General features: G+C 71.7%; 50 protein-coding genes (1 of these 50 cut by a window edge). 25 read left to right on the top strand and 25 right to left on the bottom strand.

Annotated features, from left to right (window positions below; all coding sequences use genetic code 11):
* Positions 1-53 precede the first annotated feature (53 nt).
* A complete protein-coding gene (locus NYZ98_RS32075; RefSeq protein ID WP_262847344.1) occupies positions 54-1,673 on the top strand; it encodes a Na+/H+ antiporter in 1,620 nt (539 codons plus the stop codon).
* Positions 1,674-1,716: 43 nt separating this feature from the next.
* Here the strand turns inward: NYZ98_RS32075 and NYZ98_RS32080 are convergent, their stop codons facing one another.
* The gene (locus tag NYZ98_RS32080) at positions 1,717-1,974 is read right to left on the bottom strand and encodes a UBP-type zinc finger domain-containing protein (RefSeq protein WP_262847345.1); all 258 of its coding nucleotides are present in this window, start codon (positions 1,972-1,974) and stop codon (positions 1,717-1,719) included.
* 164 nt (positions 1,975-2,138) lie between these two features.
* On the opposite strand from NYZ98_RS32080, the gene NYZ98_RS32085 reads away from it, so the two are divergent.
* The 4 genes from NYZ98_RS32085 to NYZ98_RS32100 are packed head-to-tail and all read left to right on the top strand — an operon-like array spanning position 2,139 to position 4,441.
* Positions 2,139-3,320 (top strand): Gfo/Idh/MocA family protein, encoded by a 1,182-nt coding sequence (locus NYZ98_RS32085; protein WP_262847346.1) that lies wholly within the window; start codon positions 2,139-2,141, stop codon positions 3,318-3,320.
* A gap of 24 nt (positions 3,321-3,344) precedes the next feature.
* Complete coding sequence (locus tag NYZ98_RS32090) at positions 3,345-3,713, top strand: hypothetical protein (RefSeq protein ID WP_262847347.1); 369 nt, start codon at positions 3,345-3,347, stop codon at positions 3,711-3,713.
* Between the two features lie 57 nt (positions 3,714-3,770).
* Positions 3,771-4,112, top strand: a complete 342-nt coding sequence (locus NYZ98_RS32095) for a YidH family protein (protein ID WP_262847348.1) — start codon at positions 3,771-3,773, stop codon at positions 4,110-4,112.
* Positions 4,109-4,441 carry a DUF202 domain-containing protein gene (locus tag NYZ98_RS32100; RefSeq protein WP_262847349.1) on the top strand — a complete coding sequence of 111 codons (333 nt, stop codon included), beginning with the start codon at positions 4,109-4,111 and terminating at the stop codon, positions 4,439-4,441. The genes NYZ98_RS32095 and NYZ98_RS32100 overlap by 4 nt, the downstream gene beginning before the upstream one ends.
* Here the strand turns inward: NYZ98_RS32100 and NYZ98_RS32105 are convergent.
* The gene (locus tag NYZ98_RS32105; protein WP_262847350.1) at positions 4,428-5,600 is read right to left on the bottom strand and encodes a ferritin-like domain-containing protein; all 1,173 of its coding nucleotides are present in this window, start codon (positions 5,598-5,600) and stop codon (positions 4,428-4,430) included. The two genes, NYZ98_RS32100 and NYZ98_RS32105, sit on opposite strands and share 14 nt — an antisense overlap.
* 96 nt (positions 5,601-5,696) lie before the next feature.
* Here NYZ98_RS32105 and NYZ98_RS32110 point away from each other — a divergent pair, with 96 nt between their 5' ends.
* Positions 5,697-6,359: a TetR/AcrR family transcriptional regulator C-terminal domain-containing protein gene (locus NYZ98_RS32110; RefSeq protein WP_262847351.1), complete on the top strand. Its 663-nt coding sequence runs from the start codon at positions 5,697-5,699 to the stop codon at positions 6,357-6,359.
* A 50-nt stretch (positions 6,360-6,409) separates the two neighbouring features.
* On the opposite strand, the gene NYZ98_RS32115 is transcribed toward NYZ98_RS32110, so the two are convergent.
* Positions 6,410-7,144 carry a lytic transglycosylase domain-containing protein gene (locus tag NYZ98_RS32115; RefSeq protein WP_262847352.1) on the bottom strand — a complete coding sequence of 245 codons (735 nt, stop codon included), beginning with the start codon at positions 7,142-7,144 and terminating at the stop codon, positions 6,410-6,412.
* Between the two features lie 413 nt (positions 7,145-7,557).
* On the opposite strand from NYZ98_RS32115, the gene NYZ98_RS32120 reads away from it, so the two are divergent.
* Positions 7,558-8,046, top strand: a complete 489-nt coding sequence (locus NYZ98_RS32120; protein WP_262847353.1) for a glutathione peroxidase — start codon at positions 7,558-7,560, stop codon at positions 8,044-8,046.
* A 9-nt stretch (positions 8,047-8,055) separates the two neighbouring features.
* Here NYZ98_RS32120 and NYZ98_RS32125 read toward each other — a convergent pair whose 3' ends face one another.
* Positions 8,056-9,054 (bottom strand): LacI family DNA-binding transcriptional regulator, encoded by a 999-nt coding sequence (locus NYZ98_RS32125; protein WP_262847354.1) that lies wholly within the window; start codon positions 9,052-9,054, stop codon positions 8,056-8,058.
* 166 nt (positions 9,055-9,220) lie between these two features.
* Here NYZ98_RS32125 and NYZ98_RS32130 point away from each other — a divergent pair, with 166 nt between their 5' ends.
* The 5 genes from NYZ98_RS32130 (at position 9,221) to NYZ98_RS32150 (ending at position 15,179) form a co-directional block, all read left to right on the top strand.
* Positions 9,221-10,444 carry an ABC transporter ATP-binding protein gene (locus NYZ98_RS32130; protein ID WP_262847355.1) on the top strand — a complete coding sequence of 408 codons (1,224 nt, stop codon included), beginning with the start codon at positions 9,221-9,223 and terminating at the stop codon, positions 10,442-10,444.
* A gap of 194 nt (positions 10,445-10,638) precedes the next feature.
* Positions 10,639-11,487 (top strand): hypothetical protein, encoded by an 849-nt coding sequence (locus NYZ98_RS32135; RefSeq protein ID WP_262847356.1) that lies wholly within the window; start codon positions 10,639-10,641, stop codon positions 11,485-11,487.
* 174 nt (positions 11,488-11,661) lie between these two features.
* A complete protein-coding gene (locus NYZ98_RS32140) occupies positions 11,662-12,591 on the top strand; it encodes a hypothetical protein (RefSeq protein ID WP_262847357.1) in 930 nt (309 codons plus the stop codon).
* On the top strand, positions 12,581-14,344 hold the full coding sequence (locus NYZ98_RS32145; protein ID WP_262847358.1) for a DUF4012 domain-containing protein: 1,764 nt from the start codon (positions 12,581-12,583) through the stop codon (positions 14,342-14,344). Before NYZ98_RS32140 ends, NYZ98_RS32145 begins: the two co-directional genes overlap by 11 nt.
* Before the next feature lie 127 nt (positions 14,345-14,471).
* Positions 14,472-15,179, top strand: a complete 708-nt coding sequence (locus tag NYZ98_RS32150) for an arsenate reductase/protein-tyrosine-phosphatase family protein (RefSeq protein ID WP_262847359.1) — start codon at positions 14,472-14,474, stop codon at positions 15,177-15,179.
* Here NYZ98_RS32150 and NYZ98_RS32155 read toward each other — a convergent pair.
* From NYZ98_RS32155 to NYZ98_RS32175, 5 genes are all read right to left on the bottom strand, one after another.
* Positions 15,145-16,527: a polysaccharide biosynthesis tyrosine autokinase gene (locus tag NYZ98_RS32155; protein ID WP_262847360.1), complete on the bottom strand. Its 1,383-nt coding sequence runs from the start codon at positions 16,525-16,527 to the stop codon at positions 15,145-15,147. The two genes, NYZ98_RS32150 and NYZ98_RS32155, sit on opposite strands and share 35 nt — an antisense overlap.
* A 3-nt stretch (positions 16,528-16,530) precedes the next feature.
* Positions 16,531-17,568: an MraY family glycosyltransferase gene (locus tag NYZ98_RS32160; protein WP_262847361.1), complete on the bottom strand. Its 1,038-nt coding sequence runs from the start codon at positions 17,566-17,568 to the stop codon at positions 16,531-16,533.
* Positions 17,565-18,563, bottom strand: a complete 999-nt coding sequence (locus NYZ98_RS32165) for a GDP-mannose 4,6-dehydratase (protein ID WP_262847362.1) — start codon at positions 18,561-18,563, stop codon at positions 17,565-17,567. Before NYZ98_RS32165 ends, NYZ98_RS32160 begins: the two co-directional genes overlap by 4 nt.
* A 62-nt stretch (positions 18,564-18,625) precedes the next feature.
* A complete protein-coding gene (locus NYZ98_RS32170) occupies positions 18,626-19,597 on the bottom strand; it encodes an NAD-dependent epimerase/dehydratase family protein (protein WP_262847363.1) in 972 nt (323 codons plus the stop codon).
* Positions 19,594-20,766, bottom strand: a complete 1,173-nt coding sequence (locus NYZ98_RS32175; RefSeq protein ID WP_262847364.1) for a glycosyltransferase — start codon at positions 20,764-20,766, stop codon at positions 19,594-19,596. Before NYZ98_RS32175 ends, NYZ98_RS32170 begins: the two co-directional genes overlap by 4 nt.
* Before the next feature lie 518 nt (positions 20,767-21,284).
* On the opposite strand from NYZ98_RS32175, the gene NYZ98_RS32180 reads away from it, so the two are divergent.
* Both NYZ98_RS32180 and NYZ98_RS32185 read left to right on the top strand, forming a co-directional pair.
* Positions 21,285-22,547, top strand: a complete 1,263-nt coding sequence (locus NYZ98_RS32180) for a hypothetical protein (protein WP_262847365.1) — start codon at positions 21,285-21,287, stop codon at positions 22,545-22,547.
* Positions 22,544-23,851, top strand: a complete 1,308-nt coding sequence (locus NYZ98_RS32185; RefSeq protein ID WP_262847366.1) for a lipopolysaccharide biosynthesis protein — start codon at positions 22,544-22,546, stop codon at positions 23,849-23,851. Before NYZ98_RS32180 ends, NYZ98_RS32185 begins: the two co-directional genes overlap by 4 nt.
* Before the next feature lie 30 nt (positions 23,852-23,881).
* On the opposite strand, the gene NYZ98_RS32190 is transcribed toward NYZ98_RS32185, so the two are convergent.
* From NYZ98_RS32190 to NYZ98_RS32210, 5 genes are all read right to left on the bottom strand, one after another.
* Complete coding sequence (locus tag NYZ98_RS32190) at positions 23,882-24,985, bottom strand: glycosyltransferase (protein ID WP_262847367.1); 1,104 nt, start codon at positions 24,983-24,985, stop codon at positions 23,882-23,884.
* 10 nt (positions 24,986-24,995) lie between these two features.
* Positions 24,996-26,036: a polysaccharide deacetylase family protein gene (locus tag NYZ98_RS32195; RefSeq protein ID WP_262847368.1), complete on the bottom strand. Its 1,041-nt coding sequence runs from the start codon at positions 26,034-26,036 to the stop codon at positions 24,996-24,998.
* Between the two features lie 19 nt (positions 26,037-26,055).
* A complete protein-coding gene (locus NYZ98_RS32200; protein WP_262847369.1) occupies positions 26,056-26,685 on the bottom strand; it encodes a class I SAM-dependent methyltransferase in 630 nt (209 codons plus the stop codon).
* Between the two features lie 33 nt (positions 26,686-26,718).
* Positions 26,719-27,645, bottom strand: a complete 927-nt coding sequence (locus NYZ98_RS32205; RefSeq protein ID WP_262847370.1) for a sulfotransferase family protein — start codon at positions 27,643-27,645, stop codon at positions 26,719-26,721.
* Between the two features lie 67 nt (positions 27,646-27,712).
* Entirely contained in the window at positions 27,713-28,408 is a 696-nt protein-coding gene (locus tag NYZ98_RS32210) for a class I SAM-dependent methyltransferase (protein WP_262847371.1), read from the bottom strand.
* A gap of 245 nt (positions 28,409-28,653) precedes the next feature.
* Here NYZ98_RS32210 and rffA point away from each other — a divergent pair, with 245 nt between their 5' ends.
* Complete coding sequence (gene rffA / locus NYZ98_RS32215; RefSeq protein WP_262847372.1) at positions 28,654-29,808, top strand: dTDP-4-amino-4,6-dideoxygalactose transaminase; 1,155 nt, start codon at positions 28,654-28,656, stop codon at positions 29,806-29,808.
* Positions 29,808-30,677, top strand: a complete 870-nt coding sequence (locus tag NYZ98_RS32220; protein WP_262847373.1) for a GNAT family N-acetyltransferase — start codon at positions 29,808-29,810, stop codon at positions 30,675-30,677. Before rffA ends, NYZ98_RS32220 begins: the two co-directional genes overlap by 1 nt.
* On the opposite strand, the gene NYZ98_RS32225 is transcribed toward NYZ98_RS32220, so the two are convergent.
* Positions 30,590-31,570 (bottom strand): glycosyltransferase family 2 protein, encoded by a 981-nt coding sequence (locus NYZ98_RS32225; protein WP_262847374.1) that lies wholly within the window; start codon positions 31,568-31,570, stop codon positions 30,590-30,592. The two genes, NYZ98_RS32220 and NYZ98_RS32225, sit on opposite strands and share 88 nt — an antisense overlap.
* Before the next feature lie 90 nt (positions 31,571-31,660).
* Here NYZ98_RS32225 and NYZ98_RS32230 point away from each other — a divergent pair, with 90 nt between their 5' ends.
* The 3 genes from NYZ98_RS32230 (at position 31,661) to rfbB (ending at position 34,327) form a co-directional block, all read left to right on the top strand.
* Positions 31,661-32,197, top strand: coding sequence for a GtrA family protein (locus NYZ98_RS32230; protein WP_262847375.1), 537 nt, complete (start codon positions 31,661-31,663; stop codon positions 32,195-32,197).
* Between the two features lie 73 nt (positions 32,198-32,270).
* Positions 32,271-33,338 (top strand): glucose-1-phosphate thymidylyltransferase, encoded by a 1,068-nt coding sequence (locus NYZ98_RS32235; RefSeq protein ID WP_262847376.1) that lies wholly within the window; start codon positions 32,271-32,273, stop codon positions 33,336-33,338.
* Complete coding sequence (gene rfbB, locus NYZ98_RS32240) at positions 33,335-34,327, top strand: dTDP-glucose 4,6-dehydratase (protein WP_262847377.1); 993 nt, start codon at positions 33,335-33,337, stop codon at positions 34,325-34,327. The genes NYZ98_RS32235 and rfbB overlap by 4 nt, the downstream gene beginning before the upstream one ends.
* Here rfbB and NYZ98_RS32245 read toward each other — a convergent pair.
* The 5 genes from NYZ98_RS32245 to NYZ98_RS32265 form a co-directional block, all read right to left on the bottom strand.
* Positions 34,304-36,664, bottom strand: coding sequence for a hypothetical protein (locus NYZ98_RS32245; RefSeq protein WP_262847378.1), 2,361 nt, complete (start codon positions 36,662-36,664; stop codon positions 34,304-34,306). The genes rfbB and NYZ98_RS32245 overlap by 24 nt on opposite strands.
* 60 nt (positions 36,665-36,724) lie before the next feature.
* Positions 36,725-39,007 carry a hypothetical protein gene (locus tag NYZ98_RS32250; protein ID WP_262847379.1) on the bottom strand — a complete coding sequence of 761 codons (2,283 nt, stop codon included), beginning with the start codon at positions 39,005-39,007 and terminating at the stop codon, positions 36,725-36,727.
* Between the two features lie 283 nt (positions 39,008-39,290).
* Positions 39,291-40,550: a nucleotide sugar dehydrogenase gene (locus NYZ98_RS32255; protein ID WP_262847380.1), complete on the bottom strand. Its 1,260-nt coding sequence runs from the start codon at positions 40,548-40,550 to the stop codon at positions 39,291-39,293.
* Positions 40,551-40,718: 168 nt separating this feature from the next.
* Positions 40,719-41,468 carry an SDR family NAD(P)-dependent oxidoreductase gene (locus NYZ98_RS32260; protein WP_262847381.1) on the bottom strand — a complete coding sequence of 250 codons (750 nt, stop codon included), beginning with the start codon at positions 41,466-41,468 and terminating at the stop codon, positions 40,719-40,721.
* Positions 41,469-41,565: 97 nt separating this feature from the next.
* On the bottom strand, positions 41,566-42,558 hold the full coding sequence (locus NYZ98_RS32265) for a pirin family protein (RefSeq protein ID WP_262847382.1): 993 nt from the start codon (positions 42,556-42,558) through the stop codon (positions 41,566-41,568).
* Positions 42,559-42,835: 277 nt separating this feature from the next.
* Between NYZ98_RS32265 and NYZ98_RS32270 the strand changes: the two genes are divergently transcribed.
* Positions 42,836-43,522: a hypothetical protein gene (locus NYZ98_RS32270; protein WP_262847383.1), complete on the top strand. Its 687-nt coding sequence runs from the start codon at positions 42,836-42,838 to the stop codon at positions 43,520-43,522.
* A 17-nt stretch (positions 43,523-43,539) separates the two neighbouring features.
* Positions 43,540-46,938, top strand: a complete 3,399-nt coding sequence (locus tag NYZ98_RS32275; protein ID WP_262847384.1) for an AAA family ATPase — start codon at positions 43,540-43,542, stop codon at positions 46,936-46,938.
* A 45-nt stretch (positions 46,939-46,983) separates the two neighbouring features.
* Here the strand turns inward: NYZ98_RS32275 and NYZ98_RS32280 are convergent, their stop codons facing one another.
* Positions 46,984-48,525, bottom strand: coding sequence for an aldehyde dehydrogenase family protein (locus NYZ98_RS32280; RefSeq protein WP_262847385.1), 1,542 nt, complete (start codon positions 48,523-48,525; stop codon positions 46,984-46,986).
* A gap of 554 nt (positions 48,526-49,079) precedes the next feature.
* Here NYZ98_RS32280 and NYZ98_RS32285 point away from each other — a divergent pair.
* On the top strand, positions 49,080-49,865 hold the full coding sequence (locus NYZ98_RS32285) for a TNT domain-containing protein (RefSeq protein WP_262847386.1): 786 nt from the start codon (positions 49,080-49,082) through the stop codon (positions 49,863-49,865).
* Positions 49,866-49,960: 95 nt separating this feature from the next.
* Here the strand turns inward: NYZ98_RS32285 and NYZ98_RS32290 are convergent, their stop codons facing one another.
* From NYZ98_RS32290 to NYZ98_RS32305, 4 genes are all read right to left on the bottom strand, one after another.
* Positions 49,961-50,089 carry a hypothetical protein gene (locus NYZ98_RS32290; protein WP_262847387.1) on the bottom strand — a complete coding sequence of 43 codons (129 nt, stop codon included), beginning with the start codon at positions 50,087-50,089 and terminating at the stop codon, positions 49,961-49,963.
* A 59-nt stretch (positions 50,090-50,148) separates the two neighbouring features.
* On the bottom strand, positions 50,149-51,117 hold the full coding sequence (locus tag NYZ98_RS32295) for a HesA/MoeB/ThiF family protein (RefSeq protein WP_262847388.1): 969 nt from the start codon (positions 51,115-51,117) through the stop codon (positions 50,149-50,151).
* Between the two features lie 278 nt (positions 51,118-51,395).
* The gene (locus NYZ98_RS32300) at positions 51,396-52,046 is read right to left on the bottom strand and encodes a cupin domain-containing protein (RefSeq protein WP_262847389.1); all 651 of its coding nucleotides are present in this window, start codon (positions 52,044-52,046) and stop codon (positions 51,396-51,398) included.
* A 46-nt stretch (positions 52,047-52,092) separates the two neighbouring features.
* Positions 52,093-53,421, bottom strand: coding sequence for an MFS transporter (locus NYZ98_RS32305; protein ID WP_262847390.1), 1,329 nt, complete (start codon positions 53,419-53,421; stop codon positions 52,093-52,095).
* Positions 53,422-53,656: 235 nt separating this feature from the next.
* Here NYZ98_RS32305 and NYZ98_RS32310 point away from each other — a divergent pair, with 235 nt between their 5' ends.
* The 3 genes from NYZ98_RS32310 to NYZ98_RS32320 all read left to right on the top strand — a co-directional run.
* Positions 53,657-54,499: a site-specific recombinase gene (locus NYZ98_RS32310; protein WP_262847391.1), complete on the top strand. Its 843-nt coding sequence runs from the start codon at positions 53,657-53,659 to the stop codon at positions 54,497-54,499.
* A 306-nt stretch (positions 54,500-54,805) separates the two neighbouring features.
* Positions 54,806-56,212: an SWIM zinc finger family protein gene (locus tag NYZ98_RS32315; RefSeq protein ID WP_262847392.1), complete on the top strand. Its 1,407-nt coding sequence runs from the start codon at positions 54,806-54,808 to the stop codon at positions 56,210-56,212.
* A protein-coding gene (locus NYZ98_RS32320; protein WP_262847393.1) for a DUF5691 domain-containing protein crosses the window boundary here: on the top strand, positions 56,209-56,704 show its 5' end (the start). It continues 1,127 nt past the right edge of the window; only the first 496 of its 1,623 coding nucleotides appear in the window; it begins with the start codon at positions 56,209-56,211; its stop codon lies beyond the right edge, outside the window. Before NYZ98_RS32315 ends, NYZ98_RS32320 begins: the two co-directional genes overlap by 4 nt.

Genomic DNA, 56,704 nt, shown 5'->3' on the forward strand with positions numbered 1-56,704 from the left:
GTGGGGTTGGGGGGCGGTGTTGAGGGGGTGGGGGCGGCATATTCTTTTGGGCGATGAACATTACGATGGCGCTCCAGTTTTTGCTTCTGCCCGCTGGTGCGGTCACGGTCGCGTGGCTGGCTCGGTGGCGGGGCTGGTCGGTTCCCCTGATGCTGGTGCTCGCCGGTCTGGTGGTCGGGCTGATCGGGTCCCGCGTTCCCGGCATGCCCGCCTACGAGCTCGACCCCGAAGTGGTGCTGCTCGTCTTCCTGCCGCCCCTGCTGTACTCGGCGGCCCTGGAAAGCTCCTACCTGCGCCTGCGTGACTTCCGCAGGCCCGTCGTGATGCTGTCGGTCGGGCTGGTGCTGTTCACCGCCGCGGTGGTCGGCCTGCTGGCGCACGCCATGATCCCCGGCCTCCCGCTGGCCGCCGCGTTCGCGCTCGGTGCCATCGTCGCCCCGCCCGACGCGGTGGCCGCCGTCGCGGTGGCACGGCGCCTCGGCCTCCCGCGCAAGATCATCACCATCCTGGTGGGCGAGAGCCTGTTCAACGACGCCACCGCGCTCACCGTCTACCGCGTGGCCGCGGCGGCGGCCGTCGGCCAGGGGGTCAGCGGGATGGGCGGCTTCGAGCAGCTCGCCTCGGGCGTCGGGCAGTTCGTGTACGCCGCAGGCGGCGGCCTGGTCATCGGCCTGGTGCTGGCGTACCTGTTCGGCCGGCTGTTCGGCCTGATCGAGGACCCGCTGATCACGAACACGATCTCCCTGCTGATCCCGTTCGTGTCGTACCTGGCGGCCGAGGCGGTCCACGCCTCGGGGGTGCTGTCGGTCGTGGTGGTCGGGGTGTTCCTCGGGCACCGCATGAACCGCGCCAACTACGGCACCCGCGTGCTGTCGTACTCGATGTGGAAGGTGCTCGACTTCTTCCTGGAGATCATCGTCTTCGTGCTCATCGGGCTCCAGCTCCCGCTCATCCTCCAGGGGCTCAGCGGCAAGGACCCGCTGCGGGTCGCGGCCTACGCGGCGGCGGTGTTCGCGGCGGTCGTGGTCGCAAGGATCATCTGGGTGATCCCGGGCGTCTGGGGGCCGCGCCTGCTGTTCCGTAAGATCCGCGAGGGCGAGCCGAGGCCGCTGATGTCGCACGTCGCGGTGATCGGGTGGGCGGGCATGCGCGGCGTGGTCTCGCTGGCGGCGGCCTTCGCCCTGCCGGCCGGGTTCCCCGAGCGCGACCTGGTGCTGTTCCTGACGTTCACCGTGGTCATCGGCACGCTGCTGGTGCAGGGCATGTCGTTCCCCTGGCTGATCAGGAAGCTGGGCGTCACCAGCGACCAGGAGATCTACCGGGACAACCTCTCCGAGGCGGCGGCGCAGCAGGCCGCGGCCGGCGCGGCGCTCGCCCGGCTGGACGAGCTCACCGAGGACGGTGTCATCGAGACGCACGCCGAGGTCGTCGACCGGTTGCGCAACCAGGCCGAGCGCCGGGCGATGGGCGCCTGGGAGCGCCTCGGCGGCGGCGTCGGCCCCGAGGGCGAGGAGACGCCGAGCGCGCTGTATCGGAGGCTGCGGCGCGCGATGCTGGAGGCGGAGCGCACGGTGCTGGTGCGGATGCGGGACGAGCGCCGCATCGACGACGAGGTGCTGCGCCGGGTCACCCGCGAACTCGACTACGAGGAGGCCACACTCGCCCGAGAGTAGGCGACGCGCGTGAGCCGGTGAGGGTCCTCGGTCGTGGTGGTCGTCAGCCGACGGGGGTGGAGTGGCCGACGGTTTCGTGGATGAAGCACCAGAGCCAGCCCTCGCCGCTCTGGAACGACCGCATCACGGGGTGGCCCGTCTGGTGGTAGTGCTCGGTGGCGTGCCGGCCGGGCGAGGAGTCGCAGCAGCCGACGTGACCGCATTCGACGCACTTGCGTAGGTGGACGTACCGCCGGCCCTCGGCCAGGCACTCCTCGCAGCCGTCCGGCGTGCGCGGCTCGGCCTCCGTGTCGATGACCATGTCTTCGCAACCCACAGTGATCCCCCCTTCAGCGAGCATCGTAGTCGAGACGGCCGGGCGCCCGCCCCGAGCCGGGCCGGGGGGCGGGTGCGACGCCCTGCTCGCCGGCAGAGCATCATGCTCTAAAGTGCTTGATTAGCCTGATAAATCGGCACAAATAGGCAATGAAGGGCGACGACATGGAGCTGCGCATCGGGGTCGCGGGGTTCGGGCTGCGCCGGTCGGTCGCCGTGGAGGCGCACCGTCCAGGCCGGGGCAGCCGGGTCGTCGCGGTCTGCGACCCCAGCGAGCAGGCCCGCGCCGACGCGCGCCGCGACCTCGGTCCCGGGATCAGGACGACGGCTGACTTCGCCGATCTCCTCGCGGACGACGTCGACGCGGTGTTCGTGCTGACGCCCGACCACACCCACGCCGCGCTCGCCGTGCGCTCGCTGGAGTCGGGCAGGCCGACCTTCGTCGAGAAGCCCCTGGCGGTCACGCTCGCGGACTGCGACCTGATCCTGCGCACGGCCCGCGAGCGGCGCGCCCGGCTGTACGTGGGCCACAACATGCGGCACATGCCGGTGGTGCGCACGATGCGGCGGCTGATCGCCGAGGGGGCGATCGGGGAGGTCAAGGCGATCTGGTGCCGCCACTTCGTCGGGGACGGCGGCGACTACTACTTCAAGGACTGGCACGCCGACCGGCGCAACACCGGCGGGCTGCTGCTCCAGAAGGGCGCCCACGACATCGACGTGATCCACTGGCTGGCCGGCTCGCGGACCGCCCGCGTGACCGGCATGGGCGCGCTGACCGTGTACGGGGGGATCGCCGACCGCGCGCCGGGCCTGCCGGACGGCTGGTACGACCCGGCGCGCAACTGGCCGCCGCTCGCGCAGACGGGCCTGAACCCGGTGGTGGACGTCGAGGACCTGTCGATGATGCACATGCGGCTGGAGAACGGGGTCCTCGCCAGCTACCAGCAGTGCCACTTCACCCCGGACTACTGGCGCAACTACACCGTGATCGGCACCGAGGGCCGCCTGGAGAACTTCGGCGACACCGAGCCGGGCACCGTGGTCCGTGTGTGGAACGCCGGCCGGCGCGGCTTCGACCCCGAGGGCGACCTGAGCGTGCCGGTCCACGCGGGGGAGGGCGATCACGGCGGCGCGGACGAGGAGCTGGTCGGCGAGTTCCTGCGCTTCGCCCGCGAGGGCGGCGCCACCGACACCTCGCCGGTGGCGGCCAGGGACAGCGTCGCGGCGGGCCTGCTGGCCACCGAGTCGCTCCGCAACGGGTCGGTGCCGCTGGACGTGCCGCCGCTCGACCCCGATCTCGCGCTTTACTTCGCGGCGGGTCAGTGCTGAGGGAAGTTGGCTAGTGTGCTGGACATGCGATTCCTCCCCCTGGCCGCAGCGTCCGCCATCGGTCTTTCCGTGCTCCTATCGGGGTGCAGCACCGTCGACAAGGCCCAGGCCTGCATCGAGGCCAACAAGGTCATCGCCGAGACCGGCGCCAAGATCTCAGGTCTGGTCAACGACCCCAAGGCGATGGAGAAGGCCCTGAACGACGGGGCCGCGAAGCTGGAGGACGCGGCCGACACGGCGGGCAACACCACGCTGAACGAGGCACTGCAGAATCTGGCCGCCAGCCTCAAGAAGCTCGAAGTGAGCGATCCGAACGAGGCGGTGGACGCGGCGCAGAAGGTCGCGACCGACACCGCGAAGGCGATCAAGACGACCGCCGAGGAGTGCACCTGATCAACTAGGAAAAACCCGACATCTCTAGGGGGAAAGGGCATAAATTACCCTTTTCTTATGGATGTCGAGGGGAACGAGCCGGACCCCAGATTCACGCTCGCCAACGAGCGCACATTTCTGACGTGGCTCAGCACCTCGCTCGCGCTGAGCGCCGGCGGCGTGGCCATGGCCGCCGTCCCGAGGGACGTCTTCGTCCCCTGGGTGCGCACCGCACTCGCGGTCGTCCTGGTCCTGCTGTCGGCGCTGGCCGCGGCCATGGCCTACCCCCGCTGGCGCCTCGTGCAGCGGGCCCTGCGGCGCCAGGCGCCGATCCCGCCGCTCGCGCTGGCCCCGCTGTTCGGGTACGGCATCGCGGCGGTGGCCGTGCTCGCGCTCGTCCTCATCGTCCTGGCCCGGTGAACGCCGGCCCGCCGAGGCCGGCCGGGCTGCACGTGGAGCGCACCCTGCTGGCCTGGATCCGCACCGCCACCGCGCTGGCGGCGGGCGGGCTCGGCGCGGCGGGCATCGCCGGGCGGCACACGGGCAACGGCCTGATCGCGATCCCGTTCGTCCTCGCGGCCCTCTGCGGCGCCGTCCTGCTGGCCAGGAGCGGCGTGCGGCACCGGCGCGTCCAGAGCGCGCTGCGCGGGGAGGTTCCGCTGGACGACCAGGCCGACGCCACGCTCGCGTGGCTGGGCGTGGCCGCCCTCGCCACGGGCGCGCTCGTGTTCGTGCTCAGCTCGCCCTGACCCCGGCGTTACGGGCCTCGGCGTCCCCGGCCTCGGCGTCAGCGGCGTCGCCGGTGCCGAGGCCGATGGTCTGGGCGATCTCCTCGGCCCGCTCGGTGTGCTCGGCCGCGAAGCGCTCGGCGTCCAGCTTCTCGGCGATGTCCTCGTCCTGCTTCATCAGCTTGTCGAGGCTCTGCCCGGCCATCTCCAGCACGCCCATGTCCGCGTACGCCTTCTGCAGGCGCTCGCTCCACAACCCGATGTCCTTCACGCACGGCACGATGCGGCTGAACAGCAGCGAGCGGAAGAGCTTGAGGTACTCCGACTCGTCGACGGCCTTCATGGCCTGCTTGACCTCGTCGGGCGTCAGGCCCATGTTCTCCCACTGCTCGATGCCGCGCAGCCGGTCGCGCATGAGGTAGCAGCCCTCGATGACGAAGTCCTCGCGCTCGCGCAGCTCGGACTCCGACAGCTGCTTGTAGTAGTCGCGCAGGGCCATCCGGCCGAAGGCGACGTGCCTGGCCTCGTCCTGCATGACGTAGGAGAGGATCTGCCTCGGCAGGGGCTTGGTGGTGATGTCGCGCATCACGCCGAACGCGGCCAGGGCCAGTCCTTCGATGAGCACCTGCATGCCGAGGTAGGGCATGTCCCAGCGCGAGTCGCTGAGGGTGTCGTCGAGCAGGGACTTGAGGTACTTGTTGATCGGGTAGGCGATGCCCACCTTCTCCTGCAGGAAGCGCGCGTAGGTCTCGGCGTGCCGGGCCTCGTCCATCGTCTGCGTGGCGGCGTAGAACTTCGAGTCCAGGTCGGGCACCGACTCGACGATGCGGGCCGAGCAGATCATCGCGCCCTGTTCGCCGTGCAGGAACTGCGAGAACTGCCAGGAGGCGCCGTGCCGCCTGACCTCCTTGCGCGCCTTGTCGTCCATCTTGTGCCACAACGGGGTGTCGTAGATGGCGATGGACTGGTCGGGGATGCCGAGCACGTCGTAGGGGTCGACCTCAAGGCCCCAGTCGATACGTTTGACCGAGTCCCACTGCTTGTCCTTGCCCTTCTGGTACAGGGCGAGCATGCGGTCACGGCCCTCGTCGTACTCCCAGGTGAAGCGGGAGGAGCCGGCCATCCCCACGTCCCAGGTGGAGAGCTCGGCGGGGATCGTGTAGAGCTCGTGCGTCGACACAGAGGCCTCCAGGCGGGGAGAACGTACACCGTACGTACCATTGGAGGGTGGCACGTACGCTGTACGTGCGTCAATGCACCAGGAGATAATGACACTATGGCACCCCTATCCCGAGCACGGATCGTCGCCGCCGCCATCGACCTGATCGAGCGCGAGGGCGCGGACGCGATCTCGATGCGGCGGATCGCCGCCGACCTCGGCGTGGGCGTCATGTCGCTGTACAACCACGTGCCGAACAAGGCGGCCCTGCTGGACGCGGTCGCCGAGGCCGTGCTGTCGCAGATCTCCTTCGACGACGACCCCTCGGCCGAGTGGACCGAGCGGGTGCGCATCCAGGCGCGGGCGTTCCGGCAGATCGCCCACGGCTACCCGCGTTCCACCATGGTCGTGGTGAGCCGCCAGCTCAAGTCGCCGGCCGGGCTGTTCCCGGTGGAACGGGCGCTCGCGACGCTGCGCGACGCGGGCTTCGACGGCGAGGACGCGGTGCAGATCCTGCGCGCCTTCATCGCCTACATTATCGGGTCGCTGCTGCGCGAGGTCGGCGTGACGCCCACGTTCGCGCCCGGCAACCTGGGAGGCGCGGACCTGCCGCCCGACGTCGACACCACACTGTTCCCCGAGGTGAGCGCCGTGGCGACGCATCTGTGCGCGGGCGACCACGAGAAGTCGTTCGAGTACGGGCTGGACATGCTGATCCGGGCGATAGCGGTGCAGCTGCGCGAGTCCAAGGCCGCCGGACGGGGTGGCGCCCGGGGGTGAGCCCCCCGGGCGCCGGAGTGCGCCCTTCCCCTGGGCACTCCTGCCCGGCGTCAGTACCAGTTGTGCGACCGGAAGTGTCCCCATGCGCCGCACGGCGAGCCGTAGCGCCCCCGGATGTACTTCAGTCCCCAGCGGATCTGGGTCGCGGGATTCACCCGCCAGTCGTGGCCGACGCCGACCATCTTGGTCCCCGGAAGGGCCTGCGGGATGCCGTAGGCCCCTGACGAGGGGTTCTGCGCCCGGTGGTTCCAGTTGCTCTCCCTGGTCCACAGGCTGTCGAGGCAGCGGAACTGGGTCACCGGCCAGGATCTCTGGGTGACCAGGCGATACGCGATCGCCTTGTTCCTGCCCTTGGGCGTCGTGGGCGCCCATTTGCGGACGTTCGGACGTGCGGAGGTCCGCCATACGCGGCGGTGCACCCGGTAGGGCATCCTCCTGGCCGTCCTCGCCTCGCGGGTCGTTCTCCCTTTCCTGGCGGCCGCCCTCGTCCCGGTGAGGCCGCCGGCGAGCACCGTCAGGCCCGTACGGGTCCAGATCGGTGTCCCGGGCCGGGCCCGGGTCCAGGTGGCGCTCGCGGGCCGTGCGCGGAGCGGGAAGAGGGTCACCGGTGCGAGTGGCGTCTCCGCCGGACCGGTGCGGGCTTCGGCGGGTTCCGCCGTGCCGGTGATGGTGTCGGCCGTGCCCTCGGCCCCCGTGAGGGCCTGTGCCTCTCCCGCCGTCCCGTTGAGGGCGGCGGCGGCGATGACGGCCGCGACTGCGCCACAAAATGCGCGCTTACTGTCCAACTCTGTCCTATTCATCGGGCCGCGTGCGGGACGGCGGCCACCCGTAGGCGGCCGCCTCGTGCCGCGCCCGTGGCTCGGGCGCGGCACGTCCGCGTGGCCGTTCCGGAATCGGTTGAGGGCACTGGTGCCCCCCGGAAGGCGCCGCGACGGGTTCTAGGGCGGTTTCTAGTTGCCGATCCGCCCGGGATCCGTCATTCGCGACACGCCTGGGGGAGGTGTTTACCGGTCATGTGCGACATCTCTGCCGTCTCGCGGCGACGCGTTGGCGCGCGTCGTGCTGGGGGAGGTCACCGCGTGGAACGGAAATGGCGATGACTTGAGGTTTGGCGCGGGACCGCCCGTGGACACGGGACCGGGGCCCCGTCGTCACCGGCGAGCCGCACGGGACGCGAGCGCCTGATTAAGGTGGTTTCATGAGTCTTCGGGATATTCCGGTACGCACGCTGGCAGACGCACCCACCACGTTGGGACAGCTCGCCGGTGACAAGGCCACCCTGGTGGTCAACGTGGCCTCGAGATGCGGCCTCACCCCTCAGTACGCCGGGCTGGTCCGGCTCCAGGAACGGTTCGGCGAGCGCGGTTTCACCGTGGTCGGCGTGCCCTGCAACCAGTTCGCCGGACAGGAGCCGGGGTCGGCCGAGCAGATCCAGGACTTCTGCGTCACGACCTACGGCGTGGACTTCCCGTTGCTGGAGAAGGCCGACGTCAACGGGGAGGGACGCCACCCGCTGTACGCGTCGCTGGTGGAGGTCCCCGACGCCTCGGGTGACGCCGGCGACGTGCAGTGGAACTTCGAGAAGTTCCTGGTGGACCGCGAGGGGAACGTCGTAGCCCGGTTCCGGCCCCGCACCGACCCCGAGGACGCGGCCGTCGTCGAGGCCATCGAGAAGGCGGTCGGCTAGGACCGGCGCTCAGCGGCGCGGGCCGCAGCTCCCCCGGACGATCAGCTCGGTGGGCAGCATGACCGTGCGCGACCTGCGGCCCTCGCGCAGCACCAGTTCGGCGGCGCGGTAGCCCATGTCCTGGGCGGGCTGGGAGATCACCGTGAGCGGTGGGGAGCACAGCTCGGCCCAGGGCACGTCGTCGAACATGATCAGGGAGACGTCGCGCGGCACCCGGAAGTCCAGCTCCTTGGCGGCCAGGACCGCGGCCTCGCCGAGGATGTTCCCCCCGGCCAGCACCGCGGTGAGGTCGGGCCGGTGCTGGAAGAGCCCGGCGGCGGCGGCGTACGCCGAGTCGCGCGAGGCGTGGGCGTACACGATCAGCTCGTCGTCGACGGGCACCCGGAGCGCGGCCAGCGACTCGCGGAAGGCGCGCACGCGCTGCGCCTGCCCGTGCCTGGCCAGGAAGGCGATGCGCCGGTGCCCGAGCCCGGCGAGGTACTCGACCGCGGTGCGGACCCCCGTGCGGTCGTCGGTCACCACTGAGGGGACGTTCTCGCGCCCCTGGACCGGGCGCTCGGCGAAGACCACGCTGAGCCCGGCGCGGAAGGCCGGCCCCCACATCTCGCCGTCGCCGCACGGCACCGCGATCACCCGCTCGACGCTCTCCTCCAGCAGCGAGCCGATCAGCTCGGCCTCCCGCTCGGGGTCGTCGCCGGTGGTGCCGATCATCACCGGCTCGCCCGCCGACTGGGCGCAGGTGAGGACGCCGTCGGCGAGCCGCCCATAAAAGGTGTCTGTTATGTCGGGGATGAGAAGGCCGATGCCGCCCGTACGCTGCCGGCGCAGGTTGCGGCCCAGGGCGCTCGGGCGGTAGTCGAGCCGCGCCGCGGCCGCCATGACCTTCTCCCGCGTGGCCGGGCTGGAGGAGCCCGTTCCCGACAACACGCGCGACACGGTCGCGACCCCCACCTCCGCGGCCTCGGCCACGTCCTTGATCGTCGTACGGCGCTGCCCGTTCACCCTCATGGAAACGATTCCATCATGGATTCCACCGGGACGCCAAGCTCGGAGGGGTATCCGAAGTGCGTGATGAGCCTATATTTCGCAGGGGCTTGACAGACATGTCCGATTCAGATGAGATTCATGAAAACGTATCCACATCCGGCGGCACCCGGACGCACGAAGGACTGTCATGGCATCAATCATTCTGCGCAAAGTTGACAAGATCTATGCCGGCGGTGTGAAGGCGGTGAACGGCCTCGACCTGGAGATCCAGGACGGTGAGTTCATGGTCCTCGTCGGGCCGTCCGGTTGTGGTAAATCCACCGCGCTGCGGATGATCGCCGGCCTGGAGGACATCAGCGGCGGCGAGATCGCGATCGGCGACCGGGTGGTCAACCACCTGCCGCCGAAGGACCGCGACATCGCGATGGTGTTCCAGAACTACGCGCTCTACCCGCACATGACGGTCGAGGAGAACCTCGCCTTCGGCCTGAAGCTTCGCAAGATGCCCAAGGCCGAGATCTCCAAGCGGGTTCAGGAGGCCGCCAAGATGCTCGGCCTCGACCAGTACCTCAAGCGCAAGCCGGCCGCCCTGTCCGGTGGCCAGCGCCAGCGTGTCGCCATGGGCCGTGCCATCGTCCGCGAGCCGCAGGCGTTCCTCATGGACGAGCCGCTGTCCAACCTGGACGCCAAGCTCCGCGTCTCCATGCGCGCCTCGCTCAACCAGATGCACGAGCGCCTCGGTGTCACCACCGTCTACGTCACCCACGACCAGGTCGAGGCCATGACGCTGGGCGACCGGGTCTGCGTGCTCCGCGACGGCATCCTCCAGCAGGTGGACACCCCGACGAACCTCTACGACAGCCCGGTCAACCTGTTCGTCGCCGGGTTCATGGGCTCCCCGTCCATGAACTTCGTCAACGCCGAGCTGGTGCGCAACGACGGCGGCGCCGCCGTGGCGTTCGCGGGCCTGAAGCTGCCCGTGCCCGAATCGACGTTCGCCGAGAAGCCCGGCCTCGACCAGTACCTCGGCAAGAAGCTGATCCTCGGCATCCGGCCCTCCGACTTCGAGGACTCCTCCGCCGCCAACAGCAGCTCGGTCAACTGGGCCCGCATCCCGACCCGCGCCGAGGTCACCGAGGAGCTGGGCAGCGAGATCAACGTCCTGTTCCTCATCGACGCCCCGCCGGTCGAGCACAAGGACACCGTCGCCGCGCAGGACACCGGTGACGACGAGGAAGCGGCCGTGCTGCCCCTCATCGGCGACAAGTCGCTGTGGACCGCCCGCGTCAACGCCCGCAGCGCCGTCCGCCCCGGGCAGAACGTCGACCTGGTGGTCGACACCCAGAACCTCCACTTCTTCGACACCGACAGCGGCCTGGCCGTCGGCCACCCGGCCAACGTCGGCCGCTGAACCGGCACTTTCCTTTCCCCGAGAAGGCCCCCGCCGCGAACCCCTCCCGCGGCGGGGGCCTTTTCTTCGTTCAATTTAATGAAGATCAGTATGTGATCTTTCAGTAAAGGCGTGTGCCACACGGACGTTCTTGGCTCCATGTGCCGATACAACGGGGTTCGTCGTCATGTCGCCTGGCAAGTGGGCGAGCTTGCGTGAACCGAATCATCGCTCATTGGGAGTCCGGAATGGCTGGAAATAACATCGTACCTGTAGTCGTGGCGGTGATGGTCGCAGGTGGTCTGACGGTCGGAGCAGCCGGAGCGGCCACCGCACGATCCTTCTCGCCGGTGATCCACCTCTCACCGATGGCACAGCCCTATCCGCCCGCCCCCGACGTCGATCCCCCGACCCGGCCCCGCCACCTCATGATCGTCTCGGACGACGGCGACGACGTGGACTGGGAGGACGGCGACGACGACGGCGATGATTTCGAGGACGAAGGCGATATCGTCCTGGAATGGGATGCGGCCACCGATAATGTCGGAGTCGCCGCTTATGACATTTACGCCTCGCGTTCCCCGTTCCACCTCATCGCGAGCGTGTCAGGGGACGTCCTGACTTATACCGATGTTCAGCCTCTTCATGTTCGTGTGTCCTATTTCGTGAAGGCACGCGATGCAGCGGGCAATGTATCCCGCAGGAGTAATATCGTCACGCGATACGCCAGAAGGCCGCATCGCCCCAGTGGATACCATTCCGGGCATCACCGCGGAAATGGAAACGAAGAAATCATCCAAGCCGGGAAGAAAGTCCACGTCGAGGGATCGGCCGACCGCAGGCACGGCGGCGGGTACCACGACGGCTCCTCCTACTTCGGCGGGGCGCCCGGCGCGTCGTACGGCGAGCACGCGGCACCTCCTCGCGAGCATGCCGCGCCTCGCAACCTGCCGTTCACGGGCGCGCCGGTGGCCGCTCTGGCCGGTCTCGGCAGCGGCCTGCTGGTGCTGGGCGCGAGCACGGTGATCGTCGTGCGCCGCCGCAGGTCCTCGCGCGCCGGCTGAACAGGGGCGGCGAGACTTCTCCTGATACGTCCCGATAATTAGGTGATCTTTCGGCAAGGGCCGTGATCTGGGCAATTCGTTCACCCCGTGGTGGGGGATACAGGGATTCTGCGGACATGTCTGCTGTCGGGCGGCTGTCCGCGATGCCGAATCTTCGCCATCGGGGAGTCTGGAATGGTTGGAAAGTATGTGATGCCGGTGCTTCTCGCGATGACCGTCGCGGGCGGCGCGCTGCCCGGGTCCGCGGGGACCGCGACCGCCGCCACCGTCATGCCGGTGATCCCCCAGGCGCCGGAGGAGGCGCCGTACCCCCCCAGTCCCCAGCCGCCGCTCCCCCCGACCGACGCCGCGGGCACCCCGTCCGTCGACGGGACGTTCACTCTGACCTGGCAGGCGTCCACGAGCGTCGGGCTCGTGGTCGCCTACGACATCTACGCCAGCGGTTCGCCCTACCGGCTGATCGCGACCGTGCCCGCCAACGTCCTCACCTATGTCGACACCCGGACCGTCTGCGGGTTGATCTCCTACTACATCGTGGCGCGGAACGCCGCTGGCCTCAGCTCGCCGCCCAGCAATGTCGTCCCCCGCACGTCCGCGCCATGCCCCCCGTCCCCCTCCGCGACCTCGACGAACGGTTCCGCGGGTCAAGGCCGTCCCGGGGACCGGGGCCGGCCCGAGGGTCGCGGCGGGACCGGGCGGCCGGAGCTCGCGGACGGGTCTGTCGAACCGGCAGGCATCGGCCCGTCCGGGGAGCTGATCGAAGCCGGGACCGTCACCGTCGGCGAGGAGTCGACCGGCGGCGGGGGCCGAGGGGAACACGGGTCCCGGCACGGCGACCTCCACGCGCGGGCGCACGACGCCGGGGCGCCCCACGCCGGGGACGGCGCGCGGCCCCACCACGCTCCGGCCGCCGCCGCCCAGCCGGACACCCGCCCTCCGGGGGCGACGGCCGGCGCGGCCGAGGCGCGGAAGCCCTCGGCGCGCCTCCCGTTCACCGGCGCGCCCGTTGCCGCACTGCTCACGCTGGCCGCCGGCCTGCTCGCCGGGGGCACCGCCGTCCTGTTCGCCGCCCGATGGCGCCGCCGGTCGTGCCGTGGCCGGTAGCGGACGCCGCAAGATCCTTCTCACGCTCCCGCCGGCCGCCGGCGCGGGCCTGGTGCTGGCCGGCTGCTGGTCGGCCCACCTCGCGCTGAGCACCCGTGACCATCTCGAAGCGGTCAGGGACGGCCTGTTCCGGCTGCGCGCCACGATGACCTCGGGGGACGCCGGCCGGATGTCCGCCGCGATCGCCGATGCCCGGGCGCACGCGGCCGAGGCGCGCCGGCTCACCTCGGGCCCGGCCTGGTGGACGGTCGCGCGCCTTCCCGTCGTCGGCGACGCGGCGACGACCATGCGCGGGCTGGCCGTGAGCGCGGCGGAGCTGACCGGGGTGCTGGCCGACGTGCAGCGGGCCGGCGCGCCGTTCCTCACCATGAGGAAGCGCTCGCTCGGCGACATGCGCCGGCTGCTCGCCGACCTGGACGCGGCGGCCCCGGTCCTCACCGACGCGGCCTCCCGGCTCGGCCACGCGAGCGCCGTACTGGCCGCGACCCCGGCGGACACCGGAGCCGGTTCGCTGAACCAGGCGCGGAACACGGCGCTACGGGAGATCGACGGGCTGCGCGCCCGGCTCGGCGACGCGGCGACGGGCGCGGCCCTGCTGCCCCCGATGCTGGGCCACACCGGGGAACGGCGCTACTTCCTCGCCTTCCAGACCAACGCGGAGGCGCGGGGCACCGGCGGGCTGGTGGGCGCGTTCGGTCTGCTCACCGCCCGGCACGGGAAGATCAGGGTCACCGGGCTGTCGGCCAACACCGGGCTCGCGGTCAGTTCCGCTGCCGTGGCCGACCACGGGCCCGCCTACCTCGGCCGGTACGGCCCGAGCGCGACCAAGATGCTGTCCATCTCGAACCTCTCCCCGCACTTCCCCTACGCGGCCGTCACCTGGACGGGGTTGTGGGAGCGGGAGGCCCACCAGCGGCTGGACGGCGCCCTCGCGATCGACCCGGTCGGCATGGCCGGCCTTCTCGAAGTGATCGGGCCCGTCAGCCTTCCCGGCGGCGAGGCGGTGACCTCGGCGAACGTCGTCGACCTGACCGAGCGTGCCGCCTACGCGCGCTACAGCGACCCGATGGAGCGCAAACGCTTCCTCATCACGATCGCCGAGGCGGTCGCCAAGGCGATCCCCCGCACGTCCGCGACGCCTTCCCGCATCCTCCCGGTCCTCACGCGGATGGCGGGGGAGCGCAGGATCCAGATCTGGAGCCGCAGGGACGTGGAGGAGTCGCGTCTCGCGGGCACGCCTCTCGGCGGCGTGCTGCCGGAGCGGCAGGGGCCGTACGCGGGGCTGGTGGTCAACAACTCGGCCGGGGGAAAGCTCGACTACTACCTGGAGCGGGAGGTGGACTACCGGCTCGGCCCGTGCCGGGACGGGACGCGCGCCACGCGCGTGCGGATCCGGCTCACCAACGCCGTCCCGGGCGGGCCGCTCCCCGGCTACGTCACCGGCAGGCTCGACACGCCGTCGCATCCCCCCGCCGTCGGGTCCAACCGGTCGTGGGTGTCGCTGTACGCGTCGGTCGGGTCCCGGCTGAGCGAGGCGCGGATCGACGGAGAACGGACAAGGATGATCGAAGAGGTCGAGCGATCCCATCCGGTGTACTCCGCCGTGCTGGAGCTCGGGCCGAGGCGGTCGAGGACGATCGAGCTGGATCTCGTGGAACCCGACGCCGGTGGCGCGCCCTCGGTCCCCGTGCAGCCTCTGGTGCGTCCCCAGCGGGTCGGGGTCGTCGTGGACCCGCACGGCTGCGCCTCGTGACCTGGGGGAGTGCCGCGCCGGACCGTGCGGAAACGGTAAAAACCGCGCGTCGGACAGCGGACCGGCTGGGGGGAACACCTACCGTGGCGCCATGAAAGGTGCCTCCAAAACACCAATGATCAGCCTGATGAGTGACATATTCCTGCTCCGGCACCGGAGCGGTGCCGGGCCACCTTCGAACCACCTGTCCACGTCCGGGGCACCCGTGGACGCCGTGCCCGAGGAGCCGCCCCCGCCGGTCGCGCCGAGCTTCCGGCTCCTTTTCGTGTGCACGGGCAACATGTGCCGGTCGCCGATCGCCGAGCGGCTCATGGTGGCGGCGCTCGGCGGTGGTTCGCGGATCGTGGTGGAAAGCGCGGGGACCGCGGCGATGCCGGGGTCGAGGATGACGCCCGAGGCGGTTCGCGTGCTGGCGGAGAAGGGCGCCGGCCCGGGCGGGTTCACGGCTCGCCGGCTCACGTCGCAACTGGTCGGCGAGGCCGATCTGGTGCTGGCCGCGACCCGCGAGCACCGGGCCAGGGTCGTCTCGCTGTACCCTCCGGCGGCGGTGCGGGTCTTCACGATCGTGGAGTTCGGCACGCTGGCCGAGGCCGTGCGCCCCGGCAGGGTGACCCGGTACACCGATCCGGTGGAGCGGGCGCGCGGGCTGCTCGCGGAGGTGCACATGCTCCGCGGGCTGGTCCGGGTGGACCAGCCCGATGTCGCAGATCCGTACGGCTGCTCGATGCGCGCCTACCGGATCTCGGCCCGCCGGATCTCGGGCGCGCTGGCCGCGCCGCTGGACCTGCTGACCGCCGGGATCACACACCCACAAGAGTTGTGTTCTCCGGGTTGACGTTCGCCTCGTAGCCGGGGCGATGGGCGTATCCGTAGGTCTGTCCCGCCTTGGTCGACACGAAGTTCAGCACGGTGCCGACCAGATGGGCGTTGATCGAGGAGAGCAGTTCTCCGGCCCGCAGGACCTGCTCCTGCCGTGTCCTGCCGTACCTGGCGACCAGGAGCACGTCATCGCAGATGGCGGCGAGTGTGGCCGCGTCGGTGACGGGGAGCAGCGGCGGAGCGTCGATGATCACGATGTCGTAGTCGGCGGTGAAGCGGCCGATCAGTTCGCGCATCGACTGGGAGCCGAGCAGCTCGCTGGGGTTGGTGGGGATCTGCCCGCCCGGCAGGACGAAGAGGTCGTGCTTGCCCCAGCTCTGGATGACGTCGGGCGCCTTCGCCTGCCCGGTCAGCACGTCGGCGAGGCCGACGGACCCCTCGATGCCGAGGTACTTCGGGATGCGGGGGCGGCGCAGGTCGCCTTCCACGAGCATGACCCGCCAGCCGGCCTGCGCGAACGTGATCGACAGGTTGACGGCGACCGAGGTCTTGCCCTCCTCGGGCAGGCAGCTGGTGATGACCAGTGACCGGGCCCGCTTGTCGGTCCCCTGGAACTGCAGGTTGGTCCGCAGCGAGCGGAACGACTCCGCCCGTGATGACCTGCCGCCCTGCCGGACGATCAGCGGGTCGCGCCGGGCGCCGCTCTCGTATTCGATGATGCCGAGCGTGGGGCTCTTGGACAGCCGGTGCAGGGACTCGCTCGTCCTGATGCGGGTGTCGAGGCGGTCACGGACGGCGAGCCCGATGAGCCCGACGAGCAGTCCGATCAGCAGCGCGACCGCCATGTTGACCAGCGGCCGGGGGCTGACCGGCCGCTGGGGCACCTCTGCGCGGTCCACCACCGTCACCCTGACGGTGGACTGGCTCGCGTGACCTGGGCGTTCGATCTCGTCGATCACCCGGGCGAACGCCGTGCCCAGGCTGTTGGCCAGTTGCGCCGCGCGACGCGGGTCGACGTCGGTGACCGTGGCACGGAGCAGCATGGTCAGCGGGATGGCCTCGGACTTGATGCTGGACTGTACGGCGGCGATCTCCCTGCGCGGGACGATCTGGCCGACCACCCGGCGGCTGGCCATGAGGTTGGCGTAGGACTGCACCCTTTGCTGGGAGAGCGCCCCCGCCTGGAGCGCGGTCGCGAGGCTGCCCTGCTTGTCGTATCCGGACACGAGCATGGTCGTCATCGCCTGGTACTTCGGCGAGGTGTTCGCGGTCACCACCAGCGACGTCCCCATGGCCAGGATCAGTGACAGCACGATGGCGAACCAGTTCCGGCGCGCCAGCCGAACGTAATAGATGAGTTCCACAGGTCATTGCCTTTCGCTGATGTTCATCGAAGGAGTGTGGGACAGGCGTGGAGAGGAGACCGACACCCTCTGGGGCAGGCCGATCAGGAGGATCGCCGCGCCCAGCGCCCCGATCGTCGCGATCAGCGGGGACGCCAGCCCCAGGGCCATCGCGAGGTGCAGGCCTCCCGCCGCGGCCGTGACCGCGGCGAGCACCAGCGCCGTCCGCCTGGTGCCCATCCCGAGCCGGTGGAGGCGGTGGGACAGGTGGTCGGTGCCGCCCCGCATCAGCGGGCGGCCGGTCCACAGCCGGGACAGCAGCACGACACCGGTGTCGACGGTCGCGACGAAGGTGGGCAGGAGCAGGTTCGCCACCACCGCCTCGGTGGCCTGGTGGGTGGCCAGCGAGGCGGCGGACCCGGCGATGACGAAACCGATGAACAGCGACCCCGAGTCCCCCATGAACACCTTCGCGGGCGCCCAGTTGTGCGGCAGGAAACCGAGAGCGGCGAAGGCGAGCGTCACCAGCAGCAGACCGGTCGACGGGCTGCCGTGGACGAACGCGCCCGCCGCCAGGAGCCCGGCGCCGACCACCACCGTCGCGCCGAGGGCGCCGTCCATGTTGTCGAGAAGGTTGAACGAGTTGGTGATGACGACCATCCACAGCACGGTGACCAGGCCGTCCGGCCAGCCGCCGGTCAGCGGGATCTGCACGCCGCTCAGCACCACGCCGCTCGCCACCAGCGCCTCGACGCACAGCCGCGTGGCGGGGGTGAGGGCCACGATGTCGTCGACGAGGCCGAGCATCGCCACGACCGCGGCGCCGATGAGCAGGATGCCGACCTGGTCGTCGGCGAGCCCGAGGAAGACGGTGGCGGGGACCGCGGTCCCCGCGAGGATCGCGACGCCTCCGATGTAGGGCACGGGGCGGCCGTGGGCCTTGTACCCGCCCGGCCGGTCGGTCAGGTCGAAGCGGAGCGCCAGGCGGGTGAGCGGGTGGATGCCGGCCGTGGTGAGCAGCAGTGCCGCGACCCCGGCCATGGCGACGGCCGACGATCTCATCGGGCGGACGCCGTCATCTCGGTGCGCGCCTCGGCGATGGTCTCCTGGAGGATGTCGTCGAGAGAGCGGGTCGGCGCCCAGCCGGTGAGCCGGCGGAGCTTGGTGGTGTCGGGGACTCTGCGGGCCATGTCCTCGAACCCCTCCTCGTACGCCTCGGCGTACGGGATGTGCTCGATGCCGGCGACGGCACCGGTCTTGTCGATGATCGCCTTGGCCAGTTCCAGGATGCTCACCTCGGCGTTGGACCCGACGTTGAAGGTCTGGCCGACGGCCTCGTCGCTGTCGAGGAGCATGAGCAGGGCCTCGACCGCGTCGGCGACATGGGCGAAGCACCGCGTCTGGGTGCCGTCGCCGAAGACGCTGAGCGGCAGGCCGCCGACGGCCTGCCTGACCAGGCGGGGGACCACCATGCCGTACGAGGGGCTCTGCCGGGGTCCCACGGTGTTGAACAGCCGGACGATGATCGTCGGCAGGCCGCGTTCCTTGTGGTAGGCGTTGGCGAGGATCTCGTCCACGGCTTTGGCGGTGCTGTAGGCCCACCTGACGACGGCCGGGCTGCCGAGGATGCGGTCGGCGAGCTCCGACAGCGGGCCGTTGGAGTTCTTCCCGTAGATCTCGCTCGTGCTGGTGATGAGGATCTTCCGCCGGTAGCGGTGCGCGGCCTCGATGACGTTCTCCGAACCCCGGATGTTGGTCGTGAGCGACCGCAGAGGATGCTCGACGATCAGCTTGACCCCGACGGCGGCGGCCAGGTGGACGACGATGTCGCACCGGTGGACCAGTTCGTCGACCGTGAGCTCGTCCAGCACCGACCCCTGGACGAACTGCAGGCGCGGGTGGTCGAGGACGTGGGCGATGTTGGCCAGGCGCCCGGTCGAGAGGTTGTCCAGGACGACGACGAAGTCCCCGCGGGCGAGCAGGGAGTCGGTCAGATGGGAGCCGATGAACCCGCTCCCTCCGGTTATGAGGTACGTCTTCCTTGCCGAGTCGTTCACGGCTTCTCCTATTGGCGTGCGAGGACATGCTGGCTGGGCGGTGGCGGGTGACGGGTGCGCCGTCAGGCGCCCGCGTCGGGCTCCGCGCGGCGGCGCGCCCCTGAGCCCATCGTCATCTCGAACCAGGCCACCGTCCGGCGCAGCCCCTCGTCCAGCGGGACGGCGGCGGCGTCGGGGAACAGGTCGAGCAGCAGCCGCGGTGAGGACCGCGACTCGCGGATGTCGCCCCTGCGCGCGGGCAGGAACGAGGTCCGCACCGGGCGGTCCAGGACGGCGGCGAGCGCGTCGACGAGGTCGAGCAGCGACACCTTGGCCCCGAAGGCGAGGTTCACCGGCTTCGGGCTCGTCACCCGGCGCAGCACCGCGTCGGTCACCACGTCGGTCACCGACTGGACGTAGGTGAAGTCCCGGCACTGCTTGCCGTCACCGTGGATCGGCACCGGCTGCCCGAGCAGGGCCGCCGAGGTGAACGCCGGGACGACCGCCGCGTAGGCGTGGTCGGCCTGCTGCAGGGGCCCGAAGACGTTGAAGAACCGGAACGCGAGGACCGGGAGCCCGAAGCCGGCGGCGTACGCCAGGGCGTAGGACTCGGCGGCGAGCTTGCTGGCGCCGTACGGGCTGAGCGGCCGGGTGGGCAGCTCCTCGTGCTTGCACGGTTCGATGACGTCGCCGTACACCGACGAGGAGGAGGCGATGATCACGTGCGGGGCGGTGGCCCGGCAGGCTTCGAGCACGTTCAGGGTGCCGGTGGCGTTGACGGTGTGCGAGGTCACCGGGTCGGCGAGGGAGCGGGGCACCGACGGCCGGGCGGCCAGGTGGATCACCGTCGTGGCGTCCGCGACCAGCTCCGCGAGCAGCGGGCGGTCCAGGATGCTGCCCAGCACGAAGTCGGCCCGTACGCCGCCGAGGTTCACCAGGTCCCCGCCGCTGAGGTCGTCCAGCACCGTCAGCCGCTCGATCTCTGGCCGGTCGGCGAGCGCCTTGCACAGGTTGGCGCCGATGAACCCCGCGCCTCCGGTCACCAGGACCCTCATCGGGCACCCCTGGCCGTTCTGGTGCGGAGACGGCGCCCGGCGCGCCGCCGCCGGTGCAGCGATCGGTAGAGGGACTCGGTGTCGGCCACCAGGCGCTCCACCGAGAACGAGGCCGTCGTCCAGGCGCGGGCCGCCTCGCCCAGCAGCCTCGCAAGGCACGGGTCGGTGAGCAGGCGGGCGACCTGGGCCGCCAGCTCGTCCGGGCCGGTGCCGGCGAGCAGGCCCGTCTCGCCGTCCTTGACGATCTCGGCGACGCTGCCGACCCGCGTGGACACCACCGGGGTCCCGGTCATGCCCGCCTCGACCAGGGTCAGCGGCATGCCCTCGTTGTCGGAGGTCAGCAGCACCACGTCCGCCGCGGAGTACACCGTCTCGGTGTCGCTGCGCCAGCCGAGCAGGTCGAAGGAGGCGCGGAAGGGGGCGATGTCGCGCTCGAGCTCGCCCAGCAGCGAGCCGCCTCCGCAGACGACGAAGCGGCAGCCGGGCACGCGGTCCAGCACGGCGCGCGCCGTGGCGGCGAGCCGGTCGGGCCGCTTGACCCGGGTCAGCCTGCCGACGTAGGCGACCACGGGGGCGTCGAGGGGGAGGCCCAGCGCCAGGCGCGCCTCCCTGCGGCCGGGGACCGGTCCGATGCGGACACCGGGCGGGACCACGGAGTACTGCTCGCGCCGGCCGATCCCGGCGTCCAGGAGGTCGTCGCGCACCTGTTCCCCCACGGCCACCAGCCGGTGCGACAGCGAGGCGAGGACCCGCTCGGAGCGTACGTAGGCCGAACGCCGCGCGCCGGTGAAGTACCCGTGCAGGAGGTGCCCGTGGAAGGTGTGCATCCGGGCCGGGCCGACACCGGAGGCGCAGGCGGCGACGCGCCCGAGTGCGCCGGCCTTGGCGGTGCGGGTGTGCACGACGTGCGGGCGGAACCGGCGCATCGCCCCGACCAGGTGGGCCAGCGCGCGCAGGTCGTCCCCGGGGCGGACCGTGCGGCCGAGCCCGGGGATCCGGTGGACGGGCAGCCGTTCCGCGGCGGGGACGTCCTCGCCGTGGGCGGCCTCGTCGCCCTCGACCTGTCCCGCGTACAACCGGTGGTCGAACTCCCGCCGGTCGAGCCGCTCGCTCAATCCGGTGATCTGTGTCGCCGGCCCGCCGACGTTCAACCGCGCGATGATCTCCATTACCCGTATTCGGCTGTCCGGCTTCACAAGGGCTCCTCGACGTTGGGCCTGGCCACGCTGACGAAACTAGCCCGCTATTCGATTCGGCCACCGGCACCGTAGCGGTCGCGGCAAAGTGTTTCCTCATTCGCTACTCGCTCATGATCAGATTGCGGTAGGGGAACCGTTTTCGTATCCGGCCCATCCGCCGTCAGGGGATTTACGCGAGGCACCCGATAGGCGGCCACAGGCGTGCCTCCGGGCCGGAACCCACTGGCGACACGCCGGGTTCGCCGGATTCGACGGCTCGTATCGCCGGTCGACAAGCCGACAAAAGCCGCATGTCACGGCACCCGATCAATGAGGCCGGAGTTCCGCCGCCATCCCGGCGCCGAAGCCGGGGCCGATCGAAAAGAATCCTCCAAGCACGGACAATCGTCAGGCCATCGCGCCGTCCCGGAGAGATGTCGTACCCCCGCCGACGTTAGCGTCACCGTCGCGGAGTCAATCGTCGTCGGCTCGGCTGGAGGCCGGCTTCAATGGAAATCGTCGTCGTCATCGCCGTTCTCGCGGCGCTCGTCTTTCTCGTGCACGCCAACTTGACGGAGAAGACCGCGCGACGTGTTCTGCCTGTTCTGCTCATCGCCTTCGCGCTCCGGCTCGTCGTCCACCTGACGCTGGAGCGCGGCGCGGCCATCGGTTACGGCGGCGACAACGTCTGGTACGAGCTGAAGGCCATCGACATCGCCGAGCAGTGGCGGCGTGAGGGCGTGCACGGCGGCCTCACGCCCGGTGACTCGGGTTCGCTGTCCGCCGTGGGCGTGGCCTGCCAGGTGTTCGCCTTCATCGTCCTCATCTGCGGAGGGCCGGCGCCGCTGGCCTGCACCGCCGTGGTCGCGCTGATCGCCTGCATGCTGTGCGTGGTCATGTACAGGTTCGCCCTGCTGGTCGGGGCCGACGACCGGGGGGCGTTCAAGCTCCTGGTGGTGACCGCGTTCATGCCGGGGTTCCTCCTGCACACCTCCGACACCTACAAGGACGGCTTCAACGCGTTCCTGGTCGTGGCGTCCCTGGGGATCGGCGTGTCGCTCGTCCGGCGGTTCGACCTGTTCCGGCTCCTGCTGCTGGGGCCGATGCTGTGGCTGCTGTGGTACGTGCGGCCGTACATGGTGTTCATGTGCGTGCTCCCGCTGCTGGTCGGCGTCACCGGCCTGAAGCGGATGCTCTCCCTGCGGACCCTGTTCCTCGCGACCGCGGGGCTGACGGCGATGCTGTTCGTGTCCGGTGCCGTGCTGAACAGCGCGCCCGCCGAGTCGATGCTGGCGCAGCTCGACCAGGGGCAGTCCGCCGGCGCCCGGCGCTCGAACTCCGGCTCCGGCTCCGGGGTGGTGTTCGAGGACGGCGGCGACCCGTGGAGCGCCTTGGGCGGCAAACTGCTGTACACCCTGTTCTCCCCGTTCCCCTGGACCGACGGCAGCACGTCCCTGCAGCTCGGCAAGATCGACTCACTGATCTGGTACGTCGTGCTGGTCTACGCGGTGAGCGGTGCGCGCCTGGTGTGGCGCAGGCGGCCCAGCACGTTGCTGATCCTGCTCCTGTTCATCGTCCCCGGCACGATCGCCTACGCCACGACGATGGCGAACATCGGGCTCATCTTCCGCCAGCGGATGCCGATCGTCATGGCGGTGAGCCTGCTGGCGGCGGTGGCCTGGACGAGACGCCCCCGCGATACCGGCCCGTCCGCGAGGCCGGGACGGCCGGAGACGACCGGCGGGCGCCCCTCTCCCGTGCCGCGCACATGAACCCGCCGCTGGAACGGGCCCTGCGCATGATGGCGAGCAGGGTGGTACGGCTGGTGCTCGCCATGATCACCGGACTGCTCATCGCGCACAACCTCCACCCCGAGGGCAGGGGCGGGTACGCCGTCGTCACGACGATCGCCTACGCGGCCATGGTGGTCGGCCACCTGTCCGTGGAGCAGACGCAGATCTCCCTGTGGGCCGGCGAGGCCACCCGCCACGCCCTCACCGTCAACGCCCTGATCCTCGGCGCGGTCCTCGGCACCCTCACCGCGGCCGCCGGGATCGCCCTCGCCTACGCCGGCATCCTGCCCGCGCCCCCGCAACTCGCCTGCCTGGCACTGCTCGGCGTGCCGTTCGGCGTCGTCACGGTCAACCTCACCGGCCTGGCGCTGCTGAGGTCGGGAACGCGCGTCGTCGGGAGGGCGTCGGTCGCGAGCGGGCTGACGCAGTGCCTGCCCGCCGTCGCCCTGGCCCTCGCCGGCGCGATGACGCTCTCACGGGCCGTCGCCTGCTGGACCGTGTCCATGATCGTCCCCTGCCTGGTCTTCCTCAGGGCGCTCCGCCCGTGGCCGCTGCGCGACGCCGACCTGTGCCTCGCGGTCCGGCAGCTCGCCCTCGGGGGCCGCTACCATCTGGGGCCGGTGGCGTTCCACCTCCTGCTGATCGTGGACGTCCTGCTCCTGCAGGATCTCGACTCGGTGGCCGCGGTCGGCCTCTACACCGTGGCCGTCGCCCTGCTGGACCAGACCCGGATCCCCGCGGAGGCGATCAGCCAGGTGGTCCTCCCCCGCCAGGCCGTGGGGGACCTGCGCGAGGCCGGTGAGATTACCGCGCACGCGATGCGCCTCAACCTGGTGGTGTCCACGGCGTTCATCGGAACGGTGGCGGCGGTGGCCCCCGTGCTGATCCCGCTGGTGTACGGCCGCTCGTTCACGGGGAGCGTCGCGCCTTTGGTCATCCTCGGCCCCGGCATGGTCGCGCTCACGCTCATGCGGCCCGTCGACCAGTACCTGGTACGCCTGGAGCGGCCGATGACCCTCACGGCGCTCGCCCTGGTCGCGCTGGCCGCCAACGTCCTGCTCAACCTGATGCTGATCCCGGTCCACGGCGCGGCGGGCGCGGCCCTGGTGTCGTCGCTGACCTACGTGGCGCTCACCATCGTGAAGGTGGCGTGGCTGGTCAGGTCGGCCGGGCTGCCCGTCTCGGCGCTCCTGCCGTGCAGGGCCGACCTGCGCGACGCGCTGGGACGGGTCAGGGTCCGGCCGGCCGGCCGCGAGGTGGTCCCGGAGAACATCCTGCGGTGAACCCCGGTCCACCGCGCCCGGCCCGCCGGATCACGGCCGGCGGGCGGCGGGCCGGGCGGCGTCCTCGTACAGGGCCTCGAACCAGTCCGCCGTGGCGGCGATGTCCGCGGGATCGGCCGCCGCCCGCGCCCCCTCGCGCAGCCGCGCGTGCACCTCGCCCCTCATCGCGCGCAGGATCCCGCCCGCGAGCGCCGTCGCGTCGCCAGGCCGGGTGAGCAGCCCGTTGCGCTCCGGCACGATCAGGTCGCGCAGGCCCCCGACGTCGGTGGCCACCACCGGGACGCCCGCAGCCAGCGCCTCCATGACGACGACGGGAAGGCCCTCGTAGGTGGAGGACAGGACCAGCAGGTCCGCGGCGGCGACCAGCCGCGACGCCTCGCGCACCGGCCCGAGCAGGCGGACGGTCCCGCCCAGGCCGAGGGCGGCGACCCGGTCGGCGGTCTCCCTGAACAGCGGGCCGGATCCCGCGAGCAGGAACAGGGCGCGCGGCGCGCGGGCGCTCACCTGCGCGGCGGCCCGCACCAGCAGGGCGTGGTTCTTCACCGGGCGGAAGCTCCCGGCGTGCACCACCAGGAAGGCGCCCGCGGGCACGTCCCACTCCCGGCGGATGCGCTCCGCGTCGGCGGCCCGCCGGCGCTGCCCGGCGACGTCGACGCCGTGGATCCGGGTGAGGGGGCGGCGGGCCCCCCAGACGGTGACGCTCCTGGCGACCTGCGGCGACACCGCGACGGTCCGGGTGTCCATCCACCCCGTGGCCCGGTCCAGGAGCAGGACGGGCAGGCGGTAGCGCACACTGTGCGCGGTCGAGATCACGGCGGGACGCGGGGTCCAGAGCCGGGAGGCCGGGCGGAGCACCGCCGCGGGCAGCGGGGAGTGGATGTTGAGGACGTCGGGCCGCAGCCGGCGCACCGTACGGGCGAGCGCGACCGGCCAGGCCGGGCCGCGGTGCCGGCTCAGGTCCACCACGGCGATCCCGGCCGTCCGCAACCGGTCGATCAGCTCCGGGGTCGAGGCCCGCATGCACACGACGGTGTAGCGCTTGCCGCCGCGCGCCGCGCGGAGCCTCTCGACGAGGAGCACCTCCGCGCCGCCGACGTCCAGCGACCTGATCACCTCGCAGACGTGCAGGACCATGGCGGGCCCCCTAAACCGGATCGGGAAGAGCGCCCGTCGCGTGTCCGTCCCTGGCGGCGAACTCCGCGCGGTACTCCGCGAGGGTGCGCCCCTGGAACCGGCCGGCGGCGGCCGAGAACAGGGACTCCATGTCGCGGTAGAGGGCCTCGACGCTCCGCGGGGTCCTGAAGCAGGGACTGCCGCCGGGCATGAGCTCCGAGGAGTGCAGCATGAACTCGACGTGGTCGCGGTCGTCCCGGAGCAGCGCCTCGGCCATGGCGCGGCGGTTGCGCCCGTCGGGCCGCATCCACACCGTCTCGGGGAACAGCAGCCGGGCGGCCCGCCGGGTCACCCGGCCCCGGCGCAGCAAGCGGCCCGCGCGCGCGGCCAGGGGCCCGTGCCGCCGGGGGACGATGGTCATGGGCACCTCCAGGAGCGGAGAGTCCCCGGCCCTGCCGATGTCGGCGGGGTGCAGGAAGTAGGGGCGCGCCGGGAAGGCCGAGTAGTCCCGCAGCCCCGCCCCGCCGGGGGCGCCCAGGGTCCCCGCCCAGGAGACGAGCGGCGTCACCGAGCAGTCGGCGAGGTACCCGTGCCCGACGAGGACGCGGGCGTAGGTCTCGTCGAGCGCCCACCGCCCCCCGCGGTGGCTGACCGGCGCGACGCCGAAGGTCTGCGTCAGGATCCGCGTCGCGGTCTCGACCTTCGCCGCCATGACGTCCTCGGGGTACTCGGTCAGGAACGGCTTGAACCGGTGGTCGGCGGCGGTCAGCGGCACCAGCGGCGGGGTGGTCCAGGCGTGCAGGTGCATCCCGATCTCGCCCGCGCCGCGTTCGGTCAGCGACCGGCCGAACCGCTGGAAGGCGGGGTCGCGCGCCATGGCCCAGTCCACCAGGTACGTCGGGCGGAGCCCGTACCGTTCGCACAGCGCCTGGAACCGTGGCAGGTGGGCGGCGTTGGCGGTGCGGATCGACGTCTGGTCCCCCCAGCAGTCGTCCGCCTCGACGTCGATCGTGATGATGAACGAGGGACGTCGCGCGGTCCTGGCCGCCGCGTCCCCTCCGGTCGGGGTCATCGGCCTGTGCTCCGCGCGGTCAGTCGCCGCAGCGGTACAGGAAGAGGAACTTGTCGTCCTGCCAGTCGTGACGCCGGTCGACCTGCAGCGCGAGCTCGTCGAAGAGCCGCTCGATCCTGCCCCGCTGGTCGGGGAACTCGTCCACCAGCAGGTGGCGGACCCGTTTGACGGCGAGCAGCGAGCGCATCTGGTCCCTGATCCAGTCGTCCGGCATGTAGTGGAACCAGCCGGTCATGATCAGCAGGTCGATGGCCTCGTGCTCGGAGCGGGCGAGCGCGTCGAAGCTGCCGACGGCGAACTCCGCCCTGGACCGGCCGAACCTCCGCAGGAACCGCGCCCAGGCGATGACGCCCCTGTCGATGTCGAACCCGAGCCGGTGCCGGGCCTCGACCCTGGTGAGGATGTCGCCGAGCCCGCAGCCGACCTCGGCCACCACCCCGGCGGGCGCCGCCACGGTGCCGGCCATCGCCACCGCCACCTTCTTGTAGTTGGTGGTGTGGTACCCCCGCAGGTGCCATCGCGTGCCGCCGAACACCATCATCAGGGGGAACTGCAGCGCCTTCCCCGCCAGGGCGATCGCCACCCTGTCGGCGCCGTGCCTCCTGGCCAGCGCTATCTTCCTGTTCAGGCTCTTCATGGCGTTCGGCATCGCGGTCCTTGACGAGGTCGGTGGGTCGGGCGATCAGATCGAGTAGCCGTGCTCGGTGAGATGTGCTCCGAGGGAGCGGTTCAGCAGGGCGACCTGCGCGGGGGAGAGGTCTTCCCGGAAGGCGCCGGTCCGGTCCAGGGTGATCGGCGTCCGGCCGAGCCTCCGCTCGAACTGGGCGGTCCACGGAAGCCCGAGGAAGGACAGGATCACGTCCGTGTGCTTGCGCGGATCGGCGACCAGGTCCTCGTAGCGGATGTCGAGCCACAGGTGGGAGGGCACGCTCGCCCTGGCGGCGCCGTAGGCGTCCATGAGCACCTTCCACCCGATGCCGGCCAGGTGCGTCATGGACCGGCCCTCACGGTCCCACTCCTCGGCGTAGGAGGCCGGCAGCGGGCCGTAGTCCCATCGGGAAGGCCCGAGGTCGCCGCGCCACCACGGCATCTGCGACCAGGAACTGGCCACCGCCCGGCCGTCCCGCAGGATGTGCACGAAGCGCGCGTCGGGGAACACCTCGTGCAGGAACGAGGCGCGCGGCCAGCCGGTGAACTTGTGCAGGTAGCGGTCGACCCGCTCCAGGGCGGCCCGTCCCTCGAAGAACGCCCGCGACCGTGCCGCCAGCCACGGCGTCACGTCCGCCGCCACCAGGTCGCGGAACGAATCGACGATCATCGGGGAGATGTCACGGGCGAGCGCGCTCTGCGCCTCGCTGGGCCGCACCCGCCTGGGGAGCGAGGGCGCCCGGCGGTAGGCCCCCGTCGCGAGCCGGCGGACCACGGCGGGAAGCCGTCCCCACCGCTCGTCCAGGTTGGTGGTGAACCCGGTGTGCGGATGGTGGGCCAGCATGTCGTACAGCAGGGTGGAACCGCAGCGGCCGGTGCCGATCAGGAAGATGAGCCCGGGCCTGCCGGAGGGGGAAGGCTCGGGAACCCGTACCTGGCGCGCAGGCCGTGGATCTCTCATGGCACTCCCCATATCGTCGAGGCGGTGGCGGTGGGTGGTCGCTCGATGCGGTCCGGGCGGCGGGACCTCACAGCGGGCGGTGCGCCCGGACCATGAGGGAGACCCCGGGAAGCGAGCCGACGGGCAGGTAACGCTCCGCCGCCACCACCGCGCCCAGGGTGGCGTTCACCACGGGCGGCAGCTCGGTGAGGTCGCTGCCGGTCTGGTTGCGCCGGCGCAGCGCGACGATCGGCCGCATCAGCACGTTCCAGCTCCACACGCGGTCGACCACCAGGCCGCCGCCGTTGAGCAGCGCGCACAGTCCCGTCCGCGTGTAGCGGCGGTGGTGACCGGCCGCCACGTCATGGGAGGACCACAGCGCCATGTCGCACGGGACCGCGATCAGCGCCACCGCTCCGGGCCTGAGCACCCGGACGATCTCGCAGAGGGCCCGGTGGTCGTTCTCGATGTGCTCCAGCACGTCGAAGGCCAGGACCAGGTCGAAGTCCCGGTCCGGCAGGGGCAGGTCGCAGGCGTCGGCCTGGACCGCCCGCAGTCCGCGTTCCCTGGCGAACTCGACCGCCGTCTCGGACTGGTCGGCGACCAGGGCGTCCCAGCCGTGCTCGATGAGCACGCGGGCGTTGCCGCCGCCCGCCCCGCCGAGGTCCAGGGCCCTGCCCGGTTCGAACCGGCGGAGCTGCCGGCCGACGATCGCCCGCCGCTCCCGGAACCACCAGTGCCGGTCTTCCAGCTCGACCGTGCGGCGAATCAGTGTCGCTTCCATGTGCCACCCCCCGGACCACAATGAGTACACCGGAAGGAGGCGTTTCCCTCGCGCGCCGAACGGACTTGCCGAACCCGACACCATGTTCATAAAGGTCGTTGACCAGCCGTCCTGCCCTCCTTTGTGCCACCCGGACCCGGTGGCCGGGCGCCGAAAGGTCCACATGGTTCACGGCTTGTCCAACGACTCGTCAAACGGCCGAGAGGCGCCGACGGGCGTGCCGGTGACCGGTGTTGGTTTGACGGGTGAGCCCAGCCAGCCTGACGCCGATTCCTTTCAACCGGCCCCACATCGCCGACAACCAGCTCGACTACCTCTCGGTCTCGGTACGGGAGGGGTTCACCAGCGGTGACGGGCCCTTCACCCGCCGGGCCACCCGGCTCCTGCGCGAGCTGACCGGGGCGCCGCACGCGATGCTGACCACGTCCTGCACGCACGCGCTGGAGATGTCGGCGCTCCTGCTCGGCCTGCGCCCCGGCGACGAGGTGATCACGCCGTCGTTCGCCTTCGTGTCCTCGGCGAGCGCCTTCGCGCTGCGCGGGGCGGTGCCGGTGTTCCTCGACTGCAGGCCCGACACCCTCAACATCGACGAGCACCGGATCGAGGCGGCGATCACCGGCCGCACGCGGGCCATCGTGGTCCTCCACTACGCGGGCGTCGCCTGCGAGATGGAGGTCATCGGGAAGATCGCGGAGCGGTACGGCCTCGCGGTCGTCGAGGACAACGCGCACGGGTTCGGCGGCTCCTACCGGGGCAGGCCGCTCGGCTCGTTCGGCGGCATGGCCACGCTGAGCTTCCACGCCACCAAGAACGTGCAGTGCGGCGAGGGCGGGGCGCTGCTGGTGGCCGACCCGGCCGTCGCCGAACGGGCGGAGATCATCCGGGAGAAGGGGACCGACCGGAGCCGGTACTTCCGCGGCCAGGTGGACAAGTACCGCTGGCTCGACATCGGGTCGAGCTACCTGCTCTCCGACGTGCTCGCGGCGCAGCTCACCGCCCAGCTCGAATCCTTCGGCCGGATCCAGGCCCGCCGCCACGCGGTGTGGGACGCCTACCACGAAGGGCTGGCCGACTGGGCCGCCGAGCACGGCGTGTCCCAGCCGGTCGTGCCGGAGGGGTGCGGGCATCCGGCCCACCTGTACTACCTGCTGCTCCCCGACCTGGCCAACCGCCAGGGCCTGATCACCCATCTCGCGGGCGCGGGCGTCCAGGCGGCCTTCCACTACCAGCCCCTGCACGCGGCCCCGGCGGGCCGGCGGTACGGGCGGACCGCCCCTGACGGCTGCCCGGTGACCGAGAACATCGCCGACCGGCTCGTACGGCTGCCGCTGTTCGCCGACCTGGACGAGGGCGCCGTGGCCCGCGTCGTCGAGGCCGTCACCGGCTACGTGGTGCGCTGATGGCCTGGCGCGACCTCAAGGAGTGCGGCACGGACGACGTGCGGGCCGTCGCCTCCCCGCTGGAGTCGGAGCGCTTCGGGCTGCGGGTCGAGCGACTCACCGTCTCCGGAGGGTCGCCGGAGACGTTCGAGGCCGTCCGCGAGGCCGTGCGCCGGTCGGCGGCCGACGTCCTCATCCTGCGCTACCCGGCCGCGTGCGTCGGGTGGTTCGCGCGGCTGACGGCCCTGGGCAGGACCGCCCTGTTCGCCGACTCCCTGGTCTACTGGCGCCTGGCCGCGGGGACGGGCAGGGCGCCGGGGTCCGCGCCCGGGGTGGGCGTCGGGGGACTGCGGGACCCGGTGACCGTGGACGCGCTGGTGTCGGGGGTGTTCGGCGGGTACGCGTGCCAGTACCACGCCAACCCGCTGTTCGGCGCGGCCGGCGCCCTGGCCGGATACCGGCAGTGGGCGCGCGGCTCCGCGGCCCAGGGCAGGTGCGTGGGCCTGTACGTGGAGGGCGGCCGGGCCGCCGGGCTCGCCACGTTCGCCGAGGACGGCCCGGTCACCGAGATCCTCCTCGCCGGGGTGGTCGCCGGGATGCGGGGGAGGGGCCTGTACCCCCACCTGCTCAAGGCCGTCGAGGACCGTGCCGTGGCCGGGGGCGCCGGCGAGGTCGTCATCCCCACCCAGGTGCACAACACCCGGGTGCAGAAGGCCTGGGCGCGGTACGGCTTCGAACCGGCCCGGGCGTTCCTGACCGTTCACCTGGTCAGGAAAGGGCTTCCGCTGGACCAGGGGACGGATCACCCCGCGGGCGGGGCCGCCGTCGGTTCCGGCCACGCGTGCGCCGGGAACGGCGACGCCGAGCCGGCCCGTTCCCTGATCACGTAGGTGGGGCGCCCCACCCCGCTGGCGTGGATGCGCCCGACGTACTCGCCGAGCACGCCGATCGCCATGAGCTGGGCCGAGGAGAAGATGGCCACCATCGAGGCGACGGTGGTGAACCCGGCCACCGTGGTGTTGCCGGACACGAAGCTCCAGAGCACCGTCCCCCCGAGGAGCATGCCGAAGACGCCGACCACGAAGCCGAGGTAGCTCGCCACCCGCAGCGGGACCGTGCTGTAGCCGAACAGCATGTTCACCGCGTGCTGGACGAGCGCCGCCAGGGTGTAGTTGGACCGCCCGTGCGTCCGCCGGCTCATGTGCACGCCGACCGCGCCGACCCGCGTGGTCGCCCAGGAGAGCGAGACGTCGACGGAGGCGTACGGGCCGGAGAAGTCGGCGAACGCGTTCCTCAGGTGGGTGCGGAAGGCACGGAAGGCGCCGGTCCTGCGGGTGGTCTGGACACCGGTCAGCCTGGACAGGACGAACTTCACCGTCCGCGAGGCCAGGCTGCGGGCCGCGCCGTGCTCCTCGTCGTGCGCGATGCCGTACACCAGGTCCAGTCGGTCGCCCTCCAGCGCGGCCAGGAGGAGCGGGATCTGCTCCGGCGGGTGCTGCAGGTCGTCGTCCATGGTGACGACCACGTCCATGGCGGCCTCCCTGATCCCGGCGACCAGCGCGTTGTGCTGGCCGTAGTTGCGGGACAGGTGCACGGCACGCACCGCCTCCACCCGCCCGGCGAGCCCCGAGGCGATCTTCCAGGTGTCGTCCGGGCTCCCGTCCACCACCAGGATCACCTCGTGGCGGACCGACATGCTCCGCAGCACCGCGACGAGCCTGGCCACCAGTTCGTCGAGCGTCGCCGCCGAGCGGTAACACGGAATGACGACCGACACTGACATCTGTTCCCCCCGTTGGTCGGTGTCCTTTCGCGTCAGGCCACCTAACATCCAGTTGATCAAGCAGTGCGACCAGGACCAGGGGAGCCGGACATGGCAGACGCGGAAGGCCGCCCCGCTGGTGGGGAGGACCCGCCTCGGGCACGGCGCGCGTTCACCGTCGTCCTTGGCGGTCACCTCATCACGTATCTGACCGGCGGCGCCCTCGCGGCCGTGCTCTACTACGCCATCATGATCACGGGATTACTGGTGGTTGGCGGCACGGTTCCCTACCTTTACGTGGTGGTGACCGCCCATTTCGCCACCGTGGTCATCGTCTACCCGTGGTACCGGCTGGTGGTGTTCCCCGCGTCCGGCGACTCCTGGCCCAGGGGCTACCTCCGCTTCTACACCGTCGGCCTGGGATTCCTCGCGTGCTCGCTCGCCGGCCTGCCGATCCTGGCCGGATGGGCGGGGATCCCGGTCCTGGTGGCGCAGGCGATCATCATCGTGGCCAACCTGGCGGTGAGCCACGCCGTCCACCGCGCGTGGACGTTCGGGAAGGCGCCGGCGTCTGGCCGGGGCAACGGGTCTCCCGCTCTTCGGCAAAGGGGGCGGCGGACGCGGGACCGCGACCGCGCCTCCGCGTAAATTGGCCCACGAGCTGGGAGCGGGCAGGTGGCCGCCGGGGCCAGGTGTCCCTCGCGGAAGGACGCGGTGGGCGATGAAGGCACTCGTGCTGGCGGGCGGCCGGGGGACGCGGTTGCGCCCGCTGACCCATACGTCGGCGAAGCAACTGGTACCCGTCGCGAACAAACCGGTCCTGTACTACGGGCTGGAGGCCATCCGGGACGCCGGCATCACCCACGCCGGGATCATCACCGGCGACACGGGCGCGGAGGTCCGGCGGGCGGTGGGGGACGGCTCGCGCTTCGGGCTGGAGGTCACCTACATCCCCCAGGAGGCGCCGCTCGGGCTGGCGCACTGCGTGCTGATCGCCCGCGAGTTCCTGGGCGAGGACCCCTTCGTCATGTACCTCGGCGACAACTTCCTGGTCGACGGCATCGCCGGGCTGGTGGAGTCGTTCGGGCGGCACGCCTGCGACGCGCGGATCCTGCTCACCAAGGTCGCCGAACCGAGGTTCTACGGCGTCGCGGAACTCGGCCAGGCCGGCGAGATCCTCCGGCTGGAGGAGAAGCCCGAGCACCCGAGAAGCGACCTCGCGATCGTGGGGGTCTACACGTTCTCGCCGTCGATCCACCGCGCCGTACGGGAGATCAGGCCCTCCGCGCGCGGGGAGCTGGAGATCACCGACGCGATCCAGTGGCTCATCGACAACGGCTACAGCGTCCGGTCCCACCTGGTGAGCGGCTACTGGCGGGACACCGGCAGGCTGCGCGACATCCTGGAGTGCAACCGCATCGTGCTGGAACGCGTCGAGACCCGCGTCGCCGGCACCGTCGACCACCTCACCGAGGTCAGCGGGCGCGTCGTCGTCGAGGCGGGCGCGGTGGTGGAGAACTCCGTGCTGCGCGGGCCGCTCGTCATCGGCGCCGACACCAAGATCGTGTCGTCGTACGTCGGCCCCTTCACCTCGATCGGTTCCGGCTGCGCCCTGCGGAACGCCGAGATCGAGTACTCGATCGTCCTGGACGGCTCGTCCGTCGAAGGGGTGTCGCGCATCGCGCACTCGCTCATCGGCCGCAACGTCGAGGTGAGCCGGGCGACCGGGGTGTCCAACACCCACGAACTCATGGTGGGCGACCACAGCAGAATTCAGGTGAGCACATGAAGGTCCTCGTCACCGGCGGCGCCGGATTCATCGGATCGCACTACGTGCGGTCGCTCCTGCTCGGGGCCTACCCCGGATGCGAGGACGCGCGCGTCACCGTCCTGGACAAACTGACCTACGCCGGCAACCTGGCCAACCTCGCGCAGGTGGCCGGGCATGACATGTTCGCGTTCGTCCAGGGGGACATCGCGGACGCCGGCCTGCTGGCGGGCGTGGTCCCCGGGCACGACCTGGTGGTGAACTTCGCCGCCGAGACCCACGTCGACCGGTCCATCACCGGTCCCGCCGGCTTCGTCAGGACCAACGTCCTCGGCACGCAGGCGCTCCTTCAGGCCGCGCTCGACGCCGGCGTCCGCACGGTCGTGCACGTCTCCACCGACGAGGTGTACGGCTCGGTCACCGAGGGCGCGTGGACCGAGGAGGAGCCGCTGCTGCCCAACTCGCCCTACTCCGCCGCCAAGGCGGGCGCCGACCTGCTGTGCCGCGCCTACCACCGGACCTACGGGCTCGACGTCCGGGTGACGCGCTGCTCCAACAACTACGGCCCCTACCAGCATCCCGAGAAGGTGATCCCGCTGTTCGTCACCAACCTGCTCGACGGGCGGCGGGTCCCGCTGTACGGCGACGGGCTGAACGTGCGCGAGTGGCTGCACGTCGACGACCACTGCCGGGCCGTCCAGCTCGTGCTGGACAAGGGGACGCCCGGGGAGGTCTACAACGTCGGCGGCGGCGTCGAGCTGACCAACCTCGCCCTGACCGGCTGGCTGCTCGCGGCGCTCGGCGTGGGCTGGGACGTCGTCGACCACGTGCCCGACCGCCCCGGCCACGACCTGCGGTACGCCGTGGACAGCTCCAAGCTGCGGGCCATCGGCTTCGAGCCCCGGACCGACTTCGGCCGGGGCCTGGACGAGGTGGTGCGGTGGTACCGCGACAACGAGGCGTGGTGGCGCCCGCTCAAGCCCGGCTCAGCTGCCCGGCCCGCCGGTTAGCCGGTAGACCGCGTAGTCGCCGTAACGGAGCTCCAGGCGCGCGAAGCGCCCGATCGGCGCCCGGGTGAGCCGTTCGTCGGCCACCAGCCACCGGACGCCGTACCGCTCGCGCAGCAGCGCGACCGAGGCCGCGGAGGGGGCCGAGAAGACCGCGTCGCCGGCCCGGACGCGGTCGCGGTCCCAGAACGGGAGCGTGGCGTAGGGGCGGCCAGGACGCCATCGGTCCAGGTTGGCGGCGGTGTAGGCCCAGCCTTCGACCAGGACGCGCCGTTCGGTGAGCGCCGACACCCAGAAGTGGCGCGCGTCGCACGGGTGCTCGTACCCCCAGCGGCAGTGCGCGTTCGTGGCGACCAGGTCGTCGGGGCCCGAATGCGCCCGCAGCCAGCGTGCCGCGGAGAGCGCGCCGCTCGGGATCAGCTCGGGGGCCGGGTGGTCGCCGGCGTTCAGGTTGCTGTCCGCGCCGTGCCGCAGGTGGGTCAGGACGCGGGCCTGCCACGCGGCGGGCGTGCCGGCGGCCATGACCATCGTGACGAACAGCGCCCAGAACCGCACGTGCCGCCTGGCCGCCACCAGGAGGCCGGCGGCCGACACCAGGACCACGAGCAGGACGGCGAAGGGCAGGTAGATGAGGACGTCCGGCTCGCCGAGGCGCAGGGGCACCTCGACGTCGCAGAGCACGCGCACGGCCAGGGCGACCGCGATCCCCGCCACGGCCGCGCAGACCAGCGCGACCGGCGCCGGCCGCTCCCGGCGCGCCACGACGAGCAGGCCGTACGCCGAGAGCACGGCCAGGTAGGGGTAACAGGCCTGCAGGAAGTACGGCTGGTTGAGGTCGTCCGGGCTGCCGAGCAGCAGCATCATGCCCGCGCCCGAGGCCGTCATGCCGAGCATGAGCGTCACCGGCGGCCGCAGGAGCAGGCGCGGCCGGGCGAGCAGCCCGAGCGTCCCGCACCACGTGACGCCCCAGCAGGCCACGTACACCAGCGTGAGGCCGAGCACCCAGCCGGCGGTGGGCCCCACCTGGTCGCCCACCCCGGCCAGCTCCTTCCACGTGGCCCGCACGACGGACAGCGGGGCGAGCGTCGTGCCCTGCCGGGCGTGGCCGAACAGCACGCTCTGCGCGAACGCCAGGCACGCCAGGGTCACCCCGAGCGCGGCCACCGCCGGCCAGGGAGCCCTCCGGCGCCTGAGCGTCTCGGCCGCCGCCACCGCCACCAGCCCGGCGGCCAGCAGCGGGAGGTAGGTGGCCTTGGCCCCCATGACCGCCACCACCAGGACCACCAGCAGGACCCACCTGCCGGGCGCGCCGCGCGGCCGGACCAGCAGATCCATCAGCACGAGCACGACGGGGGCGAACAGCAGCGCGCCGAACGTCTGGGTGGGGCTGTTCCACGGCACGTGCATGACGCCGGTCCACCGCAGCAGCCCGTTCGCGCCCGCGTACAGGCTGGGCGCCGCGACGAACAGCGTACCGGCGACCGCCAGCGCCGCGCCCACGCGCGAGCCGGTCACCCGCAGCCCGGTCACGCCGACGAGGACGGCGAAGGCCACCAGCATGGGGAGCATGCCCAGGCGCAGCAGCAGGGTGGCCGGTTCGATGCCGGTGATCCAGCTCGACGCGGCGAAGTGCGCGTAGACGAACCAGTGGTAGGACAGCGGCTCCCCGGCCACCATCGGGACGTCCGGCGGCATGTGGTGCCGCAGCTCGCCGATCAGGGCCAGGCTGAACGGCGTGTCGACGTGCGCCCACCCGGCCTCGGGCCAGGTCAGCGCGTTCACCCTGAAGCAGGTGAAGGCGCTCCACCCGGTCAGGTACACGACGGTGAGCCCGAGGAACCACGCCCAGGGCAGGGGTGTGGTGCGGGTGGGTCGGGTGGTGAGGTGGGGGCGGAGGCGGGGGTGGAGGAGGAAGGCGGTGTAGGTGGCGGCGGGCCAGAGGAGGGTGAGGAGGGGGTGGCCGGTGGCGCGGGCGGGGATGTAGGTGAGGATTTCGAGGGCGTAGCCGAGGGTGAGGCCGAGGGCGAGTTCTTCGGGGAGGGTGCGGGGTGCGGGGTGGAGTGCGCGGATGAGCAGGGTGCCGGGGAGGGTGAGGCAGGTCAGCAGGTAGATGGTGAACACGGTGACGTCTTTGGGGGAGACGTCGTAACGGACCAGCACGGCCACGGCGACGGCCAGGGCGACGGCGGCGGGGAGCCATCCCGAGGCGATCAGCCGCCCGCCCGTTCTCGCCGGCCGGTCCGGTTCCTCCTGGTAGGGCCCGCCCGCCGGGAGCGGCGCGGTGTCGGTCGTGGAGCCCGCCGGCCCCGGCGTGGAACCGCCGGTAGGAGTCGTGGTCATGCCGCAAGTCTCGCGATCCCGAGTCCCCGGCCGGTCGCCGAACGCCCGCCCTGGGCGATCTCATTGCGAGCCTTTGGTCCCGTGATCACCACCCGGTCCGGGTGCGGCCGGCAGCTCGTAGATCGAGTAGTCGCCCACGCGGAACCGCAGGCTCGCCACGCCGCCGATCCTGCCCGGCCGGTGGAGCAGCCGCCGGTCGGCGAGCAGCCAGCGCACCCCGTACCGCTCCCTCAGCACCCTGACCGCCCGCGCCGACGGCGCGGTGAACACGGCGTCGTTCGCCCGCAGCCGTTCGGCGTCCCAGAACGGGAGGCGCTCGATCGCCTCGCCCGGGCGCCATCCGGCCAGGTTCCTCGCCGTGTACGCCCAGCCCTCCACCAGCATGCGCCGTTCGGCCAGCGCCGCCATCCAGAGCTGCTGGGTGTCGCACGGGTCCTCGCACCCCCAGCGGCAGTGCGTGTTCGTGGCGACCAGGTCGTCCTCGGCCGAGTGGTCGCGCAGCCACCGCGCGGCCGCGAGCGTCGCCCGGGGGACGCTGCCGTCCTGGACCGGAGGGGCCACCCCGTCGACGCCGCCGCGCGCCGCCTTGCCCGCCGCGGAGATGACGTGGGCGTGCCCGCAGGCCGGTAGCGCGATCGCCGCCATCAGGGTGGTCACCACCGCGCCGGCCCGGAGCGCTCCCCCTCTGGCGGCCACCACGGCCGCGACCGCCGCGGCGACGGCCAGCAGCACCAGGTACGGCAGGTACAGCGGGAGATCGCCGCGGCCCGGGGCCAGGGGCACCTCGACCCCGGCCAGGAGCGGGACGAGGTACGCCGCCGCCAGCCCCGCGCACACCGCCCACACCGTCGTACGGGCGGGCATCCGTGCGCGGCGCGTGATGACGGTGATCCCGTACACCGTGACGATCACCAGGTACGGGTAGGCGGCGAACAGGAAGAAGAACTGGCTGAGGCCGGGGTGGGCGAACAGCAGCACGGCCCCGTGACCCGCCGCGCCCATGCCCAGCATGAGGACGACGGAGGGCCGGCCGAGCAGCCGACGCCTGGCCAGCAGGCCGAGCACCCCGCACCAGGTGATGGCCCAGCAGAGCAGGAACAACAGGGTGAAACCGGCCAGCGACCCGGCCGGGACCGTGAACCGGGTCGCGGTGTCGCTCAGCGGCGCCACGCCGCTCAGCTCCGCCCATCCCTGGCGCATGAACGCGAGCGGGGCGACCACCATGCCCTGCCGTGCCTGGCCGAACAGCACGAACTGGGCGTAGGCCAGGCAGGAGAGGGTCATCGCCAGCACGACGAGCGCGCGCCACGGCGCCCGGCGCCGCTGGAGGGCCGTCGTCACCGCGACCGCCGCGAGCCCGGTCGCCAGCAGCGGCAGGTAGGTGGCCTTGGAGCCCATGACCGTGACCAGGAGGACCACCAGCAGCGCCCATCGGCCGGGACCGAACCGCCGAGGCAGGAACAGGTCCATGAGCAGCAGGACGACGGGGGCGAACACCAGGGCGCCGAAGGTCTGGGTCGGGCTCACCCACGCGACGTCCTGCAGCCCTCCCCAGGCGAGCACGTCGTTGTGCCCCAGGTACAGGCTCGGCGCCCCCACGAAGATCGTGCCGGCCACGGCGGGCGCGACGCTCGCCCACGAGTTCGTCATCCGGCGCGCGGTCAGCCCGACCAGCACGACGAACGCGGCGAGGATCGGCAACATGGTCAGCCGGAACAGCAGCGTCACCGGTTCGACGCCGGTGATCCAGCTCGACGCGGCGAAGTGCGCGTAGACGAACCAGTGGTAGGACAGCGGCTCCCCGGCCACGTTGGGCATGGCGGGCGGCATGTGGTGCTTCAGCTCGCCGATCAGGGCGAGGTGGTACGGCATGTCGTAGTCGTTGGCGCCGAGCGCGGGCCACCTCAGCGCGTTGGTCCTGAAGAAGCGCACGGCGCCCCACGCGATCACCCCGGTGAAGGCCAGCGACAGCGACCACGCCCAGGGCAGGGGTGTGGTGCGGGTGGGTCGGGTGGTGAGGTGGGGGCGGAGCCGTGGGTGGAGGAGGAAGGCGGTGTAGGTGGCGGCGGGCCAGAGGAGGACCAGGAGGGGGTGGCCGGTGGCGCGGGCGGGGAGGTAGGTGAGGATTTCGAGGGCGTAGCCGAGGGTGAGGCCGAGGGCGAGTTCTTCGGGGAGGGTGCGGGGTGCGGGGTGGAGTGCGCGGATGAGCAGGGTGCCGGGGAGGGTGAGGCAGGTCAGCAGGTAGATGGTGAACAGGATGATGTCTCTGGGGGAGACGTCGTACCGCAGCAGCACGGCGACGGTGACGGCGAGCGCCGTGGCCGCCGGGAGGCACCGGGACACGACCGGCCACCCGCCCCGCCCGCGTGCACGCGGGACCGCCTCGCCCGCGCCGGGGCGGACGTCGGTTCCGCCGCGGATCAGAACCTGGGGAGACCCGGCGGAACCGGGCGCCGGTGGAAGTTCGGCCATAAGCCGATTCTGCTGGCGTCGCCGCTTTCTCCACGGGAACGCGAATGCCGCCGGGCGCACTCCTTGACAGTTCTTTGCGTATTCTCACGCAAGCCGGTTCCGCGGCCCTGAATGGGTCGGGAAACCCCGGGCGCGCGGCGGGCCCGCCGGTCCGTCAGATGCGTTCGACGTTGGCTCCCCGGCAGCGGTTCCGCGTGTCGAAGACGAGGGCGCTCGCCCGGGCCACCAGCTCGTAGTCGAAGCGGTCGTGGTCGGTGAGGATCAGCACCGCGTCCGCCCGCGCCAGCTCCGTCGCCGTCAGCTCGGCCATCTCGACGTCGAACGGCAGCGAGCACGTCTCGATGTGCGGGTCCGCCGCGCGCACGTCGGCGCCGAGCCGGCGCAGGGCCTTCACCACCCCGATCGCGGGCGACTCCCGCAGGTCACCGGTGTTCTTCTTGTAGGCCAGGCCGAGCACCAGGATCCGGCTGTCCTTCACCGGCTTGCGCCGCTCGTTCAGCGCGAGCGTCAGGCGGTGCACGACGTGGTCGGGCATGTGGTCGTTGATGTCGTTCGCCAGCTCGACGAACCTGAAGGTGTGCCCGAGGCTGCGCTTGACCTTCCACGACAGGTAGGACGGGTCGATCGGCAGGCAGTGCCCGCCGACGCCGGGTCCCGGCGTGAACCGCATGTAGCCGAAGGGCTTGGTCGAGGCCGCGTCGATGGCCTCCCACACGTCGATGCCGAGCTGCCCGGCGAAGATCGACAGCTCGTTGACCAGGGCCACGTTGACATGGCGGAACGTGTTCTCCAGGAGCTTGGACAGTTCGGCCACCCGGGGTGAGGAGACCGGGACCGCGTCGTCGACGATCCGCCCGTAGAACGCCTGGACCTTCGCCAGGGACGCGGCGTCCACCCCCGACACGATCTTCGGGGTGTTCTCCAGGCGCCAGCGCTCGTTGCCGGGGTCGATGCGCTCGGGGCTGTAGCCGAGGTGGAAGTCCCCCGGCGTGCGCAGCCCCGAGCCCTCCTCCAGCACCTGCCGCAGGTACTCCTCGGTGGTGCCGGGATAGGTGGTGGACTCCAGCACGACGGTGACGCCGGGCCGGATGAACGCGGCCAGCGACCGGCCCGCGTCCGCGACGTGCCGCAGGTCGGGCACCCCCTCGTGCAGCGGCGTCGGCACCGTGACCACACCCACGTCGAAGCCCTCGGCGTCCGCGTAGGCGGTGGTGGCGTGGTAGCGGCCGGTCCTGAGCGCGGCGTCGAGCGCCTCGTCGCCGACGTCCTCGATGTAGGTCTCGGCGGCGTTCAGCCGCTTCACCCGCCACGGGTCGACGTCGATCCCGACGACGGTGAAACCGGCCCGCACAGCGCGCATCGCCAGCGGAAGGCCGACATATCCCTGCCCGACGACGACAACCTTCTCGTCCATTCAATTCACTCGCGGCATCGACACATTCGCCGACTTTAGTTCCTGGGCCCGCTCGAAGCGCTCATTCGATCGCGGTCTCCGCGTGTCGGCCGGAATGGGCGCCGCGTTTATATGCCATGCTCCGGGAAAACCCGGAGAATTCCCGGCGTTCGGATATCGGCGAACCTTTCAGCGGCCGATGAGCGCCGACACCCGGGCGACCACACCGCGGGGAATGTACCTCGACACTCCCACGATCGCCTTGTATCGGGGATCCGGCACGCTGACCGGCAGCCCGCGTGCGAGGTCACGCATGGCGGCGCCGGCCACACGGTCGGCCGACAGCCACATGAACCCGGGGATGCCGGAGGTGTCGATCGCCGCCCGCTCGTGGAACTCCGTTCGCACGAAACCCGGGCACAGCGCCATGACCCGGACGCGTGGCTCCGGGACCTGGGCCGCCAGCGACTCGCTGAAGTTGACCACCCACGCCTTCGACGCGCTGTAGGTGCCGTGCGCGAAGAACGCCGCGACCGAGGCCACGTTGATCACACCGCCCCGGCCGCGCGCCCGCATGGCCGGCAGCGCCGCCATGGTCAGCCGGAGCACCGCCTCGCAGTGCACGCGCAGCATCGTGACCTCGTCCTCGACGGGCACGTCGAGCGCCGCGCCCGTGTGGGCGAAGCCCGCGTTGTTGACCAGCAGGTCGACGCCCTCACGCAACCGCTTCTCCACCGCCGCGACGCCCTCCTCGGCGGACAGGTCGGCGGCGAGCGCGTCGGCCCGCACGCCGTACCGGTGGTACAGCGTGTCGGCGGTCTCGACCAGGCGCTTCTCGTCGCGGGCGACCAGGACCAGGGAGAATCCGTCGGCCGCCAGTCTGCGGGCGAACGCGGCGCCGAGCCCGGCGGTCGCGCCCGTGATCAGTGCGGTAGGCATGCACGCAGACTAGCGACCCCGCCCGGCGCGCGCGCCCCGGGAGGAGTGCGGCAGGGGCGCCCGCGCCCGTGAGGCGCCGGCGCCGTCCGCCGCCGGGTCAGATGGTCTCGTCGCGGGTGGTGCGGTGCGGCATCCTCTCGGCCGGGACCACGCCCATGCGGCCCGCCTGGAAGTCCTCGAACGCCTGCACGATCTCGTTCCGGGTGTTCATCACGAACGGGCCGTACCGGGCGATCGGCTCCCTGATCGGCAGCCCGCCGAGCACGAGGATCTCCCAGCCCTGGGCGCTGGCCTGCGGCTGGGCGTCCGCCGCGCGCAGCGTCAGCGCCTCGCCGCGCGGCCCGAACACCGCGAGCTGCCCCTCGTCCAGCGCGGTGCCGGAAGGGCCGGCGGTGCCCCGGCCGCTGAGCACGTACACCAGGGCGTTGAAGTCGGCCGGCCACGGCAGGTCCAGCCGGGCCCCGGGGGCGACGGTGGCGTGCAGGTAGGTGATCGGCGTGTAGGTGACGCCCGGCCCCTCGTGCCCGGCGAGCGAGCCCGCGATGACGCGGACCAGCGAGGAGCCGTCCTCGCTGGAAAGCAGCTTCACGTCACCTCGATTGATGTCCTGATAGCGCGGCGGGACCCACTTCTGCGCCCGGGGGAGGTTGACCCAGAGCTGGACGCCGTGGAACAGGCCGCCCGAGGCGACCAGCTCCGGCGGCGGCTGCTCGATGTGCTGCAGCCCGGACCCGGCCGTCATCCACTGGGTGTCGCCGTCGGCGATCAGGCCGCCGCCGCCGGTGGTGTCATGGTGCTGGAAGGCGCCGTCGATGATGTAGGTCACCGTCTCGAAGCCGCGGTGCGGGTGCCAGGGGGTGCCCATGGCCTCGCCCGGCGCGTACTCCACGGCGCCCATGTGGTCGAGCAGGAGGAACGGGTCGGCCAGGGAGAGGTCCGCGCCGGGGAAGGGGCGCCGCACGGCGAAGCCCTCTCCCTCCAGGTGGTGCTCGGCCGTGATCACGCGGGCGACCGGCCGCCAGGCCGTGGTGGCCTCGGGCAGTCGCGGGAGCCTCGGCAGGGTGAGGGTGTCAGCGGTAACGGCCGGCATGGGGAGCCCTTCTTTCTGGCCTTGGTGCGCACCGCCGGGATGACCTCTCCGGCGCGGTGTGGCATCGTGGGTACGACGATACTCCGCACAACAGAAGTTGATGATTCAACTATTCCCGGGATGCCTCACCTCGGCGTGTGTAACAAGACGAGCCCATTTTCCGGCAAGATTTGGTCAAGATTTCCAAAATCGTTTGAGGTGGCCGGGCCTCCGAAAGCGGGCACAACAACCTTGTTGACCGCAAAGCGGAGGTAAGGCCCCTGTGGAGAGAGCGCGGGTGGGCTCTCGGCTGATCTCGGCGGCGATGACCGCTGTCATGGTCGCCGGGCTGGCCGGTTGTGGTGGTGCCGATTTCACGTACGTCATGGGCAACGACGGGCAGAGCTACTTCAAGGTGCCCGCCACCTGGCAGAAGGTGGACCAGAAGGCCCTGGATCAGAAGATCTTCGGCGACATGACCTCCGCCACCTCCCAGGTGCGAAAACAGCTCTCCTGGACGGTCGGCTACGACGGCTACGACAGGCCGTCCGCCGACCACCTGCTCGCCGCGGGCGGCGGGTCCGACGAGCCCTTCGCCTTCGCGATGGTCTCCACACTCACCGAGTCCGAGCAGAACTCGGTCTCCTTGGACGTCCTGCGCAACGCGGCGATGCTGCCGGTCGTGGTGGACCAGGACGTGCGCAAGCAGATGGAGGAGACCGCCGCCTATCCCTTCAAGTCATTCGAACTCCTCAGCGACGAGGTGCTGCCACCCAAGGACGGCGTGCGGGGCGTCCACGTGGTCTACAACTTCAAGGTCCTCGGAGGTCCGGTGCAGACCTTCGACCAGACCGCCTACCTCGCCGCGGACGGGACGCGCGTCTCCGTTCTCCTCATCCGATGCTCGGCCACGTGCTACCGGAGCCGGAGCGCGGAGCTCGACAGGATCGCGCAGTCCTTCAAGGTCAAGCGAATTCCCGGGTGACCGGGTGAGGAGCCTCGATGACACACGTCCCCGCGTCTGAGCGGCCGCCCGCGGGCCTGCGCGCTCCCGACTCCGGGCCCGACTCCACCACCAGGCGCACCATGGCGTTCTGGGACCGGATCAAGATCCTTATCGTCCTGCTGCTCGCGTTCTTCATTCTGGTCTGGCATGACATGGCGTCCTTCGAGGGGATCATGCCCTTCGGTGATGCCCTCAGGGAGATCACGGCCGGTCGCGCCGGTTCGATCATCCTGACGATCATCGTGCTGGAGGGGCTGCGGCAGCTCCACTTCCTGATGAGCGAGCGGTCCCCCTCCTACCACCGGTTCTGGAGCACGAAGGTCTTCGCCGGCTTCGAGGGGTGGACCCGGCGCAGGTTCAGCGACTGGAACCGCTACCGCATCGCCAGGGCGCTGAAGTGGGTGTTCTGGATCGCGCTGCTGGCGCTGGTCCTGGGGCAGATCCTCGACGTCTCGCCCCTGCTCGCCCTGTTCCAGGCGCCCGCGCTGCTCTGGCAGGTCCTGCCGTACGGGCTGCAGCTCGCGTTCGGGTTCTTCTTCGTCATCGTCCAGTTCGTCGGCCTGTTCTGGTTCATGTCCAGAGGCGGCGTCGAGACCTACTTCCCCGACGACATCAAGACCCGCTTCGACGACGTGTGGGGTCAGGACCACGTCGTCGAGCGCGTGAAGGAGAACATCGTCTTCCTGGAGAGGCCCGACGAGATCGAGGCCAAGGGCGGCTACGTGCCGAGCGGCCTGCTGCTGTGGGGCCCGCCCGGCACCGGCAAGACCCTCATGGCCGAGGCGGTCGCCGGCGAGACCGGGCGGCCGTACGTCTTCGTGGACCCCGGCGCCTTCGTCAACATGTTCATGGGCATCGGCATCCTGAAGGTGAAGTCGCTGTTCAGGAAACTGCGCAAACTGGCCCTGAGATACGGCGGGGTGATCGTCTTCTTCGACGAGGCCGACTCCCTCGGCAAGCGCGGCGCGCTCGCCCAGCAGGGCCCCCCGGGAGGCGGCGGGTTCGCGACGGGCGCCCCGTTCCACACCGACGGCTGCCACGGCTTCGGCTACCTGTCGGACGACACGCGCGCCGTGCTGACCCGGCGGGCGCTCGGCGCCGCACGCGCCGAGGCGCCCGGGGGAGTGCGCGACCGGGTCGTGTCCCCGATGGGCGGCATGATGGGCAGCGGCGACCAGGGCACCCTCCAGGCGCTGCTGACCGAGCTGTCCGGGCTGAAGAAGCCGCGCGGGTTCCTCAACCGGTACGTAAGGCGGCTCCTAGGCATGCGGCCCAAGCCGCCGCCGAAGTACCGGATCATGGTCATGATGGCCACCAACATGCCGAACTCGCTCGACGAGGCGCTGCTGCGGCCGGGCCGCATCGACCGCATCTACAAGGTCGGCTACCCCTCCAAGCCCGGCCGCGTCCGCACCTACCAGGGCTACTTCGACAAGGTCCGCCACGAGCTCACCGCCGCCCAGCTCGACAAGCTCGCCACCATCACGCCGTACGCCACGGGCGCCACCATCAAGGACCTGGTCAACGAGTCGCTCATCACCGCGATCCGCGCCGGGCACGAGGTCATCACCTGGGCCGACGTGATGACCGCCAAGCGGCTCAAGCAGCTCGGGCCGCCCGAGGACGTCGAGTACATCGAGCGGGAACGCCACGCCGTCGCCGTCCACGAGGCCTGCCACGCCGTCGCCGCCTACCGCACCCGCCAGCACCTCGAGATCGACATCGCGACCATCGAGAAGGGCGCCGACTACCTCGGCATGGTGTCCAGCATCAAGCCCGAGGACCAGTTCACCCGCTGGCGCAGCGAGTACGAGTCCGACATCATCGTCTCGCTCGCCTCCCTGGCCGGGGAGCGCATGTTCTTCGGCGAGGACAACTCCTCGGGCGTCTCCGGCGACCTGGAGAGCGCCACGATGGTCACCGGGCTCATGGAGGCCTACTGGGGCATGGGCATCGGCGTCGCGTCCCTGTCGGCGTTGCAGCAGCTCGGCATCCGCGACGGCAAGGCCGCCCCGCCGTCGCGCGGGCCCGGCGGCATCGGCTACACCCAGGAGCCGACCGCCCGCCGCGACCAGATGACCCCCGACATGCTGGCCGAGCGCATCGAGTTCAACCTCGCCCGCCTGCTGGAGAAGACCGAGGAACTGCTGCGGGAGAACCGGCGCGAGGTGCTGTCCGTCGCGCACGCGCTGGAGCAGTACAAGACGCTCAACGGCGACGACGTGATCGCGGTGATCGACAGGACGCGCGGGCCGCTGGTCGACGGGTCGATCTACGCCTCGGAGGAGTTCTACGAGGAGCTGGAGGCCTACCACGAGCTCGCCGCCGACGCGCACCGCACGCACAGCACCGTGACCTCCGGGCTGCCGCAGCCCCGGCCGGTCCGGCTTCCTGTGCCCGTCATCGCCGGCCAGGTCGTCCAGCAGCCCGGTCCGTACGGCGGCCCCACCTATGGCGCCCCGACCTACGGCAGCCCGTACTACCCCGGCCCCGAGGACGCCCCCACCACTCCCGGCGCATCTGGAACGCCCGGGTTCTCCGGCGCGCCCGAGTTCGTCAGCGCGCCTGGGACGGCCGGTGGGCCGGGGACGGCCGACTGGCCCGGGACCGCCGGTGGGCCCGGGACCGCCGGTGGGCCCGGGACGGCCGGTGGGCCCGGGACGGCCGGTGGGCCCGGGACGGCCGGTGGGCCGGGATTCGCTAACGGCTCGTCGGGGCTCGCCTCCGTGGACGGTCCCGCCGTCGGCGGTCCGGCTGTCAACGGGCCTTCCTTCAACGGTCCCGCTGTCAACGGTCCCGTGTCCAACGGACCCGCCTTCAACGAACCCGCCGACGCAGCCGCCGTCAACGGACCCGCCGGCGGTCCTGTTGTCAACGGTCCTGGGGCGGCGGTCGCCGGGAGCCCCGGGGGGCCGGTTCTCGTGTCCCCTTCCGCCAACGGGGGCACCGCGCCGGAGTTCATCCCGTGGAGTCCCGAACGCCCGCCGCCCGCGCAGGTGCCGCCGCCCGCGTACCCCGAGCCCGTCGTCCTGGAGCGCCCGTCGCGGCGGCCCCTGGTGATCGCGCTGGCGTCCGCCGCCGCCCTCGTGCTGTTCGTGCTCGTCGGGGTGGCCGTCTTCGGCGGCACCCCGGCCGAGGGGGCGGAGGCCGCGGCGACCCCGTCCACGGGCGGGATCGTGGCGCTGATCATCGTGGCGGCTCTGGTGCTGGTCGGCGGCTGCGTGGCCGTGGTCGCGATCAGGAACCAGCAGGCCGGGCGGAGCAGGGCCGAGGAGTCCCGGGACCGGGCCGTCGAACGGGCGCAACTGCTCGCCGCGGCCATGGACCCCGAGACGGCGATGCGCCTGCTCGGCTACGACGGCAGAAACGGCCGAAACGACCACCCCGCCCCCTGACCGAAGGGACCACGACCCCCGCTCTCCGGGGCGGGGCTCGGGTCGTCAGAGGCGGAACTCCAGGTCGGGGATGATCTCGGCGACGTCCATCTGGGCCTTCTGCAGGCGGCCCGAATAGTCCCAGTTCAGCGCCTGCCAGCGGGTGAACTGGTCGAGCACCCACACGCCGGACTGCCGGCTGCCGTTGCCCGACTTGCCGTTGCCGCCGAACGGGAGGTGCGCCTCGGCCCCCGAGGTGGAGTTGTTGACGCTGACCATGCCCGCCCCGATGCCGGCCCGGAACCGGAACGCCGCCTTGGGGTCGGTGGTGTAGATCGACGACGAGAGGCCGTAGCCGGGCCGGTTGGCCAGCTCGATGGCCTCGTCCAGGCTGCCGAACGGGGTGACGCCCACGATGGGGCCGAACGTCTCCTCCAGGAACAGCCGGTCCCGGGGGCGCACGTCGTCCACGATCACCGGGTGGTAGTACAGGCCGCCCGCGCCGTCGAAGCCGCCGCGCGGGTTGTCCCCGGTGATCCGGCCGGTCGGCCCGGTGAGCACGGTGTGGTGCGGCTCGATCCAGCCGAGGTAGTCCTCGAAGCGCTCGGCGAAGCGGTGGTCGAGCATCGGCCCGTACAGGACCTCGCCCACCGGGTCCCCGACCGTCGCCTCCCGCACGGCGCGCGCGTACCGGGCGGTGAACTCGTCGTGGACCGAGCGGTGCACGAGGACGGTGCCGAGTGAGGTGCAGCGCTGCCCGGCCGTGCCGAACCCCGAGAACAGCGCGCCCTCCACGGCCAGGTCGAGGTCGGCGTCGGGCATGACGACCATCGGGTTCTTGCCGCCCAGCTCAAGGCAGGGCGACTGGAGGTGCCGCCCGCACAGCGCGCCGATCTCCCGCCCGACGGCGGTCGAGCCGGTGAAGCCGACCTTCTGCACGTTCCCCTCGGCGAGCGCGGTGTCCAGCCCGGCGAAGGTCGACGGCCCGTCGGCGAACACGACGTTCAGCACCCCGTCCGGGAGCCCGGCCGCCGCGAACAGCCGGTACAGCGCGTGCGCGGACGCCGCCGCGTACTCGGCCGGCTTCCACACCACCGCGTTGCCGCACAGCAGCGCGGGCACCAGGTACCAGCTCGGCACCGCGACGGGGAAGTTCCCCGCCGTGATCACCGCGGCCACTCCGACGGGCACCCGGAAGGTGAACAGGTTCTTGTCCGGCATCTCCGACGGCACGGTCTGCCCGTACAGCCGCCGTCCCTCGCCGAGGAAGAAGTCGCAGGTGTCGACGATCTCCCTGACCTCGCCCAGCGCCTCGGCGTACGGCTTGCCGATCTCGTCGGTGACCAGCCGCGCGAGGGTCTCCGCGTTGGCCTCGACCAGCCGGCCGATCGACGCGATCACCCGGCCCCTGACCGGCGCGGGGACCCGCGCCCACTCGCGCTGGGCCGCCGCGGCCACACTGCACGCCCAGGCGAAGGAGGCGTCGCCCGCGAGCTGCACCCGGGCCACGGTCTCGGCCGTCCTCGCCGGATTGATCGAGTCGTAGGTCGAGGCGTTGGCGTCGTCGGCGGCCTTGCCACCGACGACGGAGACGATCTGGCGGGTCACCGTTGACCTCCTCGCATGGGCACTTGCCTGCATTCTTCCGCCTGAGCCGAGCTTTCCCCAACACGGGCCCCCGGCCACCTCCGGCCGCCCCGCGCGTCCTCGCCCGGCCCCGGCCCCGGCCGCCTCGCGCGTCCTCGCCCGGCCTTGCCCCCGGCCGCCCCGCTCCGTCCGTCCTGGGGCGGGATGTCCGCCGTCCGGTGCGGACTGCATCGAATCGATTGGTGTGGCTTGGCGCACGAAATCATCCGCCGGGCAGCCATATGCCGATTGTGTCGAACATGCACAATTGAATACCCCTTTTAGCGTTTGATTTTGTTCTTTCCTTGCTTCACCCGCACAACTCCTGATCAAGAAGCGGGTACGCACGCATCGATCGCTCCGATCACCGTGGAATCGAGCCCGCTTTCCGTGGGTGCCCGGTCGCGGGTCGCCGTGGAAACGGCGATATCTCGCCTCGGTGAAAAGGGCGGATCCCGTCAAAGGCGCCGTCTCTTGTGATTCGTCGAGCACGAGGCCGCCCCGCAATCCGGATTTGTGACTATCAGGAGGATCCATTGCGAAATTTTCGCCGACGCGCGTCGCTGATCGCCGCCATCGGCATCGTCACCGCTTCTCTGACCGGGGCCCCGGCCCAGGCCGGTGCCCGAGGGGCCGCCGGCCCGCCGACCGCCGCCGCGACGGCGACGGGAGCCGTGCGGGCATCAAGCGTCCCCGCCTGGTCCGCGGACGCTCACGCGCCTGCCGTCACGAAGCGTCACGATCCCGACGGGCCCGTCTGCGCCGCGCCCTACGTCAACGAGGACCAGCGGCTCGGGCCCAAGAACCTTCCGAAGGAGGGGGTGCTGGGCAGGATCCTGCGGGGCTACGTGCCGCTCGGCGGGATACCGCCGCAGAGGTTCCTCGACCGCTACTGGAACTGGGAGGCCGCCGCCTACCGCTATCCGCCCGACTTCGGGTTCGGCCACGCGGGCGGCTACTCGAACGGCAGGGTGCTGGTCGCCGGGATGACGCTTCGCGTCGGTGAGAAACTCGACCGCTTCGGGGGAGAGAACGGGTCGTTCCTGTCGCCGCTCGGCACCCCCTACGCCGAGCGCGCCATTCCCCCGACCAACCTCACCACCTTCCCCACCGCGCCGCAGTACCCCTGCGGCTACCACGCGTACAGGGTGATCAGGGAGTTCGCCGTCGACGTCGGCCCGAGCGCCGCGGCCTTCCAGCAGCCGGGCGGCGGCAACCAGTACCACCTGGTCAGCAGGTACGTCCCCGAGGCACCCCAGTCGCGTGACGAGGTATCGGTGATCTGGCTGGTCGACAACGGCTATCTGAGCCGCCTCAACTGACCGCCACCGCCGCCCCCGGACCGGCGGGCAGGGAGCCCACCCGTGCTCCCTGCCCGGCCCCCGCCGCCCAGGCGCGCCGGTGGCGGAGGACCGGGCTAGCTGTTGGAGTTCCCGCTGTAGGTGTTGGTGGTCTCGATCTTGTCCAGCAGACGGATGGAGATCTTCGCGGCGGGGGAGTCGGTCTCGCCCGATAGGTTCTGCGTCTTGTGCTCGGTGTCGTCCACGGTTTCCTTCTTTCCACCTGGTGCTCGGTGTGACCTATATGGGTGCGGCGGGAGTCCGGTCAGGGGGCGGTGGATCCCGCTCCTGGCCGGAGGTCCCCGCAGACGGGACAATCGGGGACGGCCGGGTGCCGCGCGTACACATGCTGGTCCGGGGCGACCAGGTTGACCCCGGTGACGTAGCCCCCGGGGACGGCCGGGATCCCCGTGACCAGCGAGATGATCGCCTGGGCCGTCAGATGGCCGGACACTCCGGCGGACGGGGCGATCACCCCGGGACCGCCCAGGTCGACGGGCACCCCGGGCGGCAGGGTCAGCTCGATGCCCGCGCTCAGGCACTCGTAGCAGGGACTGCCCGGGTCGAACACCCCCACACTGACCAGAGGGCCGCTGTACCCGCCGACCGCCCAGGGCACCTTGGCGGCCCGGCACGCCCGGTTGGCCCAGACCCGGATGCCGCCCCGGCCGCCGGGCTCGTCCGCGCACAGCGCGAGGGCGTCGAAGCCGCGCACCAGCTCCGCCAGGTCGTCCTGGCACTCGACGGTGCGCCGCTCGCCGGTGATGGCGAGCGAGGAGTTGACCTCGGCGAGCCTGGCGACGGTGATCTCGGCCTTGGCCCGCCCGATGTCGGACTCCCGGTACAGGACCTGCCGCGTGAGGTTGGACAGTTCCACCACGTCGCGGTCCACGCAGTGGATCCTGCCGACGCCGCAGGCCGCGAGCGCCCAGGCCACGTGGCTGCCGGTCCCGCCGAGGCCGAGGACGAGCACCCGGGAGTGCTTGAGCCGGACCTGCGCCTCCCAGTTGTGGGCGCGGGGGGTCAGGTCGACCCGGCGGAAGAAGGCGATGTTCCTGGAGTACCGCTCCTGCTCGGCCGTGCTGAATTCGTCCGGCGGCGCGGCCGCGGCGTCCTCGACGTATCCCGAATTCAGGAGGAGTTCCACCACCCCCGACGCGCTTACGGCGGTGAGTTCCGGGAACGTCTCGCGAAGTCGGTCGATGACTTCCGGCGGCGTGAGTGTGCCGTCCATGGCGACAAGTGCGGCCCAGGCCAATCCATCGGGATCGGCGATTTCGGCTGCGATCCCATAAATGGATCCGCCTATCCGTACCCTGCCGTCTCCGTATCTGTGGGGGTGATGCTCGACCTTCACTCGCGGCAACCGCACGGCGACCTCGGGTAATCAGAGCAGATCTGATACGAAGATAGTGAATGGAATGATTCGCTTATGTCAACGCTATTTTACGGTAGTACGTTCCATGGTGCGGGGTTTGATAAATATTTGTCACATTGTGTTCGAAAGCCTGGTCAGATGGCGGTGAAGTCGGCGAAGTCGAAACCGGGGGAGACCACGCAGCTCACCAGGACGCCCTCCGAACCCGCAGGATAGGCCGCCTGCCAGGTTCCCGCAGGTACGAGGGCCTGCGGCACCTGCCCGCCCTCCACATCCGGCCCGAGCGTGACCGTCGTCCCCGCGCCCTGCCCGCCCGGAAGGTCCGCATCGGGACGGTCGCCCGTGCCGCCGAGGAGGAGCGTCAGCGGGCCGCCACGGTGCCAGAACCACACCTCGTCGGACCTGACCACATGCCAGACCGACTCCTCGCCCGGCTGGAGCAGGAAGTAGATGCCCGTCGCGCTCTGCCGTTCCCCGCCGTACCCCGGGGGCTCGAAGCCGACGGCCGTCCGCCACGTCTCGCGGTACCAGCCGCCCTCGGGATGGGGGAGCAGCTCCAGCGCCTCCGCGACCACCGGGCGCCGCTGGACCGCCACGAACACCCCGCGCACGTCCCGCCGCAGGAACCTGAGCCGACCGTCGTCGTCCACGGCCACGACGGGCTCCGGCCCGGTGAACGCGGCGTTCGCGACGCGCAACGCCTCGGCGTCGTCGGTCGCGGGCAGAGACGGGCCCTCCGGGTAGGCGTCCAAGGTCATCAGCAGCACGCCGTCGATCCTAGTCACGGGCCGCCGGTGCTGGACGCGTCGCGGGCCGCCGGTGCCGGACGCGTCATGGGCCGCTGGTGCTGGACGCGTCACGGGTCGCCGGTGCCGGACGCGTCATGGGCCGCCGTCGTTCGCCCGGTACGGAGGCGAGATGGCGCACTCCCGGCACGGCGAGCACGACCGAGCTCGCGGCGACCTGCCAGACCGCACCCAGCCCCAGCAGGGTCGCGGTGCCCACCACGGAAGCCACCGGCCCCGCCGCCGCCAGCCCGGCCGGGCCGAGGACGAACGCCCCCACGGTCGTCAGCGAGGTGATCCGCGCGATGACCTCTGGCGGTACGTGCCGCTGGTTCGTCGTGGAGTAGAGCGCGCCGCAGACCGCCGAACCCACGCCCGCGACCAGCGCGGCGCACGCGATCGGCGCGGTGGGCAGTCCGGCGGCGATGGCACCCGACGGCAGCGCCCACCCGAACGTGGCGACGGTCGCGACGACCAGGGGACGGCGCGGCGTACGGCCGCCCATCATCGCCAGACCGCCCGCCACGGCGCCGGCCCCGTAACACGCCATGATCACGCCCCAGGCGCCCGCGCCGCCTAAACGCTCATGCGCGACGACCGGGCCGAGCACCAGGAACGGCGCCCACACGAGCATGTTGAACAACGCGAACTGCAGCGTCGTCACCCACAACCACGTCCTCCCCCGGAACTCCACCCACCCTTCCCAGACCGCCCTCACCCCACGCGCCCGGGTTCCGTCAGGCGGCAAGCGGTGAGGGCGGGCGTCCCCGGGGAGGCGCAGCAGGGCCAGCGCGACGACGCTCACCGCGTACGTGCCCGCGTCCAGGGCCACGACGAAGCCGGGCCCTGCCACGGCGACGGCCACGCCCGCGATCGCCGGCCCGGCCACCGACGCCGTCGACTGGGCCAGCCCGACCAGCGCGTTGGCGTCCTGGAGCCCTGCCTCACCAGAGGCGCCCCCGGCCGCCACCCTCGGGACCAGGGCGCCGCGCGCCGGCGCGTAGAACGCCTCGCCCGCTCCCCATATCGCGACGAGCACGACGAACACCCAGGTCGATGGCCGGCCGGTGAGCAGGGTGACCGCGAGGACCGACTGGGTCGCGAAGCGCAGCACGTCGGAGGCCAGCATGACCCGCCGGGGCCCCAGCCGGTCGGCGACCACACCGCCCACGAGCAGGAACACCACCATGGGGACGATGCGCGCCGCCATCGTGTAACCGAGCTCGGTCTGGCCGCCGCCCCCGTCCAGCACCGCGAACGCCACCGCCAGCGTCGCCATCGACGAGCCGAGCATCGACGTCGCCTCGCCGATGAAGAACAACCGCAGATCGCGATGCGACAGGGCGGCCACCCGCCGGGTCCACTTCCTCGTCATGGTCCACCACCTTGCGAGGTGGCGGGACGGCTTTCAATGCCACGACTGAGGAAAGTTGAGTCCCTTTACTGCAGGACGCCTTCCCAGGTCCGCAGAAGCCCTTCACCCCGTTCGCCTGCCCTTTCCCAGCAAGCTACACTCGACCACTGTGCAGTACCCCTCCCCTTTTACTGCGGCAACCCACCCCGCTGAGGAGCACGTCACCCCTGTCGGCGAGCCAGGCGGGGCGTCGTCCGTGGCACCCGTGGAGTACGCCGTCGCGATCGAGCAGTACCTGTCCACCCTGCGTCTCGGGGAGGCATCGCGCCGCGTCTACCGCATAGCGCTCGCGACCTGGGCCTGGCCGCTCGTCGGCCGGACCCCGCCTCAGGGGAGGGCGCGCCGCGGCGCGGTTCCGCCCATCGTGCCGCTGGCCCTGCTCGACCGCCCCGACGTCGCCGAGCGCCTGCGTACCGCCCTGAGCGAGCGCGCCACGGTCGCCGACCCGCGCACCCTCGGCCGGGAACTGTCCATCCTGCGCGGCGCGCTCGGCTGGTGGCGCATGCGCGGCTGGATCGCCGCCGACCCGCTCCTGCGGCTGCGTCCCCCCGCGATACCGGCGGCCGGTCCTGCCGTGCTCTCCCCGGAACAGGTGGAGATGGTCTTCGACCTGCCGGCCGGCCTGCGTGAGCAGACGTGCTGGCGGCTGCTGTACGAGACGGGCGCGCCCATCGAGCGCGTCCTCGCCCTGAACGTCGACGACCTCGACCTGACGCGGCGGCGCGTGCGGAACGCCCCGGACGTCCGCTGGCGGGCGGGCGCCGCGAGACTCCTGCCCCTGCTCCTGCTCGGGCGCACCTTCGGGCCCGTCCTGCTGACCGAACGGCGCGCCGCGCCCGCCACCCCACCCCGCGACCGATGCCCCGTCACCGGCCGGGGCCGCCTTTCCTACCGCCGCGCCGCCGAACTCTTCACCGACGCCACCCGCGCCCTCGACCCCACCGGCCACGGCTGGACCCTCCGCCACCTACGCTCCACCGCCCACGCCCACCAGACCCTCGCCCCGGCCCGCCAGGACGCAGGCCGGTCCCGCCGCTGAGCCGGCCGGCGGCGAGCCGCCGGCCGTCGACACCGCAGCGGGCGGGCTCGCCCAAGGGCGGGGGCCTCCGCACGTCCGCCACCTCCGGGCGGCGCCGCCCGGAACGTCGACCGCGGCGGGTGGCCCGGCGCCCGCGATCGAAGATCATCACAGGTGCTTCACGGTGCCATCGCCGGGTCGCGGGATCGGCGATCGCCGCAGGTGTTCCGCGCCTTCCGAGCCGCGGTTCCCCCACGTGTCGCGACGTTGTCCACAGATGCCGGCGAGGGGCCGATTTTGTCAGAGGCCCCCGCTAGTCTGCCGGTCGTGATCGAACGTTGGAGCCGTGATCAAGTGCTCGCGCTCGCCCCCGACGCCTCTTCCCAGAAGGGCGCGCAGGGCGTGAGTTCGCCGGCGAAGTGGTCGGCCCTGGGTGTCATGCCCGACGTGCTCTGGGGAGAGTGCAAGGGCAGTGGCGCCTCGCCCTACCGCGCGTGCGTCGATCTTGGCGAGCCCGCCTACCGCTGCGACTGCCCGAGCCGGAAGTTCCCGTGCAAGCACGCGCTCGGCCTGCTGCTGCTCTGGTCGGCCGACGGCGTGCCCGCCGTCGTGGACCCGCCTCCCTGGGCCGCCGAGTGGCTGGAGCAGCGGCGCGCCCGGGCCGCCAAGGCGGCGGCCGTGAGCGAGTCCGGTGACCCGGTGGCGTCCCACGAGACCGCCACGGCCGAACGCCGCGAAGCCGCCTCCGCCCCCACCGACGGCGCCGGAGCCGAGAAGCGCGCCGCCCAGCGCGAGGAACGCGTCGCGGCGGGGCTGTCGGAGCTGGAGCGATGGCTGGCCGACCAGATCGGGCAAGGTCTCGCCGGAGCCCGGCAGAACGCCCCCGTGCAATGGGAGGAGCTGACGAGGCGCCTGGTGGACGCCCAGGCACCCGGAGTCGCCGGGGCCGTCTCCCGGCTGCCCCGCGTGCTGGCCGGGGAAGACTGGCCCGCCCGCCTCCTCGGTGAGTACGGCCTGCTCAACCTGCTCGCCGTCGGCTACCGCCGCGCCGGCGAACTGCCCGCGCCGCTTCGCGAGACCATTCGTTCCCGGGTGGGCTTTCCCTCCTCGCGCGAGGAGGTGCTCGCGTGCGAGCCCTTACGTGACGACTGGGACGTGCTCGGGCGGCGGGACGAAGAGCAGGACCGTCTGGTCTCCCGCCGCGTCTGGCTGCGGGGGCGGGTCAGCGGCAGGTTCGCCCTGGTGCTGTCGTTCGCGCCGACCGGTCAGGCCCTGGACGCCTCGCTCGTCACCGGCACGTCGGTCGACGCCGATCTCGCCTTCTATCCCGGCGCGTCCCCGCTTCGCGCGCTGGTGGCCGTCCGGCACGCGCCGGTGGCGGCGGGGCCTCCGGTGGGGGGCGGGGTCCGCGCGGCGCTGGCCGAGGTGGCCGCCGCGATCGAGGGAGATCCGTGGCTGGAGTCCTGGCCGGTGGTCCTGAGCACCGTCATCCCCGCGAGACGCGACGACCACTGGATCCTCGCCGACGCGACCCCACCGCAGGAGGCGCTTTCTGGGGAGCGGGGGGAGGCGACTGGGGTGGAGGGGATCTCGTTGTACCCGTCGGGCGATCCTCCGTGGCGGCTGCTCGCCGTCTCCGGGGGGCATCCGGTGACCGTCGCCGCCGAATGGACGCCGCGGGGGCTGCGTCCGCTGACGACCTGGGACGAGGAAGGGCAGGTGGTGGTGCTGTGATCACGGCCGAGGAGTGGGAGCGGCTGGTGTCGGCGGCGCTGGTCGGCACCGATCGCCGCCCGGTGCCCGACCTGCTGGGGCAGGCCGCGGCGCACACGGCCGGGGCGCGGGCGGGTCAGCGGCTCCACAGGGGCGAGCCGCTGCCCACCGCGTCTCCCGAGGAGCAGCCGCTGGTCCCCCGCGTGGCGGGCGACCGGGCGGCGCGCATCCTCGACGGGGAGCAGCCACGGCTGCTCCCCGAGTGGCTGGAGGCCGCCGCCTCCTGGGGTTACCGCCTCCCGCCGAAGCTCGTCCCCCGCGTGCTCGACCACGGCGCGCGAGATCGGTCGCTGCGGTCGCCCATCGGCGTTCTGGCGGGGGCCAGAGGCCGATGGCTGGCCAGGCTCAACCCCACCTGGACCTACCTGCTGGAGGAGGCGACCAGCCACATGACCACCGGCCAGACACCCACCTCCGCACCTCCCGGCTCCACGACCCCCGCCGGCTCCGCCG

The organism is Sphaerisporangium corydalis, from assembly GCF_025506355.1.
GTDB lineage: Bacteria > Actinomycetota > Actinomycetes > Streptosporangiales > Streptosporangiaceae > Sphaerisporangium > Sphaerisporangium corydalis.

Excerpts from the sequence above, each read along its gene's own strand:
- NYZ98_RS32075 (WP_262847344.1), top strand. The coding sequence starts at position 54 with ATGAACATTACGATGGCGCTCCAGTTTTTGCTTCTGCCCGCTGGTGCG.
- NYZ98_RS32080 (WP_262847345.1), bottom strand. The coding sequence starts at position 1,974 with ATGGTCATCGACACGGAGGCCGAGCCGCGCACGCCGGACGGCTGCGAG.
- NYZ98_RS32085 (WP_262847346.1), top strand. The coding sequence starts at position 2,139 with ATGAAGGGCGACGACATGGAGCTGCGCATCGGGGTCGCGGGGTTCGGG.
- NYZ98_RS32090 (WP_262847347.1), top strand. The coding sequence starts at position 3,345 with ATGCGATTCCTCCCCCTGGCCGCAGCGTCCGCCATCGGTCTTTCCGTG.
- NYZ98_RS32095 (WP_262847348.1), top strand. The coding sequence starts at position 3,771 with ATGGATGTCGAGGGGAACGAGCCGGACCCCAGATTCACGCTCGCCAAC.
- NYZ98_RS32110 (WP_262847351.1), top strand. The coding sequence starts at position 5,697 with ATGGCACCCCTATCCCGAGCACGGATCGTCGCCGCCGCCATCGACCTG.
- NYZ98_RS32120 (WP_262847353.1), top strand. The coding sequence starts at position 7,558 with ATGAGTCTTCGGGATATTCCGGTACGCACGCTGGCAGACGCACCCACC.
- NYZ98_RS32125 (WP_262847354.1), bottom strand. The coding sequence starts at position 9,054 with ATGAGGGTGAACGGGCAGCGCCGTACGACGATCAAGGACGTGGCCGAG.
- NYZ98_RS32130 (WP_262847355.1), top strand. The coding sequence starts at position 9,221 with ATGGCATCAATCATTCTGCGCAAAGTTGACAAGATCTATGCCGGCGGT.
- NYZ98_RS32140 (WP_262847357.1), top strand. The coding sequence starts at position 11,662 with ATGGTTGGAAAGTATGTGATGCCGGTGCTTCTCGCGATGACCGTCGCG.
- NYZ98_RS32150 (WP_262847359.1), top strand. The coding sequence starts at position 14,472 with ATGAGTGACATATTCCTGCTCCGGCACCGGAGCGGTGCCGGGCCACCT.
- NYZ98_RS32160 (WP_262847361.1), bottom strand. The coding sequence starts at position 17,568 with ATGAGATCGTCGGCCGTCGCCATGGCCGGGGTCGCGGCACTGCTGCTC.
- NYZ98_RS32170 (WP_262847363.1), bottom strand. The coding sequence starts at position 19,597 with ATGAGGGTCCTGGTGACCGGAGGCGCGGGGTTCATCGGCGCCAACCTG.
- NYZ98_RS32175 (WP_262847364.1), bottom strand. The coding sequence starts at position 20,766 with ATGGAGATCATCGCGCGGTTGAACGTCGGCGGGCCGGCGACACAGATC.
- NYZ98_RS32180 (WP_262847365.1), top strand. The coding sequence starts at position 21,285 with ATGGAAATCGTCGTCGTCATCGCCGTTCTCGCGGCGCTCGTCTTTCTC.
- NYZ98_RS32185 (WP_262847366.1), top strand. The coding sequence starts at position 22,544 with ATGAACCCGCCGCTGGAACGGGCCCTGCGCATGATGGCGAGCAGGGTG.
- NYZ98_RS32190 (WP_262847367.1), bottom strand. The coding sequence starts at position 24,985 with ATGGTCCTGCACGTCTGCGAGGTGATCAGGTCGCTGGACGTCGGCGGC.
- NYZ98_RS32195 (WP_262847368.1), bottom strand. The coding sequence starts at position 26,036 with ATGACCCCGACCGGAGGGGACGCGGCGGCCAGGACCGCGCGACGTCCC.
- NYZ98_RS32200 (WP_262847369.1), bottom strand. The coding sequence starts at position 26,685 with ATGCCGAACGCCATGAAGAGCCTGAACAGGAAGATAGCGCTGGCCAGG.
- NYZ98_RS32205 (WP_262847370.1), bottom strand. The coding sequence starts at position 27,645 with ATGAGAGATCCACGGCCTGCGCGCCAGGTACGGGTTCCCGAGCCTTCC.
- NYZ98_RS32210 (WP_262847371.1), bottom strand. The coding sequence starts at position 28,408 with ATGGAAGCGACACTGATTCGCCGCACGGTCGAGCTGGAAGACCGGCAC.
- NYZ98_RS32220 (WP_262847373.1), top strand. The coding sequence starts at position 29,808 with ATGGCCTGGCGCGACCTCAAGGAGTGCGGCACGGACGACGTGCGGGCC.
- NYZ98_RS32225 (WP_262847374.1), bottom strand. The coding sequence starts at position 31,570 with ATGTCAGTGTCGGTCGTCATTCCGTGTTACCGCTCGGCGGCGACGCTC.
- NYZ98_RS32230 (WP_262847375.1), top strand. The coding sequence starts at position 31,661 with ATGGCAGACGCGGAAGGCCGCCCCGCTGGTGGGGAGGACCCGCCTCGG.
- NYZ98_RS32235 (WP_262847376.1), top strand. The coding sequence starts at position 32,271 with ATGAAGGCACTCGTGCTGGCGGGCGGCCGGGGGACGCGGTTGCGCCCG.
- rfbB (WP_262847377.1), top strand. The coding sequence starts at position 33,335 with ATGAAGGTCCTCGTCACCGGCGGCGCCGGATTCATCGGATCGCACTAC.
- NYZ98_RS32245 (WP_262847378.1), bottom strand. The coding sequence starts at position 36,664 with ATGACCACGACTCCTACCGGCGGTTCCACGCCGGGGCCGGCGGGCTCC.
- NYZ98_RS32255 (WP_262847380.1), bottom strand. The coding sequence starts at position 40,550 with ATGGACGAGAAGGTTGTCGTCGTCGGGCAGGGATATGTCGGCCTTCCG.
- NYZ98_RS32260 (WP_262847381.1), bottom strand. The coding sequence starts at position 41,468 with ATGCCTACCGCACTGATCACGGGCGCGACCGCCGGGCTCGGCGCCGCG.
- NYZ98_RS32265 (WP_262847382.1), bottom strand. The coding sequence starts at position 42,558 with ATGCCGGCCGTTACCGCTGACACCCTCACCCTGCCGAGGCTCCCGCGA.
- NYZ98_RS32275 (WP_262847384.1), top strand. The coding sequence starts at position 43,540 with ATGACACACGTCCCCGCGTCTGAGCGGCCGCCCGCGGGCCTGCGCGCT.
- NYZ98_RS32295 (WP_262847388.1), bottom strand. The coding sequence starts at position 51,117 with ATGGACGGCACACTCACGCCGCCGGAAGTCATCGACCGACTTCGCGAG.
- NYZ98_RS32305 (WP_262847390.1), bottom strand. The coding sequence starts at position 53,421 with ATGACGAGGAAGTGGACCCGGCGGGTGGCCGCCCTGTCGCATCGCGAT.